The 57,002-nt window shown below is 60.0% G+C and carries 52 protein-coding genes, 2 tRNA genes and 5 pseudogenes (2 of these 59 only partly in view); 25 read left to right on the top strand and 34 right to left on the bottom strand.

The features are described 5' to 3' along the window. The 13 genes and pseudogenes from NKI38_RS04745 to NKI38_RS04690 form a co-directional block, all read right to left on the bottom strand. Positions 1–151, bottom strand: partial view of a protein-L-isoaspartate(D-aspartate) O-methyltransferase gene (locus tag NKI38_RS04745; RefSeq protein WP_352655207.1) — the start only. Its footprint begins 503 nt before the window's first position; the window shows 151 of its 654 coding nt (coding positions 1–151); it begins with the start codon at positions 149–151; its stop codon lies beyond the left edge, outside the window. Beyond that, positions 148–906, bottom strand: a complete 759-nt coding sequence (gene surE / locus NKI38_RS04740) for a 5'/3'-nucleotidase SurE (RefSeq protein WP_352655206.1) — start codon at positions 904–906, stop codon at positions 148–150. Before surE ends, NKI38_RS04745 begins: the two co-directional genes overlap by 4 nt. Continuing rightward, positions 906–1,523, bottom strand: a pseudogene (serS, locus tag NKI38_RS33520) (serine--tRNA ligase); the annotation flags it as partial. The pseudogene serS and the gene surE, both read right to left, overlap by 1 nt. A 144-nt stretch (positions 1,524–1,667) precedes the next feature. Beyond that, positions 1,668–2,345 (bottom strand): annotated as a pseudogene (locus tag NKI38_RS33515) (serine--tRNA ligase); the annotation flags it as partial. Positions 2,346–2,455: 110 nt separating this feature from the next. Next, positions 2,456–3,331 carry a twin-arginine translocase subunit TatC gene (gene tatC, locus NKI38_RS04730; protein ID WP_352655203.1) on the bottom strand — a complete coding sequence of 292 codons (876 nt, stop codon included), beginning with the start codon at positions 3,329–3,331 and terminating at the stop codon, positions 2,456–2,458. Then, a complete protein-coding gene (gene tatB / locus NKI38_RS04725; RefSeq protein WP_352655201.1) occupies positions 3,328–4,074 on the bottom strand; it encodes a Sec-independent protein translocase protein TatB in 747 nt (248 codons plus the stop codon). The genes tatC and tatB overlap by 4 nt, the downstream gene beginning before the upstream one ends. A 30-nt stretch (positions 4,075–4,104) precedes the next feature. Then, a complete protein-coding gene (locus tag NKI38_RS04720; protein ID WP_352628015.1) occupies positions 4,105–4,326 on the bottom strand; it encodes a twin-arginine translocase TatA/TatE family subunit in 222 nt (73 codons plus the stop codon). Between the two features lie 169 nt (positions 4,327–4,495). Further along, entirely contained in the window at positions 4,496–5,263 is a 768-nt protein-coding gene (scpB, locus tag NKI38_RS04715) for an SMC-Scp complex subunit ScpB (protein ID WP_352628014.1), read from the bottom strand. Next, entirely contained in the window at positions 5,260–6,060 is an 801-nt protein-coding gene (locus NKI38_RS04710) for a segregation and condensation protein A (protein ID WP_352655286.1), read from the bottom strand. Before NKI38_RS04710 ends, scpB begins: the two co-directional genes overlap by 4 nt. A gap of 61 nt (positions 6,061–6,121) precedes the next feature. Continuing rightward, on the bottom strand, positions 6,122–7,141 hold the full coding sequence (gene nagZ, locus NKI38_RS04705; RefSeq protein ID WP_352655199.1) for a beta-N-acetylhexosaminidase: 1,020 nt from the start codon (positions 7,139–7,141) through the stop codon (positions 6,122–6,124). Positions 7,142–7,273: 132 nt separating this feature from the next. Further along, positions 7,274–10,729: an SPOR domain-containing protein gene (locus tag NKI38_RS04700; protein WP_352655196.1), complete on the bottom strand. Its 3,456-nt coding sequence runs from the start codon at positions 10,727–10,729 to the stop codon at positions 7,274–7,276. Positions 10,730–10,832: 103 nt separating this feature from the next. Then, positions 10,833–12,590: an arginine--tRNA ligase gene (argS, locus tag NKI38_RS04695; protein ID WP_352655194.1), complete on the bottom strand. Its 1,758-nt coding sequence runs from the start codon at positions 12,588–12,590 to the stop codon at positions 10,833–10,835. 62 nt (positions 12,591–12,652) lie between these two features. Then, positions 12,653–13,867 (bottom strand): deoxyguanosinetriphosphate triphosphohydrolase, encoded by a 1,215-nt coding sequence (locus NKI38_RS04690; protein ID WP_352655192.1) that lies wholly within the window; start codon positions 13,865–13,867, stop codon positions 12,653–12,655. Between the two features lie 120 nt (positions 13,868–13,987). Between NKI38_RS04690 and erpA the strand changes: the two genes are divergently transcribed. From erpA to NKI38_RS04670, 4 genes are all read left to right on the top strand, one after another. Continuing rightward, positions 13,988–14,335 carry an iron-sulfur cluster insertion protein ErpA gene (erpA, locus tag NKI38_RS04685; protein WP_352655190.1) on the top strand — a complete coding sequence of 116 codons (348 nt, stop codon included), beginning with the start codon at positions 13,988–13,990 and terminating at the stop codon, positions 14,333–14,335. A 1-nt stretch (position 14,336) separates the two neighbouring features. Further along, positions 14,337–14,732, top strand: a complete 396-nt coding sequence (locus NKI38_RS04680; protein ID WP_352628008.1) for a VOC family protein — start codon at positions 14,337–14,339, stop codon at positions 14,730–14,732. Positions 14,733–14,749: 17 nt separating this feature from the next. Further along, a complete protein-coding gene (gene xth, locus NKI38_RS04675) occupies positions 14,750–15,544 on the top strand; it encodes an exodeoxyribonuclease III (protein WP_352655187.1) in 795 nt (264 codons plus the stop codon). 77 nt (positions 15,545–15,621) lie between these two features. Further along, positions 15,622–15,939 carry a hypothetical protein gene (locus tag NKI38_RS04670; RefSeq protein WP_352655185.1) on the top strand — a complete coding sequence of 106 codons (318 nt, stop codon included), beginning with the start codon at positions 15,622–15,624 and terminating at the stop codon, positions 15,937–15,939. Between the two features lie 37 nt (positions 15,940–15,976). Here NKI38_RS04670 and NKI38_RS04665 read toward each other — a convergent pair whose 3' ends face one another. From NKI38_RS04665 to NKI38_RS04650, 4 genes are all read right to left on the bottom strand, one after another. Next, positions 15,977–16,816, bottom strand: coding sequence for a tetratricopeptide repeat protein (locus NKI38_RS04665; RefSeq protein ID WP_352655183.1), 840 nt, complete (start codon positions 16,814–16,816; stop codon positions 15,977–15,979). After that, a complete protein-coding gene (ilvD, locus tag NKI38_RS04660; protein ID WP_352655181.1) occupies positions 16,803–18,527 on the bottom strand; it encodes a dihydroxy-acid dehydratase in 1,725 nt (574 codons plus the stop codon). The genes NKI38_RS04665 and ilvD overlap by 14 nt, the downstream gene beginning before the upstream one ends. A 318-nt stretch (positions 18,528–18,845) precedes the next feature. Further along, on the bottom strand, positions 18,846–20,093 hold the full coding sequence (locus NKI38_RS04655) for an outer membrane protein transport protein (protein ID WP_352655179.1): 1,248 nt from the start codon (positions 20,091–20,093) through the stop codon (positions 18,846–18,848). Between the two features lie 357 nt (positions 20,094–20,450). Then, positions 20,451–23,234, bottom strand: a complete 2,784-nt coding sequence (locus tag NKI38_RS04650; RefSeq protein WP_352655177.1) for a valine--tRNA ligase — start codon at positions 23,232–23,234, stop codon at positions 20,451–20,453. A 300-nt stretch (positions 23,235–23,534) separates the two neighbouring features. On the opposite strand from NKI38_RS04650, the pseudogene NKI38_RS04645 reads away from it, so the two are divergent. After that, positions 23,535–24,161: pseudogene (locus NKI38_RS04645) on the top strand (bleomycin resistance protein); the annotation flags it as partial. A 65-nt stretch (positions 24,162–24,226) separates the two neighbouring features. Here the strand turns inward: NKI38_RS04645 and NKI38_RS04640 are convergent. From NKI38_RS04640 to NKI38_RS04620, 5 genes are all read right to left on the bottom strand, one after another. Continuing rightward, entirely contained in the window at positions 24,227–25,039 is an 813-nt protein-coding gene (locus NKI38_RS04640; protein WP_352655175.1) for a PopZ family protein, read from the bottom strand. Positions 25,040–25,256: 217 nt separating this feature from the next. Further along, a complete protein-coding gene (locus NKI38_RS04635) occupies positions 25,257–26,645 on the bottom strand; it encodes a TolC family outer membrane protein (protein ID WP_352655173.1) in 1,389 nt (462 codons plus the stop codon). 184 nt (positions 26,646–26,829) lie between these two features. After that, positions 26,830–27,498 (bottom strand): protein-L-isoaspartate O-methyltransferase family protein, encoded by a 669-nt coding sequence (locus tag NKI38_RS04630; protein ID WP_352655171.1) that lies wholly within the window; start codon positions 27,496–27,498, stop codon positions 26,830–26,832. A gap of 90 nt (positions 27,499–27,588) precedes the next feature. After that, positions 27,589–27,662: transfer RNA gene (locus tag NKI38_RS04625), tRNA-Cys, on the bottom strand. 288 nt (positions 27,663–27,950) lie between these two features. Further along, complete coding sequence (locus tag NKI38_RS04620; protein ID WP_352655169.1) at positions 27,951–28,208, bottom strand: hypothetical protein; 258 nt, start codon at positions 28,206–28,208, stop codon at positions 27,951–27,953. A gap of 223 nt (positions 28,209–28,431) precedes the next feature. Between NKI38_RS04620 and NKI38_RS04615 the strand changes: the two genes are divergently transcribed. The 6 genes from NKI38_RS04615 to NKI38_RS04590 all read left to right on the top strand — a co-directional run bounded on the left by NKI38_RS04615 (position 28,432) and on the right by NKI38_RS04590 (position 29,997). Beyond that, a tRNA-Asn gene (locus NKI38_RS04615) sits at positions 28,432–28,506 on the top strand. Between the two features lie 423 nt (positions 28,507–28,929). Further along, a complete protein-coding gene (locus NKI38_RS04610; RefSeq protein ID WP_352655166.1) occupies positions 28,930–29,058 on the top strand; it encodes a hypothetical protein in 129 nt (42 codons plus the stop codon). Positions 29,059–29,246: 188 nt separating this feature from the next. After that, positions 29,247–29,477, top strand: a complete 231-nt coding sequence (locus NKI38_RS04605; protein ID WP_352655165.1) for a hypothetical protein — start codon at positions 29,247–29,249, stop codon at positions 29,475–29,477. Further along, positions 29,474–29,608: a hypothetical protein gene (locus tag NKI38_RS04600; RefSeq protein ID WP_352655163.1), complete on the top strand. Its 135-nt coding sequence runs from the start codon at positions 29,474–29,476 to the stop codon at positions 29,606–29,608. Before NKI38_RS04605 ends, NKI38_RS04600 begins: the two co-directional genes overlap by 4 nt. Before the next feature lie 6 nt (positions 29,609–29,614). After that, the gene (locus NKI38_RS04595; protein ID WP_352655161.1) at positions 29,615–29,830 is read left to right on the top strand and encodes a hypothetical protein; all 216 of its coding nucleotides are present in this window, start codon (positions 29,615–29,617) and stop codon (positions 29,828–29,830) included. Then, positions 29,827–29,997 carry a hypothetical protein gene (locus NKI38_RS04590; protein ID WP_352655160.1) on the top strand — a complete coding sequence of 57 codons (171 nt, stop codon included), beginning with the start codon at positions 29,827–29,829 and terminating at the stop codon, positions 29,995–29,997. Before NKI38_RS04595 ends, NKI38_RS04590 begins: the two co-directional genes overlap by 4 nt. Positions 29,998–30,278: 281 nt before the next feature. Here NKI38_RS04590 and NKI38_RS04585 read toward each other — a convergent pair whose 3' ends face one another. Beyond that, positions 30,279–31,034 carry a hypothetical protein gene (locus tag NKI38_RS04585; RefSeq protein WP_352655158.1) on the bottom strand — a complete coding sequence of 252 codons (756 nt, stop codon included), beginning with the start codon at positions 31,032–31,034 and terminating at the stop codon, positions 30,279–30,281. 557 nt (positions 31,035–31,591) lie between these two features. Between NKI38_RS04585 and NKI38_RS04580 the strand changes: the two genes are divergently transcribed. Then, positions 31,592–33,847, top strand: a complete 2,256-nt coding sequence (locus NKI38_RS04580) for an FG-GAP-like repeat-containing protein (protein ID WP_352655156.1) — start codon at positions 31,592–31,594, stop codon at positions 33,845–33,847. A gap of 82 nt (positions 33,848–33,929) precedes the next feature. Here the strand turns inward: NKI38_RS04580 and tnpA are convergent. Together tnpA and NKI38_RS04570 are read right to left on the bottom strand one after the other, a co-directional pair. Beyond that, a pseudogene (gene tnpA / locus NKI38_RS04575) lies at positions 33,930–34,356 on the bottom strand (IS200/IS605 family transposase). 172 nt (positions 34,357–34,528) lie between these two features. Then, positions 34,529–35,089 carry a hypothetical protein gene (locus NKI38_RS04570; protein WP_352655154.1) on the bottom strand — a complete coding sequence of 187 codons (561 nt, stop codon included), beginning with the start codon at positions 35,087–35,089 and terminating at the stop codon, positions 34,529–34,531. A 313-nt stretch (positions 35,090–35,402) separates the two neighbouring features. Between NKI38_RS04570 and NKI38_RS04565 the strand changes: the two genes are divergently transcribed. The 3 genes from NKI38_RS04565 to NKI38_RS04555 are packed head-to-tail and all read left to right on the top strand — an operon-like array spanning position 35,403 to position 37,486. Next, positions 35,403–36,632, top strand: coding sequence for an ATP-binding protein (locus NKI38_RS04565; RefSeq protein WP_352655153.1), 1,230 nt, complete (start codon positions 35,403–35,405; stop codon positions 36,630–36,632). Then, positions 36,629–36,988 carry an STAS-like domain-containing protein gene (locus tag NKI38_RS04560; protein ID WP_352655151.1) on the top strand — a complete coding sequence of 120 codons (360 nt, stop codon included), beginning with the start codon at positions 36,629–36,631 and terminating at the stop codon, positions 36,986–36,988. The genes NKI38_RS04565 and NKI38_RS04560 overlap by 4 nt, the downstream gene beginning before the upstream one ends. Before the next feature lie 12 nt (positions 36,989–37,000). After that, the gene (locus NKI38_RS04555) at positions 37,001–37,486 is read left to right on the top strand and encodes a hypothetical protein (protein ID WP_352655149.1); all 486 of its coding nucleotides are present in this window, start codon (positions 37,001–37,003) and stop codon (positions 37,484–37,486) included. Between the two features lie 238 nt (positions 37,487–37,724). Here NKI38_RS04555 and NKI38_RS04550 read toward each other — a convergent pair whose 3' ends face one another. Together NKI38_RS04550 and NKI38_RS04545 are read right to left on the bottom strand one after the other, a co-directional pair. Continuing rightward, positions 37,725–37,949, bottom strand: coding sequence for a hypothetical protein (locus tag NKI38_RS04550; RefSeq protein ID WP_352655147.1), 225 nt, complete (start codon positions 37,947–37,949; stop codon positions 37,725–37,727). Positions 37,950–37,998: 49 nt separating this feature from the next. Then, a complete protein-coding gene (locus NKI38_RS04545) occupies positions 37,999–38,184 on the bottom strand; it encodes a hypothetical protein (RefSeq protein WP_352655145.1) in 186 nt (61 codons plus the stop codon). Between the two features lie 35 nt (positions 38,185–38,219). On the opposite strand from NKI38_RS04545, the gene NKI38_RS04540 reads away from it, so the two are divergent. After that, entirely contained in the window at positions 38,220–38,435 is a 216-nt protein-coding gene (locus NKI38_RS04540) for a hypothetical protein (protein WP_352655144.1), read from the top strand. Further along, positions 38,432–38,590: a hypothetical protein gene (locus NKI38_RS04535; RefSeq protein WP_352655142.1), complete on the top strand. Its 159-nt coding sequence runs from the start codon at positions 38,432–38,434 to the stop codon at positions 38,588–38,590. Before NKI38_RS04540 ends, NKI38_RS04535 begins: the two co-directional genes overlap by 4 nt. A 12-nt stretch (positions 38,591–38,602) precedes the next feature. Here the strand turns inward: NKI38_RS04535 and NKI38_RS04530 are convergent, their stop codons facing one another. The 4 genes from NKI38_RS04530 to NKI38_RS04515 all read right to left on the bottom strand — a co-directional run bounded on the left by NKI38_RS04530 (position 38,603) and on the right by NKI38_RS04515 (position 41,858). Continuing rightward, positions 38,603–39,133 (bottom strand): hypothetical protein, encoded by a 531-nt coding sequence (locus tag NKI38_RS04530; RefSeq protein ID WP_352655140.1) that lies wholly within the window; start codon positions 39,131–39,133, stop codon positions 38,603–38,605. Next, positions 39,130–39,489 (bottom strand): hypothetical protein, encoded by a 360-nt coding sequence (locus NKI38_RS04525; protein WP_352655138.1) that lies wholly within the window; start codon positions 39,487–39,489, stop codon positions 39,130–39,132. Before NKI38_RS04525 ends, NKI38_RS04530 begins: the two co-directional genes overlap by 4 nt. A gap of 150 nt (positions 39,490–39,639) precedes the next feature. After that, complete coding sequence (locus NKI38_RS04520; protein ID WP_352655136.1) at positions 39,640–40,203, bottom strand: ATP-dependent DNA ligase; 564 nt, start codon at positions 40,201–40,203, stop codon at positions 39,640–39,642. Between the two features lie 938 nt (positions 40,204–41,141). Beyond that, entirely contained in the window at positions 41,142–41,858 is a 717-nt protein-coding gene (locus tag NKI38_RS04515; protein WP_352655134.1) for a pentapeptide repeat-containing protein, read from the bottom strand. A gap of 1,054 nt (positions 41,859–42,912) precedes the next feature. On the opposite strand from NKI38_RS04515, the pseudogene NKI38_RS04510 reads away from it, so the two are divergent. The 6 genes and pseudogenes from NKI38_RS04510 to NKI38_RS04485 all read left to right on the top strand — a co-directional run bounded on the left by NKI38_RS04510 (position 42,913) and on the right by NKI38_RS04485 (position 50,537). Then, positions 42,913–43,171, top strand: a pseudogene (locus NKI38_RS04510) (hypothetical protein). 365 nt (positions 43,172–43,536) lie between these two features. Next, positions 43,537–45,210, top strand: a complete 1,674-nt coding sequence (locus tag NKI38_RS04505) for a coiled-coil domain-containing protein (RefSeq protein WP_352655133.1) — start codon at positions 43,537–43,539, stop codon at positions 45,208–45,210. Beyond that, on the top strand, positions 45,185–46,414 hold the full coding sequence (locus tag NKI38_RS04500; protein WP_352655131.1) for a PAN domain-containing protein: 1,230 nt from the start codon (positions 45,185–45,187) through the stop codon (positions 46,412–46,414). Before NKI38_RS04505 ends, NKI38_RS04500 begins: the two co-directional genes overlap by 26 nt. A gap of 220 nt (positions 46,415–46,634) precedes the next feature. Continuing rightward, positions 46,635–47,465 (top strand): thermonuclease family protein, encoded by an 831-nt coding sequence (locus NKI38_RS04495; protein ID WP_352655129.1) that lies wholly within the window; start codon positions 46,635–46,637, stop codon positions 47,463–47,465. Positions 47,466–47,994: 529 nt separating this feature from the next. Beyond that, complete coding sequence (locus NKI38_RS04490; protein WP_352655127.1) at positions 47,995–49,680, top strand: SIR2 family protein; 1,686 nt, start codon at positions 47,995–47,997, stop codon at positions 49,678–49,680. 644 nt (positions 49,681–50,324) lie between these two features. Next, entirely contained in the window at positions 50,325–50,537 is a 213-nt protein-coding gene (locus NKI38_RS04485) for a hypothetical protein (RefSeq protein WP_352655125.1), read from the top strand. Positions 50,538–51,669: 1,132 nt separating this feature from the next. On the opposite strand, the gene NKI38_RS04480 is transcribed toward NKI38_RS04485, so the two are convergent. Continuing rightward, positions 51,670–51,846, bottom strand: coding sequence for a hypothetical protein (locus NKI38_RS04480; RefSeq protein WP_352655123.1), 177 nt, complete (start codon positions 51,844–51,846; stop codon positions 51,670–51,672). Positions 51,847–51,900: 54 nt separating this feature from the next. On the opposite strand from NKI38_RS04480, the gene NKI38_RS04475 reads away from it, so the two are divergent. Then, the gene (locus NKI38_RS04475; protein ID WP_352655121.1) at positions 51,901–53,433 is read left to right on the top strand and encodes an anti-phage dCTP deaminase; all 1,533 of its coding nucleotides are present in this window, start codon (positions 51,901–51,903) and stop codon (positions 53,431–53,433) included. 285 nt (positions 53,434–53,718) lie between these two features. On the opposite strand, the gene NKI38_RS04470 is transcribed toward NKI38_RS04475, so the two are convergent. Both NKI38_RS04470 and NKI38_RS04465 read right to left on the bottom strand, forming a co-directional pair. After that, positions 53,719–54,003 carry a conjugal transfer protein TraD gene (locus NKI38_RS04470; protein WP_352655119.1) on the bottom strand — a complete coding sequence of 95 codons (285 nt, stop codon included), beginning with the start codon at positions 54,001–54,003 and terminating at the stop codon, positions 53,719–53,721. 1 nt (position 54,004) lies between these two features. Beyond that, positions 54,005–54,331 (bottom strand): conjugal transfer protein TraD, encoded by a 327-nt coding sequence (locus tag NKI38_RS04465; RefSeq protein ID WP_352655118.1) that lies wholly within the window; start codon positions 54,329–54,331, stop codon positions 54,005–54,007. 172 nt (positions 54,332–54,503) lie between these two features. Here NKI38_RS04465 and traA point away from each other — a divergent pair, with 172 nt between their 5' ends. Continuing rightward, positions 54,504–57,002, top strand: partial view of a Ti-type conjugative transfer relaxase TraA gene (gene traA / locus NKI38_RS04460; protein ID WP_352655116.1) — the 5' portion only. 471 nt of this gene lie beyond the right edge of the window; 2,499 of the gene's 2,970 nt are visible here — the first part of the coding sequence; its start codon is at positions 54,504–54,506; the stop codon falls past the right edge of the window.

Genomic DNA, 57,002 nt, shown 5'->3' with positions numbered 1-57,002 from the left:
ACCAGGCAATGGAATGGAACTGGGCGGCCAGGAAACCGCGCCGCGGCGTCGCCTCGAAGGCCGCGATCAATGCCTTCGGCACCGTCCCCCGGCCGCGCAGGCGTAGCAGAAAGGCGGCAAAGCCTTCGCGGTCATCGATCCCCTGGTTCATGCAAGCGCCTTGCTCAATTGGTCACGGATTTCATGCGCGGTGAGGTCGAGCTGCAGTGGCGTCACCGACACCAGCCTGTTGCGCAGGGCGTAGAGGTCGGTACCTTGCTTGCCTTCGACCGGCTCGCGGCCAAAACGCAGCCAGTAATAAGGCAGGCCGCGGCCGTCGCGGCGCTCGTCGACCCACAGGCTGTGCACCAGCTTGCCTTGCGAGGTGACCACTGTGCCGGCGACCTCTTCGGGAAGGCAGTTCGGAAAATTGACGTTGAGCAGCACACCGTCCGGCAGCGGCGTCGCCACCAGCTTCTTCAACAGCGCCGGCGCCAGCGCCTCGGTCGTCTCGTAAGGGACGACGCGATCCTCGCCGACATAGCTGTAGCCCTGGCTGAGCGCGATCGAGCGGATGCCGAGCAGCGCGCCTTCCATGGCGCCGGCGACGGTGCCGGAATAGGTGACGTCGTCGGCGATGTTGGCGCCGGAATTGATGCCGGACAGGATCAGGTCGGGTGCGCCGGGCAGGATCTTCTTGACACCCATGATGACGCAATCGGTCGGCGTGCCGCGCACGGCAAAGTGCTTCTCGCCGATCTTGCGCAGCCGCAGCGGCTCCGAGATCGACAGCGAATGCGCATAGCCGGACTGGTCCTGCTCCGGCGCCACCACCCAGACATCGTCGGACAATGTGCGCGCGACGCGTTCGAGCGACGCCAGGCCCTCGGCATGAATGCCGTCGTCATTGGTCAAAAGGATGCGCATTATTTCGCTTCGATCTTTTCCAGACCGCCCATGTAAGGCCGCAGCACTTCAGGAATGGTTACGCTGCCATCCTCATTCTGGTAATTTTCGATGACGGCGATGAGCGCGCGGCCGACGGCAGTGCCCGAACCATTGAGCGTGTGGACGAAGCGGTTGCCCTTGCCGTCTCTGTCCTTGTAGCGGGCGTCCATGCGGCGCGCCTGGAAATCGCCGCACACCGAACAGGACGAGATTTCGCGATAGGCGTTCTGGCCGGGCAGCCAGACCTCGATGTCATAGGTCTTGCGCGCGCCAAAGCCCATGTCGCCGGTGCACAGCGTCATGGTGCGGAACGGCAGGCCGAGGCGCTTGAGCACTTCCTCGGCGCATTGCGTCATCCGCTCGTGCTCGGCGAGTGACGATTCCTGATCGGTGATCGACACCAGCTCGACCTTGTAGAACTGGTGCTGGCGCAGCATGCCGCGCGTGTCGCGCCCGGCCGAGCCCGCTTCGGAACGGAAGCACGGCGTCAGCGCCGTATAGCGTAGCGGCAGTTTTTCATGCGCGGTGATTTCTTCGCGCACAAGGTTGGTGAGCGGGACCTCGGCGGTCGGGATGAGCCAATGCCGATCCGCTGTCGGCGCTAGTTCACGATGCTTAATCAGCATCTTGACGTAAGCCCGCAGACGAGTGCCTTTTTCAGGGCGCTCTTGGTTGTATTCCTGCATAGCGAACTCTTCGATCAGATCTTCCCGTTCGCCGTCGGAGAGCCGCCTTGTTGCCGAAAACAAGTCTTCCGCAAACTTTGGCAGTTGCCCTGTTCCGAACATCGCCTCGTCGCGCACCATCAGCGGCGGCTGGATCTCCTCATAGCCATGCTCGGTCGTATGCAGATCGAGCATGAACTGACCAAGCGCACGTTCCATCCGCGCCAAGCCGCTTTTCAGCACGGTGAAGCGCGAGCCTGACAGTTTCGCGGCGCGCTCGAAATCCATCATGCCGAGCGCTTCGCCGATCTCGAAATGCTCCTTCACCCAGTTCGGCCGCGTCGGCACCTTGCCGACGATGTGCTTGACGACATTGTCATGCTCATCCTTGCCGACAGGCACGTCGTCGAACGGCACGTTGGGCAGCACCGCCAGCGCATCGTTCAGCGCCTTGTCGAGCTCGCGCTCGCGCGCCTCGCCATTCTGGATAAAGGTTTTTATCTCGCCGACCTCGGCTTTCAGCTTCTCGGCAAGTGCCGCGTCGCCCGAACGCATGGCGTTGCCGATCTCCTTCGAGGCGGCATTGCGGCGCTCCTGTCTGGTCTGCAGCTCGGTGACGTGTTCGCGCCGCGCCTCGTCCGAGGCGATCAGCCCGTCAACCGTGGACTGCGCCTCACCCGCCGACCACGAGCGCTTCACCAGCGCCTCGACAAGGGCCTTCGGGTTGTCGCGAATCCATTTGATGTCAAGCATGGTCTATCCGTCCTCTAGCTAGGCCAAAGGGGCGTAAACCGCATCTGAGATCGATGCAAGATAGGCTGGGCGGCGACCGTCTTTTTCCGCCGCCGCCGCCGCTCTGTTGGCTACGAGGCTGCCGGCGCCGGAGGCTCGTCCGGGGCTTTGTCCGCCACGGTTTCCGCCGCGTCCTGCTTCTCACGCGCCACGCGCTGCTTTTCCTGATCGCGCTCGATCAGCCGGGCGGCCCAGATGGAGACTTCGTAAAGAAGGATCGTCGGGATGGCCAGGCCGATCTGGCTCATCGGATCTGGTGGTGTCAGCACCGCAGCGACGACGAAGGCAATGACGATTGCCCATTTGCGCTTCTCGGCCAGTGCCTTGGACGACAGCATGCCGACCCGCGTCATCAGGCTGGTCACCACCGGCAGCTGGAACACCAGGCCGAAGGAAAAGATCAGCGTCATGATCAGGCTGAGATATTCCGACACTTTCGGCAGCAGCGAAATCTGCACCTGTTCGTCGGTGCCGGCCTGCTGCATGGCGAGGAAGAACCACATCACCATCGGCGTGAAGAAGAAATAGACCAGCGACGCGCCCATCAGGAACAGGATCGGCGACGCGATCAGGAACGGCAGGAAGGCATTGCGCTCGTTCTTGTAGAGGCCTGGCGCGATGAACTTGTAGATTTGCGTGGCGATCAGCGGAAACGCGATCACCATGCCGCCGAACATGGCGAGCTTGACCTGCGTGAAGAAGAATTCCTGCGGCGCGGTGTAGATCAGCTCGACCTTGTGCGGATCGAGCCCTGCCCATTGCGTCGCCCATTTGAACGGGACGACCAGAAGGTTGAACAGCTTCTTGGCGAAGAAGAAACAGACCAGGAAGGCAACGAAGAAGCCTCCGAGCGACCAGATCAGCCGCCGGCGCAACTCGATCAGATGCTCCATCAGCGGCGCCGACGATTTCTCGATCTCGTCCTTTTCCTTGTCCGAAACGCTCACTTGGCGGCTCCCGCCGTCTTCTTGGCTGTCGGTTTCTTCGCCGGAGCAGGCTTCGGATCGGCTTTCGCCACGGTCTTGGTCGCGAGGGCCTTGGCCGCAACGGGCTTCGCGGCTTTGGGCGTTTCAGCCTTTGCCGCCGTCGCGGTCTTCGCCGGCGCCTTTGCACCATTCGCCGAAGCCTTGGCCGGCGCTTTTATCACCGGCATTGCCTTTGCCGGCGCAGGCTTGGCTACTTTCTTTGTCGCGGACGCCTTCGGCGCCGGTTCTGTCGGCACTGATGCCGTCACCACCGATTCATCGGTCATTGCCGGGAAAATCGGCGCTGCCGGCATGGTTTCCGGCCCGTTGACGCCAGGCATGGTCGTTGCGCCATTCTTCAACGGCTCCGCCGCCAGCGGTGTCGAAGCGGCAGGCGTTGCCGGGTCCGCCGCCGGCTTCGGCTTCATCGCCGCGTCGACGCCGGAGCGAACGTCGGCCGCGGCCTGTTCGAACGGATTGAGCTGCTTCCTGATTTCGGCCATCGGGCTGAGGCCTCTAAGCTCGTCGACCGACTTCTTGACGTCGTCGAGCTCGGCTTCCTTCAGCGCTTCGTTGAACTGCTTTTGGAAATCGGACGCCATGGCGCGCAGCTTCGCCGTCGTGCGGCCGAAGGTACGCAGCATATTGGGCAAATCCTTGGGCCCGACGACCACGATCATGACGATCGCGATGACCAGCATTTCGGTCCAGCCGACTTCAAACATGGCACTCTGTTCCGACTAGAGCCCTGTGGCTCAGCTCTTGCTGGCTTTTTCCTTCGCGGCCGTAACGGTCTCGTCGGCGCGATGTTCGACGGTGCGCTTGTCTTCGGCAACGTCGTCGTCGGCCATGCCCTTCTTGAAGCTCTTGATGCCCTTGGCCATATCGCCCATCAGCTCGGGAATCTTGCCGCGGCCGAACACCAGCAGCACGATCACCAGCACGATCATCCAATGCCAAATCGAAAATGAACCCATAGCAAATCTCTCTCGAACGTTTTCCCTGGCGATGATCTATGCGTTTTCGCGTTGGGATTCAAACACAACTGCGACAGAGTTTATGAAAGGGTGGCGGATGTCACGCATTTTCAACGTGATGGCCCGCTACGAATCCGCGCATCCTCGACAGATCGGCGGCTAATGCCAGTCAATCTTCCGTGACGCGCGGCGTCAGCAGGCCGAGTTCCTCAAGGTCGATGTCGGTCAGCGCTTCCTCGTCGTCGGTCAATGCATCGGGATCGGCCGGCGGCTGTGGAATGGAGAAATTCGACGGCATGCGGCCCGAAAGCAGGCCGGCGCCCTTCAGTTCCTCCATGCCCGGAAGATCGCGGATCTCCTCCAGCGCGAAATGGTCGAGGAAGGTGTCGGTGGTGCCGTAGGTGACAGGGCGTCCCGGCGTTTTGCGCCGGCCGCGCATGCGCACCCATTCCGTTTCCAACAGCGTGTCGAGCGTGCCTTTCGAGGTTTCGACGCCTCGGATGTCCTCGATCTCGGCGCGCGTCACCGGCTGGTGATAGGCAATGATTGCCAGCACTTCGAGAGCCGCGCGGGAGAGCTTCCTTTGTTGGACAGTATCCCGGCTCATCAGGAAAGCGAGATCGCCGGCCGTGCGGAACGCCCAGGCGTCGCCGATACGCACCAGATTGACGCCGCGCCGGGCATAGATCTGCTGCAGCTCGGCCATGGCCAGGGCGATGTTGATGCCGTCCGGCAGGCGTGCCGCAAGCTGCTTTTCGCTGACAGGCTCGGCACTGGCGAACACGATCGCCTCGGCCATGCGGACGGCTTCGGCCAGATGCAGCCGCTCGGCCGGATTCTGTACCTGTTGCTCGGCCGGGTTCTGCGAAAGCGACTCCTCTTCCGCTTCATCGCCGACCTTGAACGGGATAACCGAAGCGTTGGCGCGTTCGCTCATGATGCCACCTCGACTGCCTTGATTGCCTGCGCGCGGCCGCGCAGATAGATCGGCGCGAAGACTTCGTCCTGCCGCATGTCCATCGTGCCTTCGCGCACCAGTTCCAGCGTGGCCGCGAAAGAGCTGGCGATCGCCGTGCGCCGCTCCTCGGGGCCGGTCATGTACACGATCAGAAAGCTTTCCAGCGTCGCCCAGTCGTGCAGAGCCCCAACCAGGCGGGTCAGGATATCGCGCGCGTCCTTGAGCGACCAGACGCCGCGCCTGGCGATCGTCACATTGTTGATCGCCTGCTTCTGCCGTTGCTGGGCATAGGCAGTGAGCAGATCGTAAAGCGAGGCCGAATAGGCGTTGCGCTTTTCGATGATGACCATTTCCGGCATGCCGCGCGCGAACACGTCACGGCCGAGCCGGTTGCGATTGACCAGGCGCGCCGAGGCGTCGCGCATGGCTTCCAGCCGCTTCAGCCGGAACTGTAGCACCGCCGCCAGTTCCTCGCCGCTTTCGCCCTCGTCGCCCGGCTGCTTGGGGATCAGGAGCTTCGACTTGAGGAAGGCCAGCCACGCCGCCATCACCAGATAGTCGGCGGCAAGCTCAAGCCTGAGCGTCCTCGCCGTCTCGACAAAGGTCAGGTATTGCTCGACCAGCGCCAGGATCGAAATCCGCGCCAGATCGACTTTCTGGGTGCGGGCCAGATGCAGTAGAAGATCGAGCGGACCTTCGAAACCGGCCACGTCGACGACCAGCGACGGGTCGCCGGTGACACGTGAATCATCATTCTCGGCCCACAGACGGTCCATCGGTGCGGCCTTCGCGGCCTTGCTTTCCAATGTTTCCGCCACTTCCTCTCACTTCCCTTTTTTAAGCCACCGCATCGAAATAGGTGGCGAATTCAGCGCGTATCTCGGTTTCTTCCACCGTGTCGTGTTTCTTAATATAGGTCAGCGCCCGCTTTGCACGCTCCAGCGACGTGCCCTCGAGCCCCGTGGTCCGCGATGCGATGCCGGCCATCTCCTCGAAAACGCCGTTGCAGTGAAGGACCAGATCGCAGCCCGCCGCAAGGATCGAGGCCGCCTTTGTCGGGAAATCCCCAGAAAGTGCCTTCATCGAGGTGTCGTCGCTCATCAGCAACCCGTCGAAGCCGATCTCGCGCCGGATGATCTCGTCGATGACCTTGCCGGAGGTGGTCGCCGGATTGTTGGGGTCGATCGCGCTGTAGACGACATGCGCGGTCATCGCCATCGGCAGATGGCTGAGTTCCTTGAACGGAGCGAAATCATGCCGCTGCAGATCGCTGAGCGAGGCATTGACGACAGGCAATTCGAAATGCGTGTCGGCAAACGCCCGGCCATGTCCCGGAATGTGCTTCATGACGGGCAGTACCCCGCCCGACATCAGCCCTTCCGCGGCGGCGCGGCCGAGTTCAATCACCGGTCGCGGGTCGTTGCCATAGGCACGTGCACCGATGACGTCGCTGGCGCCCTCGATCGGCACGTCGAGCACCGGCAGACAATCGGCGGTGATGCCGTAGCGCAGCAGATCGAATGCATGCAGCCGCGCCATCAGCCAGGCGGCGCGAGCGCCGGCATCATGGTCGTCGCGCCACAGCGCGCCAAGCGCGCCGCCGGCCGGATAGTTCGGCGCCAGTGGCGGCCTCAGGCGTTGCACACGGCCGCCTTCCTGGTCGATGAACACCAGCGCGTCCGGACGCCCGATGCAGTCACGCATCTCGGCGACCAGATCGCGGATCTGTTCCGTCTCGCCGATGTTGCGCGCAAACAGGATGAAGGCCCACGGGCATTCATTGCGATAGAAATTGATTTCTTCGCGGGTGAGCGATTTCCCGGCACAGCCGAGGATCATGGATTTTGATTCGGTCATATCAGGAGTCTAAAGCTTCGCGCGGTCAAAGGGAATCATCCGGATCACAAGCGGTCAAACGCCAGATCTGCTTTCCCCATGAAAAAAGCCGGCGCGATGACCGCGCCGGCTTTTGACCGGTTGGCTCCGGCTCTAGCGCGAGACGAAGCAGTTGCCGCCGGCGGCCTTGTAGCTGGTGCACAAATTGATCGCATCATTGCGCGACTGAGCCGGCACGCGCACACGGTAGAACGTGCCCTTGCCGGCGATCTCGGCCTTGACGATGTTGGCGGTATGGCCGGCAAGCACGCTGCCGTAGCGGCGCTGCAGATCCTGATAGCTGGACTGGGCGCTTTCGACCGTCGGCTGTGAAGCGATCTGCATCGACCACGAACCACCGCCGGTCGCGGTCGATGCAGGATCGATGGACGCAACCTGATCGGGCTTGACCTCGCCGACGACATCGACCGGCTGGTCGGACGGGCGCTGCGGCGCGAGCGGAACCTTGGCCGGCGTGTTGGCCGATTGGGCCTTGGCCTCAGCCTTGGGCTTGGCTGCCGGCTTGAGGGCCGGCTCGTCGTCCGCCTGGGCAGCGGCAGGCGCCACGGTGCCGGTCTGGCCCGCATCAGCTTGCGCCAACGGGGCAACATGCTGCGGCGCCGGATCGACCGGCTCCGTTGCGGCCACCTGTGGGGCGGCGGGTGCCGGATCTTCACGCGGCACCAGCGAACCGTCCGACTTGACCACCATGGTCCTCACCTTGCGCGGCGCAACGGCGACGACATCGGCATTGGTGCCCTTGTCGGCATCCTGCAGCACCTGCGCGATGCGATCCTCGGACTTGGGCGCGGCCGCCATGTTGTCGGCCGAAGCGGCTACGGCAGTCGGCGCGGCGTTGCCGTCATCGGTTCCAACGACGGCTGCGGCGGCTGCGTTCTGGTCCGGCGAAAGATCGATGGCGCGGGCCGGGTCCTTCGCCTGGACGTCCACCGGTTCTTCGGTGTTGGTGACCAGCTTTTCCTGGACCGGCTCAGCGGCCTTCGCGCCCCTGACCGCATCATAGACCTTGTTGTCCTGGTTCGGCACCACGGCCCCACCCGGATTCTCCGGCTTGACCTTGATTGGCGCGTTGTCCGCCTTGACGATGACAGGCGCTTCGCTGCCGCCCTTGCCGCCGAAAGACAGCGCAAAGGCACCGAGGCCGCCTGCGACCGCCACCGCGCCGACAATCGCGGCGATGAACAGGCCACGTCCGCGCGAAGGCTTCGCGGCCTCACGCTCGTCGAGACCTGGAATAGCCATCGCCTCATCGAGTTCAGGATCGTAGTCGAGTTCATCGACGGTGAAATCATCCGCCTGTGAAGCCGGCTGGCTGCCGGGCAGATTGTCGAGATCGAAGCCATCGGCGGCATCGGCATAGCCCGTAGGCGCCGCCGCGCGGGCAGACACTTCCATCGGACGCGCCGCATAGGTCCGAGCTTCCGGCTCATAGCCCGGCTTGACGCTGTCATAGCCTGGCTTGACGCTGTCATAGCCCTGCGTGACCCCGTCATAACCCCGCTTGACGCTTTCATAACCCTGCTTGACGCTGTCATAGCCCTGCTTGACGCTGTCATAGCCCGGCTTGACCCCGTCATAGCTCGGCTTGAAGCCTGCGGCGTAAGCGTCATCATCGTAGGGCGCGCCGGCCACGTTGCTTGCGGGAGCGGCAGCGACCTCCACCGCGTTCATCTCGGAGAGAAGGCTGGAGAATTCGGCGTCGAGATCGTCATAGCCAGGCGACGCCGGCTGATCTTCCTCGAAGTGCAGTTCCGGAATATCGAGATCGTCCGCCAGCGCCACGACACGCTCGGGCACATCGACCGTCTCGACATCGGGCATGTCTTCATAACGCGCGGACTGGCGTGATGGCGGCGCGGATACAGGGGCGACGGTCTCGACCGGCTCGGCCGAACGGTAGGACGGTACCGCAGCGACTACCGGCGCCGCAGCCATGGATGCCATCGAAGCGGCCGGCTGAGCGCTAAACGCAGGCTGAGCACTAAATGACGGCTGCTGCGGAACCGGCGTCACGCGGCTCCACGAACGAGCCGGCTCGGGCGGCGTGGAACGCTCCGCCAGCCGATCGACAGAATCCGCCGAATTGTCCTGCGGATCCAGGCTTTTGGCCAAAGCCGCGTCGAACGCATCATTGTCGAAATCGACATCGCCATGTCCGGCGATGTCCGAGCCCGGATCCTGATCCTCAAGTTCATCGGGCCGAAGATCGTCGACATCCGCATCGGCTGCCTGGGCGGCGCCAAGATGCCGGGGGGCCTCAGGCGCGGTTTCTTCAAGATCCCAGTCGAGGTCGCCGACAAGATCGGCCGGTTCCTCAGTGGTCTCTGCAGCTGCAGGGACAGGCGACTGAGCGACGACAGCCGGATGAGCCATGACGGGCTCCTCCTTGGCCATAGGCACCGTGCGCGCGGTCATGGCACCCAGCAGCGCATTCAACTCGTCTTCCAGGCTTCGTTCGTCCGACATCGGAGCCTGCACCGCGTGTGCGACATTGGCTTCTGGCGCCGCAGCGGCAATTTCGGCGGCGGGTTCTTCGACTGTTTCGACAAACGTGTCGTCGAAGTTCAGGTCGAAAGCATCATCCGACGCCACTTCATCCGACGCCGCTTCAGGGCTGAGAGCCTCGCCCGTCGCATCCGCGCTATCGGCAAGCGCATCATGCGCTTCCGGCGCGTCGAATGCGACAGGCTCATCAGCGCGAATGTCAAAATCCATGTCGACATCAGCCATGGAATCGTCAAGGCGGTCGGCAAAATCCTCGTCGGAGGCAAGATTCTCGTCGGAGGCCTGGCCGTCACGCGCAGCCGCCTGCTCCGGCAGATACTCGACGGGATCGGCAGCCGTGTAGGGCTGTTCCGCCACCGAATGGTCGTCGAGCATCAGCTCGTCTTCGAGCGAGATCGCAACCGCTTCGTCGATTTCATGATCGGGGGCGGCCGTCTCGACAGCAGGCGCGTCGGCAACGGCAACAGCATGCTGGGCCTCTTCGGCTTCCTCGTCGATCCGGAAGTCCTGGTCGAGCGACGCGGCAAGCTCGTCCGCCATCGGCTGGTCGTCCTCGAAGGGAGAGACATCCTCAAGCGAACTGGCGACGGCATTGTCGAAATCAGCGTCGAAAGCCGGCTCGACAGACGGCGCGGCTTCGGCGGCGGCGGTATCGCTGGCGCCGGCGGCGTGGTCGTCGACATCAGTCATGTCCAGATGGAAATCGTCGTCGAGCGACGCGGCAAGCTCGTCGTCGTCCATTGTGCTGGCATCAGCAGCTTCGAACGCAGGCTCATGCTCGAAAGTCGGCTCGTGAGCCTCGGCAACCGGAGCGGCGTCGCTGTCGTCAGCGCCGAACTCGCCCATCATTTCCTTCTCGAGATCGATATCGAAATCGCTGTCTTCTGCCACGTGATCGGCGGCTGGGGCTTTCGGCTGGGCGGGCGGCTGCGGCTTGACCGGCTGGCGCGGGTCGAACCCCATGATCCTGGTCAGTTCCGCGAACGGATCATCGCCAGCGATGTCGTTGTTGTCGGCTACTCTCAGCTGGGTTCTATCTGCCATTATTGTTCCCGAACTCGCACTCATTCGGACGCCATGGACGTCGCGTAGGGTTGGCCCTTACCAGCGCAATGTGGGCAAAAGGTGACAGGTTTTTTAGTCAAACCTAACGCATTTCGGTGGGCGCGGCGGCTCCGATCAACGTCAGGCCGGACGTCAAAACGTCCGAAACAGCCTGCACCAGCCCTAGTCTGGCATGCGTCAATTGTCGGTCGTTAACCTTAACAAAACGTAAGTCCGGATTATCCGTGCCACGGTTCCAGTGTCCATGGAAGCTGGAAGCCAGATCATAGAGATAAAATGCCAGCCGATGCGGCTCGAGCGCAAGTGCTGCCGACTCGATCAGGCGCGGATATTCGGCAAGCTTGCGGATCAGGCCGATCTCGCCCTCGTCGGTCAGCAAAGCCACGGCGGACGCCAGGCTGTTGCGGTCGAAATTGGCTTCGCCCAACTGCTCGCTCGCCTGCCTGAACACCGAATGGCAGCGCGCCGAGGCATACTGCACATAGAACACCGGATTGTCTTTGGACTGCTCGGTGACCTTGGCGAAATCGAAATCCAACGGCGCATCGTTCTTGCGGTAGAGCATCATGAAGCGGATCGCATCGCGGCCGACCTCCTCCACCACTTCGCGCAACGTCACGAAATCGCCGGACCGCTTCGACATGCGCACCGGCTCTCCGTCCCGAAACAGCTTCACCAGCTGGCAAAGCAGCACGGTAAGTTTCACTTCGTCCCCGGCAATGGCCCGCGCCAAAGCTTCCAGCCGCTTGACATAGCCGCCATGGTCCGCGCCGAGCACATAGATCAGGTCGACGAAGCCGCGATCGACCTTGTCCTTGAGATAGGCGACGTCGGCGGCGAAATAGGTGAAGGAGCCATCGGACTTGACCAGCGCCCGGTCCATGTCGTCGCCGACCGCGGTCGAGCGGAACAGCGTCTGCTCGCGGTCCTCCCAATCGTCGGGCTTCTCGCCCTTGGGCGGCGGCAACTTGCCCTTGTAGATATGACCCTTCAGCGTCAAATCGTTGATCGCCGAGCGGATCTTCTTGGCATTGTCGGCGTGCAGCGTGCGCTCGGAGAAGAACACGTCGTGATGCACGTTGAGCATCGCCAGATCCTCGCGGATCATCGCCATCATCGCATCGATGGTGCGGTCCTTGACGATGGCGAGCGCCTCGTCGTCCGGCATCTGCAGGAGCGAGCGGTCGAACTCCTTGGCCAGCGCCTGACCGACAGGGACGAGATAATCGCCGGGGTAAAGACCAACCGGTATCTCGCCGATATCATCGCCAAGCGCCTCGCGGTAGCGCAGCATGACCGAGCGGCCGAGCACGTCGATCTGCGAGCCGGCATCGTTGATGACATATTCCTTGGTCACGTCGTAGCCGGCGAAGGCCATCAGGTTGGCGAGCGCGTCGCCGACGACGGCACCCCGGCAATGGCCGACATGCATCGGGCCTGTCGGATTGGCTGAGACATATTCGACATTGGTTTTCCGGCCACCGCCAACCGTCGAGCGGCCATAGTTGCGGCCCTCGCCAAGCAGCTCGGTCAGATGCGTCTGCCAGAAGCCGTCCTTCAGCCGGAGATTGACGAAACCAGGACCGGCCACGTCGGTGGCGGCGACATCCTTGTCGTCACGCAGGGCTTGCGCCAGTCTCTCTGCCAGCGCGCGCGGATTCTGGCCGGTCGGCTTGGCCAGCACCATTGCCGCATTGGTCGCCAGGTCGCCATGGCTGGCGTCGCGCGGCGGCTCGACGGCAATGCGCGACAGGTCCGGCGAGACGCCATTACTGTCTTTCAAATCAAGCGCTTCGACGGCTTTTATGATTCGCGCGGTGAAATCGGCGAAGATGTTCATGGGACTGGCTCTGGTGGCTTTGCAGGGAATCCGGCTCGTTGGCCGGCAAAATCGAGCCCGCCCTAGCTCAATTCAGGCGTATGGTCAAACAAACGCCGGTGCTCCTTGAGCGCATAGGTGTCGGTCATACCCGCCAGGAAGTCGGCGACGCTGCGCGCCTTGATGCGATCGTCGGCCCGATCCAGCCCCTCGCGCCAGCCGTCCGGCATGGCGCGCGGATCAGCAAAATAGGCGTCGAACAGATCCTTCACGATCTGCTCGGCGTCCGCGCGCACCCGCATGACTTCCGCGTGCCGATAGAGATGCTTGTAGAGAAAAGCCTTCAGTTCTTTCTCGAAGGCGGCCATTTCGGTCGAGAAAGTCACCATCGTCTCGCCCGCCGCTCTCACTGCATCGGCGCTCTGAGGCCTGATGCGCTCCAGATTGGCAGTGGTGGAGACGATGACATCCTCGACCATGGCGGTGATCTGCCGCCGCATCAGTTCATGGCCGGTGCGCACATCATCGAGGGAGGGATAGCGTGCGCGCACGCCTTTCAGAATGGTTCCGGGCAGCGAAACCGTCTCCAGCATGTCCAGCGTCAGCAGTCCTGCCCTCAAACCATCGTCGATGTCATGGTTGTTGTAGGCGATGTCGTCGGCGATCGCCGCGCATTGCGCCTCGATGCCGGCAAACCGGTCCAGTTCGAGGTCATGCAGCTGCGAATAGTCACGGATCGCCTGCGGCACCGGCCCTTTCAGACTTTGACCATTGGCGTCCGTCAGCGGCCCATTGTGCTTGACCAGACCTTCCAGCGTTTCCCAGGTCAGGTTGAGCCCGTCGAATTCGGCGTAGCGCGCTTCCAGCCTCGTCACGATGCGCAGCGATTGCGCATTGTGGTCGAAACCGCCCCAGGCGGCCATCTTCTCGTTCAGCGCGTCCTCACCAGTGTGGCCGAAAGGCGTGTGGCCGAAATCATGCACCAGTGCGACTGCCTCGGCGAGATCCTCGTCGCCGCGCAGCGCCCGTGCCAGGGCGCGCGCGATCTGTGCCACTTCGATCGAATGGGTCAGGCGGGTGCGGTAGTGGTCGCCTTCATGCGCGATGAAGACCTGCGTCTTGTGTTTGAGCCGGCGGAAGGCCGTCGAATGAATGATGCGGTCGCGGTCGCGCTGGAACGGCGTGCGGGTCGGGCTTTCCACCTCGTCGAAAAGCCGTCCGCGCGACTTTGCCGGATCGCAGGCATAGGCGGCGCGTGGCCGATAGCCGAATCCGATGTCGCCCAACTCATTGGTCATGGCTGATGCTGCCGCAGTTGACTTGGTCTAGTTGGCTTAGGTCTAGTTGGCTTCGGCCTGGTTGACTTGGCCCCTCGCGCTTCATACCTATCATGTGAAACCGAAAGCAAGGTGACGCCCATGGGCGCTGATGCCAAGACTGCCATGAAAGTCGATATGACCGAGGCCGCGGCCAGGCGGATCGCCAAGATTGTCTCGGGCGAGGCCGGCAAAACAGCGCTGCGCGTTTCGGTCGAAGGCGGCGGTTGCTCGGGCTTTTCCTACAAGTTCGACCTGGTCGAAGGTGCGAATGACGATGACGTCGCCATCGAAAAGGACGGCGCCACGGTGCTGATCGATGATCTGTCTCTGGTCTATATGGGCGGTTCGGTGATCGATTTCGTCGACGATCTGATGGGCCAGTCGTTCCAGATCAGGAACCCCAATGCCGTCGCCTCCTGCGGCTGCGGCACGAGTTTTTCCATATAGAATGCCTGCCATCGGCGCGGTCCGTCAGATCGCGCTGGCGGCCGGCCGCGACCTCGATACGACGCTGGCCTTCTGGCGCGACGTGCTAGGTATGGCTGTCCACGCGCGCTTCGATCCGCCGGGCATTGCCTTCATCATGGCCGGTGATATCAGGTTGCTGTTCACTGACGGCATACCAGCCGGAACCGTCTATCTCGACATATCGGGCCTCGACGATTTCCACGCCTCGGCAATCGCCGCCGGCGTCCCCTTCACCGCGCCGCCGATGCTTGTCCATCGCGACACCGAGGGCCAGTTCGGTCCAGCGGGGGAAAGCGAATGGATGGCCTTCCTAAAGGACCCGGCTGGCAATACGATCGGTCTCGTCGAACGCCATCCGCCGCAAGAGCCCAACTGATCAGCATCGGGACCATCATGAAAATCGTCACCTGGAACATCAACGGCGTGCGCGCCCGCATCGGCAACCTGACCCATTGGCTGACCGAAAGCGCGCCCGATATCGCCTGCCTCCAGGAGATCAAGACGGTCGATGAGCAGTTCCCGCGCGCCGAGATCGAGGCGCTTGGCTACAACGTCGAAACCCATGGCCAGAAGGGTTTCAATGGTGTCGCCATCCTGTCGAAATTGCGCTTCGACGAGGTCATCAGAGGCCTGCCTGGCGACGATGCCGATGAACAGGCGCGTTTCATCGAAGGCGTTTTCTCGACCGACAAGGGCGCATTGCGCGTCGCCTCGCTCTATCTGCCGAACGGCAATCCGATCGATGACGAGAAGAAGTTCTCCTACAAGCTGTCCTGGATGGCACGGCTGGAGCGCTGGGCGCAGGAACGACTTGCGCTTGAAGAGGCGCTGGTGCTGGCCGGCGACTACAACGTCATTCCCGAGCCGATCGACGCGCGGTTTCCGGAGAACTGGCTGGGCGATGCGCTGTTCCAGCCGCAGACGCGGCAAGCCTTCCGCCGGCTGCTCAACCTTGGGTTCACCGAAGCGGTGCGCGCGGTCACCGACGCGCCCGACACCTATACGTTCTGGGACTATCAGGCCGGCGCCTGGCAGAAGAACAACGGCATCCGCATTGACCATCTGCTGCTGTCGCCGGAAGCCGCCAACCGGTTCTCGTCCGCCTCGATTGAAAAGCATGTCCGCGCCTGGGAAAAACCCTCCGATCATGTGCCGGTGGCGATCGATCTCGCGCTGCAGCCCGCCTGAGAGAACCCTGGCCCGACGCCGGGCGACCTGCGCTCGACCTCATATAGCCACATTCCGGCGCATGATGGGAGACCAGCATGGCGGCTGGGGTTCCCATGACCATTCGATTTGCTCTTTGTCCGATCGGCCTGGCGTTTGCCGTGGCCGCTCCTGCCGCGGCACTTGCCGATCAGGAATGCCTGGCCGATGGAAAATCCTATCAGCTCGGCCAGGTCGCCTGTCTGACGGTTGCCGACCAGAGCCATCTGGCCCGTTGCGACATGGTGCTCAACAACACCTCGTGGACGAAGGTCGGGGACAGCTGCCCCGCAAACACAATGGCGCCGCGCCTGCACGCCACGCCGATCTCGACGCCGGCACCTAGCATGGTGCCGACGGAGCCGACCGAGAACTGATCAAGATTCTATTGGCGAGGCTGGCGTGGCCGCCAGACTACTGGTCTGCGTTGTTGCCCTTGGTGAGGAAGTCATCGGCCAGCGAGATCGCGGTGCGGCGGTCGGCTTCGCCGGCGGTGGCGAATGCCTCTTCCTGCATGCCGCGTATCCAGGGCTGGTCGGCCGGCGAAGCGCGTTCGAGCGCTGCCGTCATCATCGCCAGGCCGCGAACGATCTTGCCGCTCTGGAACAACAGGTGGCCTAGCGTCGCCTGTGCGCCGGCATGGCCCTTCTCGGCGGCGAGCTGGAACCAGCGCCCGGCCTGCTTGACGCTGGCCTTCACGCCGCCCTCGCCTTTCAGGAACATCTGCCCCATCTCGAACTGTGCGTTCGGATTGCGGTAGTTGGCGGCGGCGCGCATGTAATATTCCTGGGCCGCCACCTCGTTCTCGGTGACCGGACTGCCGGGAATGCCCTTGCGCAGATAGTCGCCAAGCGCCACCAGCGCGTCGGAGACGTAGCTTTCCTCGGGCGAGCCGGGCTCGACATCCTGGTCGACGATCTCCGAGAAGAACTTGAACGCCTCATAGTCGTCGCGCGCCACGCCGTCGCCTTCGGCATACATGCGGGCGAGTTTCCAGGTGGCGCCGATCTGGCCGTTTTCGGCGGCGTATTTGTAGGCCTCGGCAGCCTGTTCCTTGTGGCCGTTCTTGTAGGCGGAGAAGCCGAACTGGAACACGGCCCACGGGCTGGACTGCGGCTTCACGCCGGTCTTGTCGTCGAACACCTTGTCATCGAAGGCCATGGCCTGGCCCACGGCGCCAAAGGTCGCGCCAAAAGTGGCGGCCACGACCAGTGCCGAAAAGACAGACGACCTCAACAACTCAGATGTCCGCATAGCAATGTGTTTCTTTCGCACCGCCCGGATGGGTCACCGCGCCATCGCGCGCCGGTCCAACCGTCTGTGCATATTTCCATATCGCGCCCGACTGATAGTCGGTCGTGCGCGCCTTCCAGGTCTTTGCCCTCGCCGCCAGTTCGCTATCGGACAACGCCACGTCGATGGTGCCGTTCACCGCGTCGATCGAGATCAAATCGCCATCCCTGAGCAGCCCGATCGGACCGCCGACGGCTGCCTCGGGCCCGACATGGCCGATGCAGAAACCGCGCGTCGCGCCCGAAAAGCGCCCGTCAGTGATCAGCGCCACCTTGCCGCCCATGCCCTGGCCGTAGAGCGCTGCCGTCGTCGACAGCATCTCGCGCATGCCTGGGCCGCCGCGCGGCCCTTCGTAACGAATGACGAGAACCTCGCCTTCCCTGTAGTTGCGATGCGTCACCGCCTCGAAACATTCCTCTTCCGAATCGAAACAGCGCGCCGGACCGGAGAACTTCAGCTCCGCCATGCCCGCGACCTTCACGATCGCGCCTTCGGGGGCAAGGTTTCCCTTCAAGCCCACGACACCGCCGGTTTGGGTAATGGGCCTATTGGCCGGGCGGACCACATCCTGATGCTCATTCCAGGCAACGTGCTGCATGTTTTCGGCCAAAGTGCGGCCAGTCACGGTCATGCAGTCGCCATGCAGATAGCCGTGGTCGAGCAGCGTCTTCATCAACAGCGGAATGCCGCCGGCCTCGAACATGTCCTTGGCGACATATTTGCCGCCCGGCTTGAGATCGGCGATGTAAGGCGTCTTCTCGAAAATCTTCGCCACGTCGAACAGGTCGAATTTGATGCCGGCCTCGTGCGCGATCGCCGGCAGATGCAGTGCTGCGTTGGTCGAGCCGCCGGTTGCCGACACCACGGTCGCCGCATTCTCCAGTGCCTTCAGCGTGACGATGTCGCGCGGCCGAATATTTTTCGCGATCAGTTCCATGATCTTTTCGCCCGAGGCGAAATTGAAACGGTCGCGCATCTCGTAAGGCGCCGGCGCGCCGCAGGAATAGGGCAGCGCCAGGCCGATCGCCTCGGCGACTGTGGCCATGGTGTTGGCGGTGAACTGGGCGCCGCAGGAGCCGGCCGACGGACAGGCGGCCTGCTCGATTTCAAGCAGTTCGGCATCATCGATCGTGCCGACCGAGTGTTGGCCGACAGCCTCGAACACATCCTGCACGGTGATCTGGCGGCCGCGATAGCTGCCTGGCAGGATCGAACCGCCATAGATGAAGATCGACGGCACGTTGAGACGCACCATGGCCATCATCATGCCGGGCAGCGACTTGTCGCAACCGGCCAGCCCGACCAGCGCGTCGTAGCAATGGCCGCGCATGGTTAGCTCGACCGAATCGGCGATGACCTCGCGCGACACCAGCGAAGATTTCATACCCTGGTGGCCCATGGCGATACCGTCGGTGACGGTGATGGTGCAGAATTCGCGCGGCGTGCCGCTGGCCGCCGCGACGCCCTTCTTGACCACCTGTGCCTGGCGCATCAGCGAAATGTTGCAGGGCGCCGCCTCGTTCCAGCAGGACGCGACGCCGACCAGCGGCTGCGCGATCTCGGCCGCCGACAAGCCCATCGCATAGAGATAGGAACGGTGCGGCGCACGCGCCGGACCAACAGTCACATAGCGGCTGGGGAGCTTGGCCTTGGAAATGACTTTGGCGTCCATACTCTTCCTTGCCCCACATCTTCCCTGCAAAGGGGGCGGTGCGGCCTGCCCCATCGCCGAGCCTTTTGGCGCGTATCCCGAGACAAGATCGAGGTGCGCCGGGTTTATGGCGGGAAATGGGCAATTCCCCCGGCCTGACTTCTAGCGCAGGGGTTGTTCAGAAAGTGTTGCCAAAACGTCACAATCGCATGAGGCGGAACTGGTGCGGCCAATATGCAACGCAGCTAAGCTGCCGCAGCCGCGAGACCGCTCCTTCCGAGCTGGTAACAATAAAAAAGCCGGGCAATGCCCGGCCCTTTTATTCGTCTTTACAGAGGCTTAGAACTTGATCTTGAGACCGCCTGAAATCGCAGTGACCAGATCGTTGCCGAAGTCATAGCTGACTTCCTCGCCGGCCACGTAGCCATTGTCACCAGCCACCGTCCCTGAGTGGCCACTGGTCAGCACGCCGATCGCACCGGCCAGACGAACCTCGATGTTTGGCTTGGGCGTGTAGGCGACGCCGCCTCCCAGTGTCCAGGTATCGGTCTGCGAACCGTAGCCATGCGACGTGCCGCGATCCCAGGAAAGCTGGCCGGCCGCACTCCACTGATCGTTGAACTTGTGGCCGAGGCCGCCGGTGACGGTCCAACCGTCACGGTACATCAGGTCCAGTGAGGTGATCTGGCCTGAATGCAGGGCATCACCCGTAACGCATGCCGCGGCGGGAGTACCTACGACGCAAATCGGAACACTCTGCAGCAGGCTCCAGTTGACCCACTTCAGCGAACCGAAGGCGAGCCAGTCCGGCGCAATCCCCGACTGCAACTTCAATTCTACCGTGTCCGGCATATACTCCGTCGCACCATAGATCGGCAGCACGACAAGGCCAACACGCGTCAAGTCCAGCGTGCCCGAGATGTTGTCGAGCTTGACCCGCGAATTGTAGACGAGGCTCGCGCGCAGCGCGATCTCTGGGATTTCATAGGCGAGGCCGGCGCGCCAGCCCCAGCCGGTGCCCTTGAGATCGACACGGCCGGTGCCCTGGAAGCCCGGCACCAACGGCGACACCAGGTCTTGCTTGAAGCCATAGACCTCCTGGTAGTAGACGCCACCGATGAAGCGAACCTGGCCTTTGCCGGCATCCATCTTGTAGGAGCAGGTCGTGGCGTAGTTGTCGCTCTTGATGTCGGTTTCCATGTTGGACTCGGCACCGGCCCACAAACCCGGATTTGTATGCGCGCCCCACGGCTGGGAATAGTCGAACATACAGTCGACGCCTTTAACGAGCTCAGCCTTGACGCCGATACGCGGCACCCAGTAGCTCTCGCTGTCGTTCGCCGTGCTGCCGAGGAATGTCACATTGCCGTCGCTCGGGTCGGTGTCCACCGCATTCTTGAGTTTGCGTTGCGGCATCACGTAGGTCGCTTCGGCTTCCGTAGCGAACGGAGCCGGATCGAACAAAAGATCGATGTCGTAGCCGCCGCGCTCGATGCCGCCGGCATGCGCCGAACTCATCGCCGTTCCGATCAAAGCAAGCGAAAAGCACCCTGCCCCCAGCAGCGTTTTCAGTCGCAGAATAGTCATGAATGTCCTCCCCGAATTCGAGTGCATCGAGCTAGAACCAATTCAGGTTAACGGTGCAACAACGAATTCAAGGGCGTACACGTACATATTCGCCAGGCGCACTTTCGACAAAATGCAACCGGACGCAGCAGAGCCGAAAAACGGCCCATCCGGGGGTGTCGTCCCAAAAAAACGGAGAAAAAACGCCAAAAAAGGCTCAAGAATAGTGCTTTTTGGGGGGCAAAGGCCCCATTGTTACATTATGGCAACAATGGGGCAAAAACTTCCGTTTACGTCAACATTAACGCTACGGAATGTCGACTTTCGGGGTAAAAACGGTCCCACTTTAGAGCGCTCTAAAGTCTCGCGAATCTACCCTCAACCGGCGTCGCGAACCCTGGTCAACGCGACCGAAAGCTTCTCCTGCGCGTCACGGTATTCGGCGAGCTTTTCACGCTCGGCTTCGACGATCTCGGCGGGCGCGCTGGCGACGAATCTTTCGTTGGACAGCTTCTTGTGCAGGCGCGCGATTTCCTCGGTCACCTTGGCCAGTTCTTTCTGCAGCCGCGCAGCCTCGGCGGCGAGATCGATCAGGCTGCCGAGCGGCAGGCAGATCGTCGCCTCGTTGAGCACGATCTGCGCCGAGCCCTTTGGAGCGACATCGGCCAGCGAGATGTCGCCGACCCGCGCTAGCCGCTTGATCGCCGAGTCCTCACGAACAAGCCGTTCACGAGTCACACCATTGGCGCCGACCACCACCAGCGGTGCAATGGCTGCCGGCGGCACGTTCATCTCCGAGCGCACGGAACGGATGCCCGAGACGAGGTCGACCAGCCAGTTGATGTCGGCGGCGGCATCCGCGTCTTCGAAGTCCGGCGACGGCCATGCCGCATGGCACAGCAGCGAGGCGCGTTCCCTGCCTTCGCCAGCGGTCTGCGCCCACAGCTCCTCGGTCATGAACGGCATCATCGGATGCAGCAGCTTGTAGATTTCATCCAAAACGAAGGCGACGCAGGCACGGCTTTCGGCCTTGGCTGCCTCGTCGGTGCCCATGAACACCGGCTTCAGCAGTTCCAGGTACCAGTCGCAGAACAGGTTCCAGACGAAGCGGTAGGCAGCCCCCGCCGCTTCGTTGAAGCGGTATGAGGTGATGCCGTCGGTGATCTCTCGCGCGGCACGCGTCAATTCGGTGAGTATCCAGCGGTTGACCGCCAGCTTGGCGTCGTTCAGCCAGAAATCGTCGTTGCGCGCGACCTCGTTCATCTCGGCAAAACGCGTCGCGTTCCACAGCTTGGTGCCGAAATTGCGATAGCCGGCGATGCGCGCCGGGTCGAGCTTCACGTCACGGCCTTGCGCCGCCATCACCGTCAGCGTGAAGCGCAGCGCATCGGCGCCGTATTCGTCGATGAGATCGAGCGGGTCGATGACGTTGCCCTTCGACTTCGACATCTTCTGCCCGTTCTTGTCGCGCACCAGCGCATGGACATAGACGGTGTGGAACGGCTCCTCATCCATGAAGTGCAGGCCCATCATCATCATGCGGGCGACCCAGAAGAAGATGATGTCGAAGCCGGTCACCAGCACGTCGGTCTGGTAGTAGGTCTTCAGTTCGGGCGTCTCATCCGGCCAGCCGAGTGTCGAGAACGGCCATAGCGCCGATGAGAACCATGTATCGAGCACATCCTCGTCGCGGGTCAGTATCTCGCCCGGCTGGAAATTCTCAAGCTTGTCCTCGACCCAGGCCTTCCACGGCCCTTCCAGCGCCAGATAATATTCGATCGCCGCGCTCAGCGCCTCTTCCTCGGTCTTCTCGACAAAGACGCGCCCGTCCGGCCCGTACCAGGCTGGGATCTGGTGACCCCACCAGAGCTGGCGCGAGATGCACCAGGGCTGGATGTTCTCCATCCAGTCGAAATAGGTCTTTTCCCAGTTCTTCGGCACGAAGTTGGTGCGGCCCTCACGCACCGATGCGATCGCCGGTTTGGCCAGTTCCGCCGCGTTGGCATACCACTGCTCGGTCAGGAACGGCTCGATCGGCACGCCGCCTCGGTCGCCATGCGGCACGGCGTGGCGATGCGGCTCGACCTTTTCGAGGAAGCCGCCTTCTTCCATCAACTCGACGATCTTCTTGCGCGCGACGAAGCGGTCGAGGCCGTCGAGTTCATCCCAGACCGCCTGACGCTCCGGCGTCACCTCGAGACCGGCAAGAAAATCCTCATTATCCCTGAGACTTACCGCCGCCTCCGTGGTCAGGATGTTGATCGCTGGCAGCTTGTGGCGCTTGCCGACCTCGAAGTCGTTGAAGTCGTGCGCCGGCGTGATCTTGACCGCGCCGGAGCCCTTCTCAGGGTCGGAATACTCATCCGCCACCACGGGAATCTTGCGGCCGACGATCGGCAGAACGATGTTCTTGCCGACCAGATGCCGGAAACGCTCGTCGTCGGGGTGCACGGCAACGGCCGTGTCGCCCAGCATCGTCTCGGGGCGCGTCGTCGCCACGGTGATGAAGGTTTTCGGATTCTCCGGGTCGAAGACCTGACCCTCGATGGGATAGCGGAAGTGCCAGAGATTGCCGTTGACCTCCTGCTGCTCGACCTCGAGATCGGAGATCGCGGTGAGCAGCTTCGGATCCCAGTTCACAAGGCGCTTGTCCTTGTAGATCATCCCTTCCTTGTAGAGCGTGACGAACACTTCGAGGACGGCCTTGGACAGGCCTTCGTCCATGGTGAAACGTTCGCGTGACCAGTCGGCGGAGGCACCGAGCCGCTTCAGCTGGTTGAAGATCGCGCCGCCGGATTCGGCCTTCCACTCCCACACTTTTTCGATGAACTGCTCGCGGGTCAGGTCGCGGCGGTGGATGTGCTTCTCCATCAGCTGCCGCTCGACCACCATCTGCGTGGCGATGCCCGCATGGTCCATGCCCGGCTGCCACAAGACGTTCTTGCCACGCATGCGCTCGAAGCGCACCAGTATGTCCTGCAGCGTGTTGTTGAGCGCGTGCCCCATATGCAGCGAACCGGTGACGTTCGGCGGCGGGATGACGATGGTGAAGGCTTCCGCCCCCTCCTCGGCCCCGGCACCGGCGCGAAACGCGTCGGCCTCTTCCCAGACTTTGGCGATCTTCGGCTCGACGGTTTTGGCGTCGTAGGTCTTTTCAAGCATGGGAAAATGGTCCGCGCTGTCGGGAGTTTTGCTGGTCCGGTGTAAATCGGAAGGTTCTGGCCAAGTCAACCGCAAGGGCTGTCTCTGACCCACGACGTCAAATAGGCGTGGCCCAGGTCATTTCAACGGAAAGCGACCCATCGATCGGTAGCAGGACCCTATTCCTCCGGTCCAGGCGCGGCGCTCGAGCCTTGACCCGCAAGCATCACGGCAATACGCTGCCAACGCTGCTGTAGGGCGCATCGGCTTCCGGCCGGAGGGGCATTGCCCGCCTACGCCACCTCAACCCGCAATGCGCCCATGCCAACCCTCGAACACCACAAGAAACAGGCCAAGCTCTATCTCAAATGGCACCGCGAACGGTACTATCCCGTTGCCGCTGTGATTGGATGGATCTTGCCGCGTTTCCGCAATCTGACCGATAGTCAGATCCTCGATCACGGTTTCAAGCTTGCCGATGCCCAGGAACTGGTCGCCAGGAAATCAGGTTTCGATAGCTGGCAGGCGCTGAAGAAAGGCCTTCAAACCGTGACCGACCGCATAGCAATAGATGCCGAAAAGCCGTTCCTGGCCTTTGCCGAACCTCAGCTCTTTGTCTCCAATATTGAAGCGGCCTGTGGTTTCTACCGGCAAAAGCTCGGCTTCGAGACGCGCTTCACCTATGGCGAACCGCCCTTCTACGCACAAATCATCCGCGATGGTGCGCGGCTCAATCTGCGCCATGTCGACAAGCCGCCTTTCACCACCAGTCACGGCGACGATCTCCTGGCGGCGACGATTGCCGTCGACAACATCAAGGCGCTGTTCCTGGAATATCAGGCGGCCATGGCCCCTTTCCAGCAGACATTGCGAACCGAACCGTGGGGCGCCCGCACGTTCATCATCAAGGATCCCGACGGAAACCTTGTCTGCTTCGCGACCAGCGCGAGTCGACCTCACCAAAAGAAACGGCGCCACGAAGGCGCCGTTTCTTTGGTAATCGGTATGGAGAATTATTGCGCGCCGCGCGCCACGCGCTCGATCTCCTCGCGCACAAGCCTTTCGACCAGAGTCGGCAGATTGTTGTCGAGCCAATCCTGCAGCATCGGGCGCAGCATCTCTTCGGCCATCTCGTCGAATGTCTTCTTGCCGCGACTGGCAAACGCATCGGAAAGCTCACCAAAGGCGGCGGCAACCTGCCGGCCGGTGTGCTCGGAAACGATGGCCGCACGCGGCGCATCACTGGCCGCGGCTGGCCGCACCACGTCTGGACGAGGCGGCTCGGAGGCTGCTTCCGCGCTCGCTTCATCCCTTGAGTTGTCCACTGGCGGCTGGGCAACCGGCTTGCGTGCCTCGGCCCTGTCCGACACCATTTTGGCCTGCTCACCAACCGCGGCGATCTCACGCCGCCAATCGGCAACGGGGGCGTCGTGGGCAGTGACGGGACGCAGTGCCGGCGCGTTGGCCGGCTCGGCGGCAACCCGGGCGCTGACCTCGGCAAGTGTCATCGATGACTTTGTAGGGGCTGGTTCGGGGCGCACCGGCGTTTCCGTACGCGCGATCACCGGCTCGACGGCCGGCAGTTGCGCCTGGACTTCCGCCAGCGTGACCGGCTTCCTGATCTCGGGAGCGGCATGCAGGTCGGCACGGAATGCCTCGACGTCGGGGGCAGCATCGGCGTTCGGCGCCGGCTCCAGATCCTGGCGAAACTCATCGGCGTCGCCCGGCTGCTTGCGGCCGCCATCGCTGTCCTCGATGATCCGCCTGATGGAAGCCAGTATCTCTTCCATGGAAGGTTCGCGCTGTGCACTGCTTGCCGTCGCCATCGTCACATCCGCCGCCTTTGTGACCCCTGTGGGATTTCCGCTCCGGCAAAGCCGGATCGAATCATGGCAACAGCGTAACCGACGGATCGCCGCACGAGAATCCCCAATCTGGGGACTTGTGGGATTTCAACAGATTAGCGCGATCTTGAAAGCCACGAGCTGCGGAGCAAAAAATCCTGCTCAAACGGCGAGACGGCTAAACCCGGGCCGAACGCCCTCAGCGGCCGTCCGGCGTGCGCAGGCCGATCCACTTGTCCTTGACGGCGTTGTAATGCTCTTCAGGCTTATATTTCGCCACCTGCAGGCCAAGGCGGTCGACGGACAGGCGGCCGGTCGCCTGCAGGATGGCGTAGCTCGCCACCACCACATCATGCTCATAACCGGCCTGGTTGATCTCGGCGGTGATGACCGTAGCCTGTGCGTTGAGGACGTCGAGCGTCGTGCGCTGACCGACATTGCGTTCTTCGATGACGCCGTTCAACGCCAGCTTCGCGGCCTCGATGACTTGCCTGTTGGCCGTCAGCTGCTGCTGAGCGGCAGTGTACTCGGTCCAGGCGGCGGTGACGGCCTGGCGCACCTGGTCTCGGCTGACGTCGACCTCGATGCGGGCCTGGCTGAGCGATTCCTTATCCTGACGCACGATCGCCGAGGTGCGGCCACCAGAATAGATCGGGATGGTCAGCGTTGCCCCGACACTGGCCGAGTTGGTTGTGCCGTCCTGCGTCGAGAAGGCACCCGGCACAGTGTTGCGATAGGCGCTCGAGACGCCGGCGGAAGCCGACAGCTGCGGCAGCAGCGCGCCTTCGGCCGATTTCACCGAAAACGCGGCGGCGTCGACCAGATGCTGGGTGGCAAGGATGGCCGGGTGCTCGTTCGAGGCCACCCCGATGGCGGCGGCGAGGCTCGACGGCAACAGCTTTGCCACCGGCGAAGCGCCTTTGAGCTTGCCTGGTTCGTCGCCGACGATCTGGCGATAGCTCGCGGCACTTGCCAACGCCTGCGCCCGGGCGGCACTCAGCGATGCCACCGCGGCGGCCCGCGAAGCGTCGGCCTGCGCGACGTCGGTGCGCGTGCCTTCGCCAACCTCGAAGCGCGAACGCGCAGCGCGCGCCGTTTCGGTCAGGAATTGCAGGTTCTGCTCGGTCAGCACTGCGACCTGCCGGTCGCGAATCACGTTCATATACGCCTGCGCCGCGCTGAACAGGGTATTCTCTTCGGTGTTGCGCAGGCTTTCGACCGACGCGCGAACCTGTGATTCGGCGGCAGCCACATTGTTCCGGGTCTGAAAGCCGTCGAACAGCGTCTGATTGATCTGGACGCCAAAATTCCCGGTGGTCAGCCGTATACTCCGATCCGTGCCGTTGAGATGGCTGCTGGAGTAGTCGATTTCCGCCGAACCGTTGATGATCGGACGATAGCCCGACTTGGCGATGGCGACGCTCTCATCGGTGACACGAACGCCGGCGCGGGCCGAATTCAGCGAAGAATTGTACTGATAGGCCTTTGCAAGCGCGCCGGAGATGGTTTCCGCCGAAGCGGTCAGTGGGGACAGCATGGTCGCCGAAACGAGGACGGCGGTGAAAAGTGACTTGCGTACAGACGGCACGGTTAAACCCTCATTCGTTTTCCATGGGAACTGCGCCGCACCGGCTTCTCATTCTGATCAGCCGGCGCCGCGTGTTCGATGTTCCCTGCTGCTCAAGCCCCAAAGTGCCCCCAGTTTGCGGATCAGCAACAATTGTTCAAATGCAAGCGACCATGACAAAGCCTCTGCTGCAAGGCAAAATCATTCAGAACTCGAAAGCACGAATACGTTCAAATCCCGGTAGTGGCTTAATTGCCGCATTAAATGCGCGTCTTCCGGTTACAACCCCCCCGGCTTTGAAAAAAAGGCGCGCCACGCCGGAATTGCCCTGCCCTTCGACGGCGACGAGTCGGCCGCCCTCGGCAAGCTGATCGAGCAGCGGCACTGGGACTTCCGCGACGCTGCCGCCGACGAAGATGACATCATAAGGCGCCTGGGCGGCATGCCCCTGCGGCAACGCCCCCTGGACAACGGTCACATTGCCGCAACCAAGCGATGAAAGCGTCGACCTGGCGGTTTCCGCCAGCACCGAATCGCTTTCGAGAGCCACCACGGACCCGGCCAGCCGCGACAGGATCGCCGAAGCGTAGCCGGTGCCGCAGCCGACATCGAGCGCCGAATCGGTCGGGTTGATCTCAGCCAGCTGGATGAGCTTGGCCAGCGGCGAGGCTTCCATCAGGTAGCGCGCGCCGTCCGCGCCCGCGGCAATGCGGATGTCCTCGTCGATATAGGCGAGATCGCGCTGGGCGGCGCCGACAAAGGCTTCTCTTGGCACGACAAGCATGGCGTCGAGCAGCGGCGCGCTGGTCACATCGGTGGTGCGAACCTGGCCGTCGACCATCTTGACGCGAAGCTCGGAGAAATCAGCGCTCATGTCCCAACCAATCCGCTTGCCGCGCCAGAACCGCGGTTCATTATGTCAGGAACTTCAGGCCCCAGCGCTGTAGCGCGGGGGCCCGGGCATTGGAGGCCTCGCCCGGAATCGAACCGGGGTGCAAGGATTTGCAGTCCTCTGCGTAACCACTCCGCCACGAGGCCTCGTTGCTCCCGGCGTTCCACCCGGTTCCAATAGGTTGCGGCGAAAATGCCGTCAAGCGGCCACCGTGCATTCCGAACGGTTTCCTCTGCGCCAACCCGGGCAGACCCCGCCAATCGTCAGGCCCGGGCCTGCCGCAGAGCGGAGAGCTTTTGCGCCACGCCGTCGACGGCCTGTCCATCGAAGGCGCGGGCAACCTGAGGCTTGCCTCAGCCGCGGCGATTCTCAAGCAGATCCGCGAGACACTGGAAGAGCACGCCGCCCGCTGAGGCGTGCCTGCGTCATGGCCGTCAATCCGGCCGGCGTCGCCGTTCCCACCAGACGACAAAGCGGCGCCGGTGGCGCCGCACCATGGCGAATTCATAAGAAAGCACTAGCAATCCGAGCGGAACCATCCAGAAACCGAGGATCGGCAGGAAGCCGAGGATACCGCCGATGGTCAGCAGGATACCGATGGCGATTCTGAGCCCGCGCGAGCGCGGCATTTTGAACTCGCGCCCGAAAACTGAGATTTTGCGCGCCGGCATGTGGTTATCTTGTGCTGTCATCGTCTCGAAAGATTGACCCGTTTTGATCGTTCAGAAGCATCAGCGAACCTAAGCGCGGCCGCGCTTTCGGTTCCGTATCCCTGCCAAGACTGCTAATATGAGGGCATCTCTCGACGATTGCGAGAAACGCCCGTGCGAAAAAGCCTCGGAAAAATGCGAATTGCTTCTTTGCAAAGCCGGAAAGGGCAGCTATACGCTGCGCAACTCGCATAAGAGCCTCCGTTCCCCGGTAGCTCAGTGGTAGAGCAACCGGCTGTTAACCGGTTGGTCGCTGGTTCGAATCCGGCCCGGGGAGCCATCATTTCAAGCACTTAGTCGACCCCGAGAATCTCCGGAAAACAGCTGATCTACAGCATATCTACAGAATCCGATTTCGCTATGGACCCGTTCTGATGATTGGCGCGATCAGCGTGACGGAAGGCTTTGGACGAACCTCGCCGTCGCCCAACGCCCTTTCACTGCGGTAAAGGATTCCCCTTGGGCGTACCGCAATTTCAATATCATAACAACAATTTGAGATTTTCGGTCCCGATAAGAGACCCGAAATGCCCTGCTGAGTTAGCGAACTCAGCTTCGCACGAGTCCAATCCTTGGGTGGCGAATCGGCTTCAGGCCTGCAGGGCACCGTGCCCGATGGAGATAAAGGGCTGCTCCTACGAGAGTGGAGCCAGGGCGTCCTTCGGGACGCCCTTTTCAATTCATCACCCTGGAGAGCACCACCATGCGCAAGCAGATCAATCATGCCCGGCGCCACGCCTGCTTCAGCGAGTCCGCACTACGCGCTCAAAGTTATCACCAGATCGGCCGCGGGTGCTTCTCCAAGGCCTTCGTCCACGCCGGCGCTCCTTGACGTCGTCATCAAGGTCCGCAAGCTCTACAGCAGGCGCTGCGCCCTCGTTGATGGCTTCCCGCACTTCGCCCAGCGCATCATCGACGGCGAGATTCACTCGAAGTTCTTCCCCAAGATCTATGGGCTCGTGATCGACGCTGCCCGAGGTGTCTTCTGGTGCGTCATGAAGCGCTACCGGAAGATGCGTGGTGGCAAGAAGACGGCGGAGCAGATCAGCACCACACACAAGGCCATCACCGGCGGAACTTACGCCAAGCCAGCTCGGCCGCTTCCGCAAGGCGATGGAGCAGCTGATCGACGCTCGGTTCGTCTCCGACATCCACGCCGGCAACGTCCTGTTCGACCCCCGCACCGGGACGCCGATCGTCATCGACCCGATCTGCATCACCCCGCGTTACCAGCAGGATTTCTACGCATGATCACCCAGGCCCAATTCGACCGCATCTATCTCGGCCTCGCCGCCCAGGGCTGGGAGCGCTCCTACGACGAGGACATGCGCTGTGCATGTATCGTGGCCCCAACAGTCGCAAGTGCGCGATCGGCCAGCTGATCTCGGATGACGATCACCAAGGACATGGACGACAGCATGTCCGACAAGGGCTGCTTCAGCCTGGTCAACTTCCATCAGCGGGACCTGCTGGTGGACATGACCAACGAGGAGTTCAAGCTCCTGCAGGACGGGCACGACAACTCCTTCGACCCGGATCAGATGAAGGAGAAGTTCTACGCGATCGCTCTGGAGCTGGACCTACATACGCCGGCCACACCATGAAGAACTGGCGCACCGACATGTACGACGTGTCGCCACCCCTCCACCACGACGACCTCCGCCCATGCTGGTCCAAGGTCGGCTTCGGTGGTGTCGCCATCATCATCGGCCCGGGCCCGACAGCCATGCCGGCGCCGTCAGCCTATGCCACCAAGGAATCCACGAAATGATCTCCCACGACCGAGTCCGTTTCACCCCTGGACGACTGTGACGCCAACCGCGCAGCCACCTCGCGAGCAGCGCAGAAGGCCTTCGGCCTGTCGTTCCCCCTCGCCTACGAGGCGCTGCGTGTCCAGAAGACCATCATCTGCCGGCCCAGCCAGTTCGCCCGCTTCCTGATCTATCGCTCGCAGGAGGTGACGAACAACGGCTTCAAGCAGTTCAACGCCGAGCTGATCCCGGCACCACACCACGACGCTGTTATCGACGTGACGAAGGTCGCGGCTTGAGCTCAAGACCCCTCAAACTGCATCATAACAGTGATGATATCATTTCGGCCGTTGTAATCCGCAAGTACTTTATCTAGGTCCTCTCCAGCAGCCTCCGCCGCTGCAGTTAGTTGGGGTAGGATCGTTTCCTGCAACTGTCTGTTCATGGATACTATGAGCTCATAAAGCTCAAGATTAACCCGTGACAGGTCTGTTTGGTAATCAAATGCTGTCAGGGTCACGTGCGTTATCGTCTTGTCAGAGGGATTAAGGTTACTGTCGACATCGGCAAACCGATGCCTCTCGTGGTGCGTCGTTCCTAACGTGATCTGGGTCATGTTGAACCTCTGATCGGAGTCGATCGGTGAGCAGAAGGACACGACGCCGTACGTAGGGTGGTTTTCGGCTTTCGTATTCGCTGCGTTGCCCAATTGACCGGCGCGATGATGCATCACGTTACGCATTTCTGTGAAATGCTCACAAGATTTTAGGAACCTCGCCATTTGACCTTCGGGCTTGGCAGTTTTCTCAGCAAACTGGCGTAGGGTGTGGACGCTGTCCACGATCGCCCACGCGTTCAGACAAAGTTCGGTCGCCGTTCGGAGCGGTATTCCCGGAACTTGAGACAGGTGCAAGCCAGTCAAAATGTCGAAAATCTTATCGTAGGCCACGAATGCTATGTCAGTGGACGTGAGTATAGCGTCCACCTCAAGGCGCTTTTTAAGGGGCACCGCGATAGGCAGTCTTCGCATGAAGGCATTGTCGGGCAGCATCGTCATCACCTCTTTGGCGCAAGCTAGTATCACAGCCGAACTGTCTCAATAGGGCAGCTTGTCAGCTACCCCGACCCCATCCAGGTGCAACCCATGTTGCTGTCCTCCAGGGGAACCCAACCATCCACTTAACGGCAACGCATGTTGGCCCGGTGTCGCACCTGCCCGGGGCGTGTATGGTTGGACCTCTCCCGACGAGCTGCCGAGCGTGGCACCGATGTGCTCTTACATGGCAGACCTAAGCGCAACGCAACCGGACAACTGAGCGGTTCCGGTATCACGGGCGCGGGCTGGGAGCACTGGTGCGCCTACATCGGTTGATCAGCTCTGACTACAACCTTCGACTGAAGCCGTTGCGTGTTGGCTTTTTTGACGCTACGTTAACCATAGACAAGCTCTTGCTTGCTATTTGCTGCCCATAAAACAGGGACGTGCCGAAGCCCTTGTTCTCTCCAGTGGTGGCGATGGTGCCCCGGTAGGCATGCATATTCCCATTCCCAGTTTTCCGCGCGCGAGTGCAGACCCGCGCCCATGTTTGGCCGAGGTTGGTGGAAGGAAGCACGATGACGTTGACCTTTGCGAGAACAGACTACGCCGCCGGAGCAGGACCACAATATTTTACGACTGGCGACACAAATGGGGACGGTAAACTAGACCTGATTGTTCCCGACGTATATGGCAGTACGATATCGGTTTTGTTGGGCAACGGCGACGGCACCTTCCAATCAGCAACCAGTTACTCGCTCGATGATCAGCCTCATTCCGCTGTTGTCGGCGACCTAAACGGCGACGGCATTTTGGATATCGCCGTGGAGATAGGTGCCGGCGGCGCAGTTTCGGTCCTGCTGGGAAGCGGTGACGGCAGCTTTCAGCTCCAGCCCATGAATTACGCAGTGGGGGCGAACCCCAACCGCATGATCATCGGCGACCTGAACGGGGATGGGAAGTTGGACGTCGTCGTGGGAAACCAAGGCAGCACTGTGGTTTCTGTTCTGCTGGGCAATGGCGACGGAAGCTTCCAACCGCAGGCGACGTATGCGGCTGGAGACGGCCCAGGCGGACTGATCGCGGGCGATTTGAACGGCGACGGAAAGCTTGATCTCTTCGTACAGGACAATGTTAGCAACGGGTTTGCAACTCTGCTGGGCAACGGGGATGGCAGTTTCCAGCCGCCAACTATCTATTCAGAGCCAATAAACGGCTATGCTCTTGGTGACCTGAACGGAGATGGCAAGCTGGATCTAGTTACCGGTGGCAATTCCATCTCAATTCGACTGGGCAACGGCGATGGCACCTTTCAGGCGCCAACAGAAATTGCGATTACTGGTAGTGTTGCTGCCCTTGGCGACGTGAACGGTGACGGCAAGCTGGATGCTGCAGCAATCAATGGAGGCACGCTTTCGATTCTGTTGGGCAATGGTGACGGGACTTTCCAGCCTCATCTAGACTACTCCGTTGGGCCGAACGCCGCCTTCTCCGACATGGCCGATGTTAATGGTGACGGGAGGCAGGATATTGTCATAAGTAACACGGAAGGCGGAACAGTTACCGTCCTCGTGAGCCATTACGAAAATTCCTCCCCAATCATCACGTCTGACGGGGGCGGCGATACGGCCACTGTTTCGGCCCCCGAGAACAACACGGCGGCAACAACAGTGACCGCCAGCGATCCAGATCCTGAGCAGTCGTTGAGCTACACGGTTGCTGGTGGCGCCGATGCAGCTCTGTTCGCAATCGACATAACGACGGGCGCGCTCGCCTTTGTCGCGGCACCTGACTTCGAGAATCCGACCGACGTCGGCTCCAACAACGTCTACGACGTGACCGTCCAGGTTTCGGACGGCAACGGCGGTATCGACACGCAGGCGATTGCCGTGTCCGTTCAAAATGTCGTTGGAGCCACGATTGTTGGAAATAACTCGAGCCAAACACTGACCGGAACTGGCGAGGAGGATTCGATCTCCGGGTTAGGAGGCAACGACACGCTTTTAGGATTGGCCGGCAATGATCATCTGGACGGCGGAAATGGTGTGGACGTCTTGATCGGCGGGCGAGGCGCAGATTTCCTGGATGGCGGACAGGGGCCCGACACGGCATCCTACCTCACATCGTCCGCGAGCGTGACGGTGAGCTTGGCGACGGGAACAGGACATGGTGGCGATGCTGAGGGCGACATGCTATTCAACATCGAGAATCTGACCGGCTCTGGCTTTAACGATATCCTCGAGGGCAGTAGCGGTAGCAACCTTCTTGATGGGGGAGCCGGTATCGACACGATCTCCTACGAACATGCTGGATCGGGAGTGACGGTTAGCCTTGCGGTGACGGCTGCACAGAGCACTGTCGGCGCAGGGCAAGATACGCTGATCTCATTTGAAAGCCTTACGGGCTCCGCTTTTAACGACGTTCTGATGGGAACGACTGGTGCCAATACGATCATCGGCGGGGGTGGTGTAGACAAAATCACTGGCGGCGGCGGGGCCGATGTTCTGACCGGCGGGTCAGGTGCCGACACATTTGTGTTTAAAGCGCTGGCCGACAGCGCGCCAGCCACTCCGACTACCATCACCGACTTCGACTTCCAGCATGCGGATCACATCGATTTGTTTGTAATCGATGCAAACACTTCCATGAAGAAAGACCAAGGCTTCGCGTTTGCTGGTCAAGCCTCAAACGTCGTTGCGCACAGCGTTACGTGGTATGAGAGCGATGGAAACACATTTGTTCAGGCCGACGTGGACGGCAATACGACGGCGGACTTCACGATCATGCTGACGGGTATCAATCACAATCTGACTGGGTCAGATTTTTTTCTGTGAATACTCCACCGCCTAAAGGCGGTGGCTTCAAGTTACGGCTTAAAGCCGGATCGGTCCGCCGTCCGGCGGACAGGGCGCGAACTCACGTCACGTTGAAGTTGTCGTCGGGCTCGGGCGGCTCCTGGTTCATGATGTATTCGGCCCACATCTCGTCGGTCACATTCCCGCTGCTCACCACCCAATAGCCTCTCGCCCATAGGTGCTGGCCCTAGTAGCGCTTGCGCAGTATTGCGAACTCGCTCAGCAGCTTGTGCGAGCTGCGCCCCTTCAGGTGCTGCACCGCGCGACACCGACAGCCGCGGCGGGATCGACACCAGCATATGCACATGGTCGCGGTTGATCGAGCCGGCATGCACAACCATCTCGTGCGCGCGCGCCGTCTCGCGCAGCAACTCCCGGCACCGGTTTCCAACGTCGCCGCCAAGCACCGCGTAACGGTACTTCGTCACCCAAACCAGGTGATACTTGCAGTGCCAAACCGTGTGGCTGCCACGCTTGTACGCTTCCATCCAGCCAGTCTACACGGCAAGCGCCGCGATCCCAGCCGCCTAAAGGCGTGGGGTTTCCTGATCCCCTATCGGGGACTCTAAAAGAAACTTCAGTGGTCCAGTCGCTGCACGCCCTCGGCCATCGAGAATAGTCCAGGCATCGCCTTCTGGCGGTACCCTTCGGCAGCCCGTACTAGCAGCCAAGTACAGAGCTAAGACTCGTCCATGTCAGCAAACCCGTCTGCCAAGACCGGATGTCCTGCCCCCTAATGGTGCCATCAACCCACTGACCCGATGAGTGAGCATCCATCTTCCCACATCCGTGCACCCACCAACCGCAGCTGGTTGAAATTAACAGATTTTCCGGCTTCTGAACAGTTGAGTTCCACAGTTTGACGTTGAAGTACCAGTCGTAGTTAGCTTCACCGGCATTCCATCTGCTGGTGCAATCTTGATGGAAGTAAAGATCGTAACTGCCGCCGAGCTGCGGCCCATCGTCGCGGACCATTTGCGTCAAAACAAGTGAGACATTCGAAACATTGCAATATACTTTTCTGTTAAAGTCGTTGAAGCCAATGACAGTGCGCAAGTCTTGTAATGGGCTAATACCCTCTCTTTGCCTATTTGAATTCTCTAGGGAGTTTGTCTCGGACTTGACCGCGAGGCGATGCCGGAATGACCTAACTTGTTTGCCAAATTCGGCGTCAGAGAGCTTGTCACCGTCCTCGCCGAATAGATCGATTTCGTCGTTCATGAGATCCTCCTCCCCTCGGTTATTCACGGAAAACAATAGACGATGTTAACGCGACTTACAAATGAGCCCCGTTACCCCGCCAATTCGTTCGAAAATATAATATTTGAAACCTAGGCACCCTCATTAAGTTTTCGCGCCTGGCGGGACGCGGTCGGTTTTAGTAGACACCCCCAGCGGCAACTTCCTGCCTACTTCTGAAATTCAAACTGAGACACCACCGAAGACGATCGTACCAATTCTGCTGAAACGTGTATCTTTTGTGAGCAAACAAATACAAAAGCAGTTGATCGGGTTGGCATAAAACGGACGCGCCTTGAGAAAACTGGACAAGACACGAAGACGCTGGTTCGCACTCCGATCTCACAACGAGGAAAGACGTCGCCACCGTATTCCGAAACCGAGTGATTGGGGGCCAATTAAGCGGCCCTCTACAGTTCGTCGGATAGCTTATCGTGTCCAGATCTGGGAAGGCGGGGAGGTTGAATGGGCTATTTCCGCAACAGCAGGACGCAAGCCGCCCTCTCCCCTCTGCTTCGATGAGAACCCCAACGACACTTATCGCTTCTTCGCAGGGCTCCGAGAGGGTTTTCAAAGGGCGATAGGTACCAACGCCGGCTTCGTGCACCGTCCACAGGCGGCGCTTCCGCGAATATCGACCTATTACGATTTTGGACAGCTTAGCGACATTTCTACCGCAGCTTCCATAGTCTTGGCGGCAGAATATCAGCGTATTTCGACCTTGATCGGCGTCGTGCCCCCCACGGTAAACTTGAATAAATGGAACCCACAGGTATACGCCAAACTCACGCAGCTTGGCTTCTTCGAGATACTTGGCATCGAGAAAAAAGTGCGGCCAGTCGTAAGTGACAGTGGGAAAACCCGAACCATGCGGATCGTCCGCGCGCAAAATCTTGACGCGCTTGAGGATATCGACCAGGCGTTAACACAGTTAGGCCTGTTCCTCGATCCGACGGACAATCTCTCCGAAAATGTGTTTGTGCAGTTCCTGACGGGGCTGAGCGAGGCGATCACGAACGTGATCCATCATGCTTATGCGGATGGTATGGAAATCCCAGACAAGCATATCAACAGCCTCTGGGTAACGGCGACGGCAGATCGTTTGGACAACTCCTTGACAGTGGTCGTCTACGACCAAGGCGCGACGATACCTGTAACTTACCCAAAGGTTGAGAGATTAGAGAAAGTCCGCGGGTATCTGGAGCGGGCAATCCGCCGTCGCGTGGAGCAGGCATTTCACCGTCCCTCAAGTAGTCATCCATTTGAAGACGATCCCATTTATATACGGGCAGCAATGCGATACGGAGGCTCGCGGACCGATCAGCGGCATCGTGGTCTCGGCTTGCCTCAAATGTTTGAAGCCCTGACGCGGATTGGAGAAGGCAACCTCAGCATTTTCAGCCGCGGCGGCTGGTGCAAACGAACCCATAATGGACGGTTTACCTCTGGTGCTCTATCTTCTTCTATCGGTGGAACGCTTGTCGAGTGGTCCGTTAGGCTTCCCCAGCAAGGACGCACACCATGAAAATTGATGTTGCAAACGAATTTTACACCTACCCCGCGGGGCGTTTTCCCGAAGACGGCGCGCACAATGGTGAGCGCTTCCGAGAGGAATATCTGGTGCCGCGTATCAAACAGATACTCGAGAGCGGGTCTTCCGAGGAATTGACGATTGATATCGATGGCGTCAGGTCTTTCGGCTCATCTTTTTTGGAGGAGTCCTTCGCCGGCCTCATCCGCTACGGGATATTCCCGAAAGACGTGGTGAGGCGGATAATTCGCATTCGCTGTACCAAACCTCACCTCTTCTTTTTTAGGGATATGATCGTAGCGCTAATCGACGAAGCGCGTGTGGAAGTCCACACCCAGCTGGCTTCGTAAATGGACAAGGTCTTGATCGCACTCGTCAGCTTTCTGGCGGGTGTAATTTTTCAACAGTACCGGGCCGCTCGGTCTGAGGAAAGCGCGCTGATCAATGAGCACATCAAGGACATTGAGAAATTGAGCGAGGCCGCTCAAAGCTATTGGCTGAAAACGCCGAAGGATCTCGAAGAAGAAACGTTCTTGGCAGCGAAGGTCAGAGTGACTCACGCCGGCACAACCGCACTCTACGAGGTAATCAGCCGCATTTGCGGACCCCGCCACGCCGAATACCAAACCGGAATGCAAGAACTCTACAAATCTGCTACAGGTGGCAGTTTCGAGAGCGCTCGTCGCGCTTTGGATCCCGAACGCGCAATGGCGACAGCGGATTTAGCTGCTGATGCAATCCATCTGCTACGAGTTTCACGCGTTAACCTGCTATCTCTCGGCCACATGTTCCGTGTTACAAAGTGGTTTTTCAAGGATCTGTGGCGTGACCACGGTCCAAAGGAATGACTGAAAACTGCAACGACGCGCGACTAGCGCTTCTGCCTCGCTATGTAGAACCGTTGTGATGACAGTTTCCGCACTTGGTGCAGACCAGCTCACTTCCAATGACTTGATCCGGATGTCTCGACCGAGCCGGCGCTGAAGCTCCCATCGGTCGAGCATCCCAATGTGGTCGCAGGCATAGCAATAGCCCAGGAGGACATACCATTCCTCCAGCGTGCCGAGCGTGGCTCGGATGTTCCTCTTAGCTTGACTGATGTCGACGTGTTTCATCGGTCAAAATGACCCGCGCGCCGTGTCGTAACTTCACGATGCGGCCCTCCTGCCCCCTTACGGCCTCGTTGTAGGCCGCCTGAGCCACGCGAATATTCTTCGCCACGGCCAACGTCTCATCCACCCGCAGATCGTCATCGCTCCACAGCTCAATGTGGAATGCGAACTCTTCGATCGTGGGTGGGCTGACGCGCATGGAATAAATTCCTACGCCCTGAACGGATGGAGAACAAGCGTGAAATCCTTCACCCCTCGACGGCAAACGCCACAAGATCCATCCCAAGATCCCGCTCCAACAGATCCGCTGGCTGATCGGCCGGCAGCATGTCGGCACGGCCGACGACGAGATCGAGAACCTGGTCGTCGCCCGCGCCTCCGACTGGCCCAGCGCGGCGGTCGACTCCGGCAAGAAGTTCGCTGTCTGGTGCCACCGCAAGAACCAGGAACTGGTGCGGGAGATGTGGCGGTGACCATCCACCGCTACGCTCGCTGGACCTTCAAGGCCTCCCGGCTCGCCCACATGGAAGCGGTCGAGATCGAGGACGCCGACGTGTTTCGAGCGATCGGCTCGTGTGGCGAGCTCGGCTTCCTCCGCATGCTGGCCAACTGGAACCGCGTGGCCGCCCGTGGCATCGAGACCACCGGCATCCTCTACACCTATCACCCGGAGTATCCGAAATGACCCACACCAACCACATCTACAAGCGCTGCAAGCCGGTGACGAACAAGAACATCGGCAAGAACCTGCTCAAGGGCGGGAAGAAGGAATACCCCACGGCCGGCGCCAAGGAGCTGGCCCGCGCTGCGAAGCGACAGGCTAACAAACCGGCGTCGTAATAGAGGCAAGGCTTATTTGGGTGCCCGGACGACCTTTTTTGCGGTTTTCCCCACCGGTTCCCGCAGGACGCCGCCCATCACCCAGCCAGTTCGTTCGGCGATAAGGTCCTCTGCAATCCTCTTATAGACTTCCAAACTGCTCGCGGGATTTCTGAGGCCGAGATATCGTCCATCGAGAAACGTCATAGCTCGGTATTGATCCAGGTTACGGTTGAGTTCCCTGAGAGCAGTCGTGGTGCGCACAAATTCCTGCATTTTGTCCACATCAACTGCGTTGCCCAACGTCCACCACCGACTGAAATCAGTAGACGCGTGAGGAACCAACATGTCATTCGGCCCTGGTGGAGCTTTCTCCTCTAGGTTCTTGCGGAGTTCCTCGCTCTTCTCGTTCAGCTTTGCTCGGTAGGCTTCGGCGCGCTCCCCCAAAGCTTTCTCGCGCTCCTTACGATCCTTCAAATGTTGCGCAAACCTGGCTTTGGTGATGAATGCCCACCCGAGAATGGCAGCGAGGGCAATCAAAACGATTATAAAAGGAGGGCTCATGGTCTGTATCCCATTTCGAGGATGCCTCTTCCTGTCGAATGTAGGAGATAAGCAACTAGCAGACAACCAATGACGGCCATCGCGAGTTCCTGGGTCTGCATGAATGCCAGGAGTGTTGAGCGATAGAGGAGGCTGACCAACGGCGTAAAGACGCCGATTGTTACGAGCGATGTTGATGCCCGATCGAAGGCATTCGCCCTAAAGCGGGCGGTTTCCCGATCCAGTTCCTTCTCCTGCTGAAGGGCCTCTGCTCCCTGGGCGATTTCCGCACCCTCTTTGGGAAGCCCATCGTTATCGTTGAGTTCCCCCTCAGTCCCGAACATAGCCTCTGTCGGCTCGATATTTTCCTTGTCCAAGTATTAGTCCCTCCCACCAAGATGTCTCTGTGTAGCCGACAAACCTAGTCTTCGACCAGCCCCTGCAGAATAGCGTAGCGAAGCTTGTTCTCGCCACGCAGGTACCTGACGCGAGCGTTGATGCCCGGCTTGACCCACTCAACACCGGGGTCAGCCACGGCCTTTGGGCACACCAACCGGCTTGTCGGCTTTCGCCTTCTGGATCCACTGCCACAAACGGTCTCGCAACTGCTTTGTCAGCGTAATCGTGGCGGAGCCGGCATATTTGCCGTCGCGCGCAACGAAAGCTGTCGTCTGCTTGCCTGGCTCGCTCTTGATGCCCATCAATTCGAAGTCGCCGACCTCCCAGCACTTCGTCTTGACCCAGGAGTCGGATGGTCCGCTGAGATACCGCCCTCCCCGGCGCTTGGAGACCATTCCCTCCAGCCCCATCTCCTGGACAGCGGCGTAAAACTCGGCGCCGCCGCCCTCAACATCCTCGCTGTACTGAATGATACCCTTCGCGGGCTTCACCACATCCCACAGGATCTCCTTCCGCTCGATCGTCGGCCGTGATCTCAGATCCTCGCCGTTCTTGTAGAGGATATCGAAGGCGACGAAGGCTAGCTGCTCGGCGTTCCAGACCATGCGGAAATGCATCTCGTGGAAATTCGGCCGGCCATCGGGTTCCGGCGCGATCATTTCACCATCCAGGATCAGCTCTTTGAAGGGCAATTGTTCAAGAGCAGCGACGATAGGCCAGTAACGCTTCGACCATCGTGCCCATTCTTGGTGAGAGCTCTGCCGCCGGCCCAGTCAAGGATCAGCTGGGTGCGGAACCCGTCGTACTTGATCTCGTGGATCCAATCGTCACTGACCGGCGGCTCCAACACCCGGCTCAAGCGGCTTAATGAACTTCAGCCGATCTGCGACGTTACGCATGGCCGAGTCGATGCCGCGGCCCCACAGCCCTCCAAGGATTCGCTCCACGTTACGGTCAAGCTCGATCACAGTAAGTCCCGGAGTGAGTGCAAAAGGAAAACTCGTAACCTGCCCGGTTGGCGATTTCAGCGAGCAGCATTGCCAGAATGAGAACATGCCGGAAGCGCGACGCCAACCAGCAAAAGCATCGATTATGGGCGATCGATGCGGTCCGCGTGTCAGATCCGCTTTTCGGTTGTCAGACTCCGTGCACCCGCGACCTAGAGCGCCGTAAGAAATTGAAGCTTCTGAAGAACCAGCCCCCTGATTCCACTCCATCATGCGTCACAATCTCGTGTTCAGCATACGCCGCCCCCGTGGCGGGCATCCGTCAAGGAATTAGTCATTGCGGGCGCGCGGTGGCAAAAGGATTCGTTCGTTCAAAAGCCGCATTTGAATTCGGCGCTAACCTCTGCACCGTTCCCGCACACGCTATGAATGTCGTTTCTTTTGGCCACCTGTCGGTCGCCTTTCGATGCCCGATGCGACAAGAACGCGATGGACAGAAGTTGCTCCTATTCCAATCATTCTGGCAATCTGACCCTGTCCAAGCCGCTCTCGTAAAGCGATATGATCTCCTTTGTATGTTCTTTACACCTTAACACATTGATTTTACAATCATCTTCAGAGTTCGCCGTTATGATCCACTTGTCCCGTCGGCGTCCTTGCCATCATAGGCGGCTTGCCGACAACTATTCCTGCTGGAATTGACAGGGCCAATTTTCAGGCCTCGTCAAGCCAGAAGGCAACTCGGTCCGGGCGTCTCCGCAAGCCATGTTGAGCTGCCACTGGGACAGACCCGCCGAATTGGAAAGATCTAGGCCCTCGACACGGGTCAGAAAGAAAAAAGCGCGGTCAAAGTCTATCGGCGCGGTGAACGTCGCTCCTCGAAAGTCCGCCCGCGCGAGATTGGCAAACGAAAAGCGGCTGCCGCTGATATCGGCTTCATGGAACTGCGCTCGCCCCAATTCCGCCTTTGTGAAATCAACATTGGTCAGATTGGCGTCCTGGAAATTCGAGCGCTGCACTTCCGCGCTCGCAAACACAGCGCCCTGCGCGTCCATACGGCTGAAGTCGGTCCTGTAGGCCTCGATTTTGTCGAACCGGGCGCCTTTGGCGGTCGAGTCGGCCAGGGAAGCACGCACAAGCGTTGCCTTCTCAAAATTTGCCGCACGGAGATTGCTGTTCCTGAGGTCGGTCGAAGTGAAATCAACACCGAAGAGATTCGCCCCGCTCAGGTCCTGTCCTTTTAGGATGAGAAGCTTTTTGTCACAGTTCTGCCAATCGACGCCAGGCGTCGCGGCTGCGTCGCAATTTTGAGCGGCAGTGGCGTTCTGCCAAGCAAACACAGTGCAAACCGCTAGAACCAAGCCGGATGCGCCGTAAGCTCTGGTTCGTCTCAAACTCATTGTTGCTGGACCTCTACTACTCGCCGACATCAACCCTACCACATCTGCTGACACTCGAAAGCGACGGCGTTTTTCCCGCTAATCCGCTAGTCCCCACCGCCAAATGAAAAGCCCGCCACCGGGAGGCAGCGGGCCAAAGTTAGCAGCGTGTTACTTTTAGGCGCCCTGCCTGCCAGAAATCAGGCCGGGCTGGTCGTTCTCGCCGCCGTCGTAATCCCCTCGAGCCATTGAAGTCGACTTCGTCGCCGTTCGGCTCGATCACCAGGCGGCGTTCAATGCGGACAGCATACGGCACGCCGACATGCCGCACTTCTTCGACAACGGCCGTTTAAATGGGAAGCTTGCTCACCCTTCCGAGATGAGACATCGCACCAGCCGCCGCGGCGCCGGCGGCTACACTCTCTGCCAGCGCTGCAACAATGAGAGGCTTCGATCCAAAGCAAGCATGTTGTGTCGGGTCGCCTTTCCCAGCGTGTCGATCGCATCGTGCGCCATGTGAACAAAAGAGGAACATTTTCCTTGCCCGTCAAGTCGATTCGTGGAATCTTTCAACATGAGCGATGAACCATCACGGCTTACCCAAGGCATGCCAAGCGGCCCCGCACAATCTCGACGCGTCGACAATCATGCGTGCGAGCACGCCGGCTGCGGCAAAGATGCAGGGTTCGGGTTTGCTAAGCCGCGTCAGCCCTCGCACTGGTTTTGCATGAAGCACCGCCGCGAAGGCGAGCGATACCTTTCAGGAGGGATGCACCAATGACCCGCCTCAGTATCGCGGTCGATTTGGAGAGAGCCGCAGACAGCATCGCAGACGTCTCCCGCGGAGACCTGCAAGTTGTGCTCCGTCGGGCCGCTCTGATGCTTCGAAACGTGCAGGGCTTCGACCTAGACCCAAAGGTTAATGAATCGCTCGCCGGACTCGCAGCCGAAATGGGCGTTTCGAAGCCAAACTCGTCCAGACCATCATAGGCGATTGGCTCATCGCCAACGCCTATTTACCTGTGCCGTACGCGCTCGACAATGAAAGGATCACCGACGGAAGCGCTTAGCTGCAATGTCTGACAACATCCTGCTCCAGAAAAAGCCCAAGCTGATCGTGGTGGTCGCGTTCGACCGCGGCGATGAGGGTGAACTATTCACCGCTTACGGCCCGACCGATCAGCCAAGCGAGGCGAGCGGTCCGCACGGCCAAGGCGCTGTCTTCCAATCATGTCGGGGTTATCGCCTGGAGCCGCGATGCAGACCCAGCGCAAGGGGACTATGGGCCGCCCACCACGCTATTCGTCAGTGGCGACGTTCCGGATATGGAGTGAACGCGGCCGCTCAGGAAACTAATTCTGCGCAAAACACGCCATGGCTGCACAGGCGCCAAGGACCCCGCTCCATTGACGGCAGCGGAGGGTCGCGCCTAGGGAAGTCGCCGATCCCTTTTGCCATCCCTGCGCCTTGACCTTGGCCTTGGTGCTCGTCGGGGAACAATCAAAACACGCGCCGTAACGAAGCGCTTGCCGAGACAGGGCGCCACCCGAAATAAATCAGGCTAGCAGACGTAACAAATTTGTTGCCAGATCGCCGTTATTCACTCTGTTCGAAGTTACGCTGCATCTAGCCGTAAATTTTGCTGCAAACACCAGCGTCGCATGTCAAGATGGGTTTGGGTAAGGGTGGGGACTTGTATATGTACACGGCAATGAGCCAGAAACTGGCGAGCTATGGCCAGTGGACGTATCGCGGTGCGTGGGCACTTGAAATCGTTGCGGCGATCATCGGCCTAACAACCGGCGTCGCTCTGAGTTACCGCGGCTTCGTTGCCAATGAGGCCGCGAACTCGATGGATCTTGTGCTTGCAAGTGCCCCATTCTTCATGATCGCCATTGCCGAGCTGACGAAGATTCCAATCGCCACTCTTCTGTTCGGCGCATCGTGGATTTGGAAGCCCGTGATCTTGGCCTTTCTGCTCGTTTTGGCCGGCATCACTTTTGAGACAGTCCTTCTGGGATTGGAGCGTGCCAGCACAATGCGCGAGGTGCAGTATGCCAACTTCGCCAACCGGACTAAAGCACTCCAGCAAGAGCTCGATAATCTGAAGGCGGCAGCCGAAAGTTTGCGAAACTCTGACGACGAGGCAAAGGCCCGAAGTGATCTGGAGCAGCTCGGTGGATTGGCTGACGTCGAGCGCGACAAATTGCGTGCAAGGATAACAGAGGTTGACGAAGAGCTGCAGGCCGCAACCACCCTGTCGCCAGCGGCAGCGCGAGCAAAAGAGTTTCTTGGGGAGAAACAAGCAGCGCTAAGCGCGCTCGTGGAACGGCGCGATCGAGAGATCAAGGACGCCGTGGAGCAGTTCGAGGGACAGCGGGATAGCTACGTTGATCGTATAAAGAGCGCGCGAGAAACAGGCGATCTTGCGTCAGTGCAGCGCAACGAAGAAGGGCTGAACAAGTTAGCCAATCCGCGGCTGAAAAAAGAGGTCGAATTCGCGCCGAAATTGGCAGAATTGGAGCCCGCAGTCGCCGCGGCCCGCGCGGAATATGAGAGGCTGCGAAAAGATAGTCCTCCGATGACTCTTGAAGGCAAACAGCGACTTGAGGCTAGGCGCAACGATCTGGAGAAGCTCTACGACGGCACCGCGGCCGATTGGGATCGTAAGCTTGACGAGGCACGTACTGCGCTAGCGGCCGCTCAGGAAGCCGCAACTCGCAAGTCGGAGACGCTCGCCAAGAACCAGCAGCGGCAAGAGGCGATCGCAACGGAACTCAGCCGCCTGGAAACAGAGCGCCTCCCAGTCGCTCGCAACGATCAGATCCGTAGGCTGGCAGCTCGCTGGTACGGGCTGAAGCCAGAAGACGTTACAGACGCTCAGGCTGGCACGGTATCGACGATCTGGTTCGCCTCGCTTGCATTCATCGCTGCGTTAGCGGGGCCGATCACGGCGATGGTTGCGCTGGCCCTACAACGCATCGGCGCACAGCCCGAGGTTCAGCGTGACAGCAAACTCTCGCGTTTGTTGCGTCGAATGCTGTTACGCTGGCGGTGGCGCCGTGTCCGGAAGGTACCCGTGCAGGTGCCTTTCGACAGAGAAGTAGAAAAGCACGTCGAGGTTCCTGTCGAAGTCGAGAAGATCGTCAAAGAGATCCTCTATGTGCCTATCCTTACTGACGACCCGGAGGCGCTGCGACGGGCGTTAGATCGGGAACTGCCTCCGGAAGTAATCGATCTAGTAAAGGTTTCGGCAAAAGGGCAATACGATCAAAAAGAGATGGAGAATGCCCTGGAGGGCGAACTGCAATTAGATTTTAACGAGCCGGCCACTGCGGCGAAGCGGGGTGGTAGACGTGCTCGTACGACATAACACCAAGCTGCTCGAACAAGCGATCGATCTGCAGATCAAACGGTCGGCCATTCCAACTCTGCAGGCAGAAGCAGCTGCGCACGACAAGATCGCTCGCGCCAATGCATTTCGGCGAATGGCTAGCGGCGCTGCCGTCGCAATGGCCGCTATTGGGATCGGCGTGGGTGTATGGCTGGTCTTTGATCGCGACCCCACGGTGGCCCAACCGGAGCCGCCGGTCGCAACCGATTCGCCAAACCCGAAAGAGAACGAGCCAAACGAGACGAAGAAATCGGACGATAGACTTTCGGGCGGCGACACAATCGCCGAGAAGGATAAGACCGATAAGCCGAAGTCGCCGCCAATCGAGCAGCCGACACCGCCGCCCGCAGACCCCGCCAATCCAGATACGTTCGATTTCGTCAAGTTCGCAAATCGCCAAGTCACCTACGCTGGCAGCACTTGGCAACTCGAGTCCGGCCATCATTTTGACAGTGAGAAAGCTCCAACCTGGGACACCGCTTGGTGTTATACGCGCAAGCTGGCAAACACCGGTGTCGAGGTTCAGGTAAGCCTTGTCAACAGACCCTCACCTACATCGATGCCGTTGGCACCGGTGTCGTCGAACGAGACACTCGCATCGGTAGGCCTTGACGACAAGTCGGCGCGTGAACTCGCCAGCCGTTGCCTCTGGCTCGACGAGGCCAGTTTCGCGCCAAGCGATTTTGACATGGACGATCAGCGGAAAGAAGCAGCAGCGGCGGCCGAAGTACTGTCTGTGCAGGAAGGATGGGACGCGATCGGAAACGATCTGCCGGGTATGCCTGCTTGGAATGTCTCGCTTGAACAGTGCCAAGCCCAATGCGAAGCAGATCGCCGCTGCTTAGCACTCACCTACGATAAGAAACATGCCGCCTGTTTCATGAAGAGTAACGGGTCAATTTTGGTTAGGAGCCCTGACGCAGTGATGGCGGCGAAGGGAGCAATCAAGGCGAATCTCCAGTACTCCAGCCTCGTTTTCGGCAAGGACACGGTAGTCGTTGGGGGCGCTTACGCCAATGTGCGGAGCGGCTATGCCGACTGCGTATTGGCCTGCGCCGCTGATCAGAGATGTCTAGGCTTTAATTTTGACGGTCCGAACAAGATGTGCGCTATGCTCGACAACGTGACCTCATCGTCTCCGTTCAAGGGCGTAACGTCGGGCGTCAAGGAGACCCGCAGTTGAATTGGTCGCCGGCCCGAGCATGAAAGCCGGCGCCATGGTGGGACCATGACGCGGGCCGGCTTGGCTCCAGCCCTTCCCCGGACCAGTGACAAGATCAGGGCCTGAGCTCGGCTATCGCCCGATGGATGTTTTCCAATTGCGGTTGACTGCCTTCAACGGCTACGTCGCTTTCTAGACTCTTTATTAAAACAGACGCATCCTCTCTTCGGGGGACGAGGGCTTGGATAAATACCGATACGGCAATCGATCTGCTCAATGGCGAAAGCGATCCGGTGCCAAGCATAGCCGTGCGCGCCAATGGGCGAGTGTGCCGCTGCGCCTGACCTTGGTGACTGTCGTTGCGGCTGGCGCTCTAGTCGCCCAAACCGCCATCCAGAACAGCGAAAGTTGGCCAGAGATGATCACCGCGTCGAACTCGTTCGGCCCGAAGTCGGAGCCCATCGCCGGTATTGCGTCTGTGATCGACGGCGACACCATCGAAATCCATGGACGGCGCATCCGCTTCAACGGCATTGATGCGCCCGAGAGCAAGCAGTACTGCGGCAATGCTAAGGGGTTCGAGTACCCTTGCGGCCGACGAGCGGCAGAAGCGCTCGACAGCTTCCTCTCGACCTCCAAGCCCGTGCGGTGCTCCTTTGTCTCCTGGGATCGCTATGACCGCCTCGTTGGCAATTGCAGGCGTGCAGACGGCGCCAGTGTTGCCTCATGGATGGTCGAGCACGGCCAGGCGCTGGACTGGCCCCGCTACAGCAACGGGGCCTATGCCAAAGAACAGGGGAGAGCCGAGGCGGCTAAGGTCGGCCTTTGGGCCGGAAAGTTTCAGACGCCTTGGGAATGGCGCGCAGCGCACCCTGATGGCACTCGACCGGCTACCCGCCAACCCCTAGGCCTCATCAGCAGGCAAGTTGCACAAAGTTACTCCTGCCAGCCGCGGCGAACCTGTCCGCAGATCAGTTCGTGCGATGAAGCAAATTGGTACCTGGCCAATTGTTCTTGGGGCGGAAAGCTCGATCGCGACAAGGACGGAATCCCGTGTGAGAGCTTGTGCTAACAAAGACGGCTGGAATCCGCCAACGAAACCTCACCCGGGGGGACTTTGAGTGAAGGTCTGGTTGTGGTTGCCATTAGCTCTCTTAGTTTCTACAGCGCCTACCTTGGCCCAGAGCGCATCGACAAATTGCAAGGTCACCAGTCGGTCGGCATAGCCACCTGAGAAATGGCAGGGGCTAAAGTTGATGTGCGGTCGGCGGACGGACCCTATGGCATTCTTCCAAGACTCCTCGCATTCTATCAGCGCAATGGGTTGCCGGCAGACCTTTTTGAAACGCTTGGACCCTGAGGCGTGATGCACTCAATTCCAACATGAGAATAGTTTGACACCAACGCCCCCACGCACGTTAGAAGATATTGTAGAGGCGCTGCGGCCGAAACCAGGCACAACGCGAAAATGCACCGTACTACTCGGTGCTGGCTCTTCGATCAGCGCGGGGATTCCGTCGGCAGGTGCCGTGGTAGAGCATATTAGGACGACATATCCTGCCGCCTACGCGCGTGCGACCCCGAAAGACTATCCTGGCTGTATGGCAGCTCTCGACCGGGGGGTCCGGCGCGACCTTATTGGCGGATACATCGACAATGCGAAAATCAATTGGGCCCACCTCGCGCTGGCTCAACTTATTGATCACGACTTTGTCGATCGGGTACTTACCACCAATTTTGATCCTCTCGTTTCCAGGGCCTGCTCACTTATAAATTCGTTCCCGGCGATTTATGACTTCGCCGCATCGCATCTTTTCAATCCCGACCAGGTGAGTGAAAAGTCGATATTCCATCTCCATGGCCAGCGTGATGGCTTTGTGCTTCTCAACACGCGTGAAGAGGTGAACAAACATCGCCGCTATGTGAAACCTGTTTTCGAGGATGCGCACAAAGGCCGGATTTGGATTGTGGTCGGTTATAGTGGCGAGAACGATCCGGTTTTTGATCTTCTGGCCGATGTTAGGACGTTCGAGTATGGGCTCTATTGGGTAGGCTATGGAAAGACGCCGCCGGCCCATGTCTCCAACCAGCTCCTCACCCCCGGACGCGGCACGCACTTTTTGGGTGATTGGGATGCCGATGATTTCTTCGTCACGTTGGCTCAAAAGCTCGGATGCTTTCCCCCGCGTTTCGTAACGCAGCCGTTTTCGCATTTAAAATCTATGTTTCAGATGCTGAAGGACTACAAAGCTCCGAGAAACAATCTGGACGACGAGCCTGGGGTCCGCGAAAGCCGGTTTGACGTCGCCGCCGTCATACGGCCCCAGCTCGACGCGCTGATCGCAGGCCAAGAGCAGGCCCTATCTGCCGAATACTATTTCCTCGCAGGCGAGCATGAGCGCGTTGCCGCGTTGTTCAAGGGCCGGCAGCTGAAGAAGCTGACCGAACGGGAACGGGACACTTACGGCTGGTCCCAAATGATTCTGGGCGATCGCGCGCACTCAGCGGCGAAAATCGACGATGATCGTGACCTTTATCGGAAAGCCGCTGAGCATTTCGCCATCGCGACGAAAATTCGGGGCACAGAAGCTGATGCCCTCTACAACTGGGGCAATGTCCTGTTCGACCTGTCTATGGCAGTCCGGGATGGTGCACTGGAAGTGATGACTAGGGCGGCGGAAGCCCTGCTCAACCGCGCCGTCGTGAAATATCGGGCCGCACTGGCAATAGATCCTCAATTTTCAGACGCCCACAACAATTTGGCGAATGCGCTGGCGGATCTGGCGCGCGGAGAATATCCCCGCAACGACAATGGGATACTGAGAGAAGCATTTGGCCATTACGAAGCGGCGCTCCGACACACCCGGACGCCGGACGTCGTTCACAACAATTTTGCCAAGGCACTACATGATTTGGCGCGGATCACGGACGACCTCGTGCTGTTTAAGAAGTCGATGGTGCATTTCCAGGCTGCGGGAGCGGCTAATCCAAACTATTACAGCGTCTATCTGAGCTGGGGCCATGCGCTGGCCGATTTCGCCCGTAGAACCGGCGCCGCCAAGACCTATAAGGCGGCATTTGAGAAATACCGCCGGGCTGCGGAGATTGAGCCGACGGATACAGCCGCGCATCACAGCTGGTATTATACGATGCTGGAATTCGCCAAGAAATTGAAGGGAAAGGAAAAGGCGGCTTATCTGAAGCAGGCTGCGGCCGTTTCCGCGGAACAAAAGCGCCGGCGCCGCAATCTGGAGCGCCGCATTCTGCGGTCCGAGGGAGCAAAGTAGGGGGAGGCCGATGCCGAAAGTCTTGCGGTTGAGCTTCAGCTCTCGCGGCGTAGATTGTTTAGCTCGGTCGCGGATTTGGCCGTTTACGGACTTGATGGATCATCACCCTGGGCTGCAGTGCGGCCGAGCCTAACCACTTCTGCTGCCGGTCGGCGCTCGATGTAGTCGTTTATCGACTTGACTGTGATGCGTCGAACGTGGACAGAGTAAACCTTCACCTCTGCGGCTTTCGCCTCCTCACGGGCCGCTCGCTTCTCTTGCACGATGTCGACGCCAGGTGTACCGCGATCCCCTCACTCGGAGACGCGCCTCATCACGATCTATGGGTCCGCTGCTCGGGACACCGTAAGAGACTGGGCCGAATCGCGTAACTTGCGGATTCGTAGGGAAGGCACCTTCGGTCAATAGAAGGCTTCCGCGATAACACATAATGGCGGGTCAGCGAATCGGCCACTTAGGACTGGCGGCGGATCTGATTGTCCGCTTGGCCGGCGCTGGATCCAATAGCTCCCACCGCGCGGCGCCGGCCTTCCCAAGCAACATGATTTCGATGTCTCGACAGGGTTGCCGACTGCGGTCGGCTATAGACCCACCCGGCGACATGGCCCATAGTTTCGCGCTCGGCGGCCCGGAGCATCGTAACGATGGTCTACACAGTGATTTGGTACGGCAAGCAGGGTGTACTTGAAAAGACACCCTTCGATGCCGAGAAAGACGCCAGGGAGCATGCCCAGGCGTCGTTCGCTGCTCGACAGCAGGATGACGGAGTCGTAGCGGTAGAAGTTCGCAAACATGACGGCCCGGTTGTCTTTAGCCAAGCGGGCGGCAGCGGCGGCGGTTTAGACGGTGGCGGCTGAAAGGCACCCACGCTTGCTGCTGGGAACTGCCGGCTCCTCTCCTTCACGGCCCGATCATCGAGTTCCCAAACGGAAATGAAAAAGCCCGCCGACCGGAGCCGGCGGGCTGATTGACGGTAAAAGTCAGTCTTCAGTTGATTACGACGGGCGGGGCAGACGGACCAGTAACCACCCTGGAAAGACGATCCTTCTGGGTCAGAACCCGCCTTTCGTATGTCTTCTTCACGTATTCCCTCGCTGGCAAACTGCCTTGCGACGGCGTTGCGAGTCAACCTCCGGCGCCAGCCAGTTCGGCCGCCAACCAGAAGCCGCTCGCCATGAAGGGCAGCACCGCCAGTGCAAAAAGAATAAGCCGCCTGCGACACCCCCCTTTTGCGGGCTTTAACAGCATGGATGCGACGACAAACCTCGCCACGCTGAAGGAGAGCAGCGGGCCAACCACGGAGTGCTGGGATCAACAGCATAGGTCAACGAGCGCCCGACGAGTTGGTTGCAGCGCTTCAATGCTCGCGGGGAAGAAAACAACCTCTGGACTCCTGAGGCGTAGTTGCCCCATTATTTGCGCGGGGGCAAACAAATGAAAAAACTGCAAGTTCTTGCGAGCGCCGCGCTTTTTCTGGCCGGCTGCTCAACGAGTCCTGTTGTATCCGATCTCACGGCAATGAATACCGTGGCATTATGCCATGTTTTGGCCTCCAGCACTGACGAGCAATATCGAACCAGAGTAGCAGCCCTGCTAGTGCGCCGCGGCGCGACGGCGGACAAGTGCATGCGGCTTGTACAGGCCGACAATGCTGTAGCGACAGGGATTGCGGTGGCTGCTGTGGGCGGCGCTGCTGTAGCTGTTTCCGCCAACAATGGCGGGGGTGGGGGATATTACCCGCCGCCTCGCACGGCGTATGGCGTGGCCTGGGACCAATTCTACGGACAGAACTATGCGCTAATGTGGCGATGCCGAGACAGAGCTACGGGGCGGTTCGTTGACGACTACTACTGCGCCGGTCTACCCATGGTCGACAGCGCCTGGCCAGGTTGGTCAGCATGAACAGACCCCGCTCCTACAAGTGGCCTCTCAATCGCCGAGATGCGGCAAGCGAGGTCGAAATTTGCGCTGCCCGCCCCGCAGGCGATTCTATTTGCGAACAGCCGGTCTTGCGAAATTTTGCGCCGAAATTTCTCTTTCGCGCTCAAACGAGTTCAAGCGGTCTTCTCTCCATTTTTCCAACCGCTTATCATTTTCCTGAAGCAATTTGCGGTTGGCTTGCTCGATCGCATCCTGGGATTTTCTCTCGGGGTTCATTCCAGCCATTTTCGCCTCCTAGCTCCGTGCCGGAGGATAACACATATCTAGGGAGATGGTTCGTTGAGTGCGGCGATTAGGCGAATTAAATTTCCCGAGATCTTTATCGGTTTTGTTGCGCCTATGGGCGCAGAAATGACACAATCGCTGCAGGATTTTCGGGTCCATTTTGAACGTCGCGGCTATCACGTCGTCGATCTCAAAGTTACCGACGTATTTTCGGTTTTTCAGAAATATGTAAAACCCAGCAAACCACTGAAGAAAACACCGCTTTATGCGCGTTATGAAACGCACATCGCATACGGGGACCAATTGCGAGAGCGCTTCGGCGATAATGCTTTTTTGGCGTCGGCTACGGTGATGCGCATCATCAAGAAACGGCTGCGTCTTCCAAAAAGGGAAGGTATCGAGGAGTTCAGCAAAGTCGTCTATCTGCTGCAACAGTTCAAGCGCAAGGAAGAGATCGATCTCCTGAGATCGGTTTACGGCGATCTATTTTACCAAGTTTCGATCTATTCCCGCAGAGGAGCGCGCGTAGACTATCTGTCGCGGCGCTTTGCAAGCGACGATAACACTTCGGGACCTAACCGGTTTCGTGATAAGGCTGAGGCTCTGACCCAAGCGGATGAACACGAACTTGGGCATCCTCACGGCCAGCGGGTGTCCAAAATTTTTCACGATGCAGATTTCATAATTAATACAGACGCAGAGCAATCCGTGCACAAGCAGATTGATCGCTTTTGTGAACTCCTTTTCGGGTCGAATGCCCTTTCTCCAACTCGCATGGAATACGGCATGTTCCTAGCAAAGGCGGCAGCACTGCGAACCCTCGATTTATCGCGCCAGGTCGGGGCGGCCGTTTTTTCGCCAACCGGTGAAATTCTAGCTCTCGGTTCGAATGAGGTTCCTAAGGCCACAGGGGGAACTTATTGGCACGACGAGGACCACGATGACCGAGAGTATGTTCGACAGCATGATTCAAATGATCAACGAAAAAGAGAGATCCTATCCGAGCTCATCAAAATCATTGATCCCGAGCGTAGCGTCAACGATTTGCTCGAAAATTCCAAAGTGCTCGATTCTCAGTTTATGGACGCTTTGGAATATGGTCGCATAGTTCATGCCGAAATGTCCGCGATCACGGATGCTGCAAGGCTAGGCCATGCCCTCAGAGAGAGCGTGTTATATTGCACGACATTTCCGTGTCACATGTGCGCCAAACACATAGTGGCAGCAGGTATTTCCAAAGTGATATTTTTAGAGCCTTACCCCAAAAGCCTGGCGTCAGACCTACATTCGGATTCACTGCAGGTCGAAAGCAGTGACCGCGGCCGTTACCAAGGATATCCAGCGGTGCAGTTTCATCACTTTTACGGCGTATCGCCTCGGCGATATCGTGAGCTTTTTGAGAGAAGCAAGCGAAAGCGAGCAGATGGACAATTCGAGGCTTACAAAGACGGAATCGCGTCACCTGTCTGTGATATAAAATTCCCATTCTATACCCAGCTCGAAAATTTTGTCGCAGACGCCATGCTACAAACATTCAAGGCTGTGACCGACAAATCAGCGTTGTTGGAAGAGGCGTCCGACACCTAATGCCTAAGGCAAATGATTGTATGCCCTTCGTCGAGCCACCTCCCCCGATCAGATGTCTGGCGCCAGCCGCCTGATCGTGTCGGCAACGCAGGACGGCGGCAGATGAGCATAGTGCTTTTCGGCCATCCTGGTATCTACCATCGTCCGTGGAAGGCTCTGCTCGGGCAAGCCAAGCTGTCGGACGTGACGAGTTCCGCCACACCTACGCCAGTACAATGGTGCGCAACGGTGGTCGCCGGTGCCCGGCCGACTATCATGCCGATACGCCACAACTTTCCTGAAGATTCACGAGCGGAACGCAATGTGTTCAGCCTCCGATGGTTCAGACTCCGTTTCCCCTTTGTGTGTTGCCGCGTACGCCTCGAACGCCTGCTTCCCCTTTGCGGTCCATAGCTCGCGGAACTGTTCACCCTGATCGCTTTTGAGCTTGTCGGCCATCCAGAGCAGAACGCCGAGGATGGTGGCGCGATCATCGCCGGTGAGGTCCACAATCCCGGCCTTGATGACGAGGCCGCCAAGTTCGATCAGATGCCGCGTGCGCTTACGGCGCTCGACCTGCCATGTGCGCATGTCATGCCGCGCCTGTGCCGCCTGATGCCGGTTGTGGTCTCTCCGATCGCGCCGGAGTCCGGTCAGGGTCGCGGTCAGTCGCCTGTGCAGTTCGCCCCGACCTGCCTTGAAAGAAGACAGCCCCGCGCTTGGCCCAAGCCTCCCTCTTTCCGGTATCTTTCGTTTCGCCCAGTACGATCAGCGCGCCCGCCAGTTCGTCGGCGCTGAGAACGTCGGCGCCGGTGGCGATCACCAGTTCGCCAAGCTGCTGCACCTTGCGGCGGTTAAGGTCTCGCGTCCTGTCCTCCAACACTTTCAGTTCCGCATCAAAGTCCCGTGGTTTGCGCATCGTCGTCTCCATGAGTTGTCCATGCAATGATAATAGGTGAGCACTTTGCCAAATGCTCCAGGGTTGCCGGGACGGCTCAGGTCGGGCTGGTCGCTCCCGAGATTTTTTCGAGGGAGGGCGCGCTTATACGTCGTGCCGACGTGCGCTTTGCCGTGCAAATGATCCTGTCGCGATGGCGATCTATCATCTTCACGTCAAGGTCATTGGCCGCAAGGCAGGGAGCAGCGCTGTTGCGTCCGCTGCCTACCGCTCGGCCTCGCGGCTGCGCGACAACCGCATTGATCGCAGCCATGATTTCTCCGCCAAGCGCGGCGTCGTCCATTCCGAAGTCATGCTGCCGGAGAAGGCGCCCGAGGCATGGAGAGACCGCGAACGGCTGTGGAACGATGTCGAGGCGTTCGAGGTCAGGAAGGATGCGCAGCTTGCCCGCGAGGTCGAATTCGCCCTTCCGCGCGAGATGAGCGAGGCGCAGGGTATCGAGCTTGCCCGCGACTTCGTGCAGGCCGAATTCGTGGAACGGGGCATGATTGCCGATCTCAATGTGCATTGGGACATGGCAGAGGACGGCCTGCCCAAACCCCATGCCCATGTCATGCTGACCATGCGCGCGGTAAACGAAGACGGCTTCGGCCAGAAGGTGCGAGACTGGAACCGGACGGAAATGGTCGAAAGGTGGCGCGAACGTTGGGCCGAATTTGCCAATGAGCGCATGGCCGAACTCGACATAGACGCGTGCATCGACCATCGCAGCCTTGAAGCGCAGGGCTTCGCGCTTGAGCCGCAAAGCCAGATCGGCGCGCCTGCGCATCGGATCGAGGATCAGAATACCGAAGCCGACCGCGCCGAGTTGCACCGCGAGATCGCGCGCGGCAATGGCGAACGCATCATCGCTAATCCCGACCTAGCGCTGGATGCGATCACGCTTGAGCAATCGACGTTCACGCGTCGCGACACGGCAAAGTTCGCGCACCGGCACAGCGACGGGATCGATCAGTTCAACGAGGTGATGGACGCGATTCGCGGCGCGCCCGATCTGGTCGAGCTCGGCAAGGATGGCAGGGGCGAGGATCGCTTCACCAGCCGCCAGATGATCGAGGCCGAACAGCGTCTGCACCACGCGGCGGATATGATGGCCGAGAGGGAACGCCATGAGGTAAGCGATACCGACAGGCAGGCGGCGTTGGCCCAAGCAGAAGCGCGCGGACTTGCACTGTCGGGCGAGCAGGCAGACGCGCTGGCGCACATCACGGACAGGCGCGATTTGGGGATCGTTGTCGGCTATGCCGGAACAGGCAAGAGCGCAATGCTGGGCGTGGCGCGGGAGGCATGGGAAGCGGCGGGCTATCAGGTCAGGGGCGCAGCACTTTCCGGCATCGCGGCGGAAAATCTCGAAAGGGGATCGGGCATTGCCTCTTGCACTATCGCCGGCATCGAACATGGCTGGCAACAGGGTCGAGACAAGCTCACCTCGCGCGATGTTCTGGTCCTCGACGAGGCGGGCATGGTCGGCACCCGCCAGTTGGAGCGCGTGCTGTCCCATGCCGCCGAGGCCGGCGCGAAAGTGGTGCTGGTCGGCGATCCGCAGCAGTTGCAAGCCATTGAGGCGGGTGCGGCGTTCCGGTCGGTCCACGAACGTCATGGCGGCATCGAAATCGGCGAGGTGCGCCGCCAGCGGGAAGGTTGGCAGCGCCACGCCACGCGCGATTTGGCGACCGGCAGAGCCGGAGCTGCGATTCGGGCCTTTGAAACTCATGGCATGGTCCATGCTGCCCAGACGCGGGAACAAGCACGCAGCGATCTGATCGACCGCTGGGACCGCGATCGGCAGGCATCGCCTGACCGCAGCCGCATCATACTCACCCACACCAATGACGAGGTTCGCGCCCTCAACGAGTCGGCGCGCGAACGGTTACGTGAAGCCGGCGATCTGGGTGACGATGTGCGCCTAACGGTCGAGCGCGGTGAGCGCAACTTCGCCAGTGGGGACCGCATTATGTTCCTACGCAACGAGCGCGGCCTTGACGTCAAAAACGGCACGCTCGGGACCATCGAGCAGGTCAGCGCCCAGTCCATGACCGTCCTCACCGACGATGGCCGGTCGGTTCGGTTCGACCCCAAGGACTACAACCGGATCGATCACGGCTATGCCGCGACCATCCACAAGGCGCAGGGCATGACCGTGGACCGAACCCATGTGCTGGCGACGCCGGGCATGGACGCCCATGGCAGCTACGTCGCCCTGTCGCGGCACCGTGACAGCACGGACCTCCATTATGGCCGTGACGATTTCACCGATCAGGACCGGCTCACCCGCACCCTGTCGCGCGACCGGGCCAAGGACATGGCGTCAGATTATGAGCGCGCCGATTCGGCGCAGCGCTATGCCGAGCGGCGGGGGATCACCTTCCGCGAGCATATTGCCGAGATCGTGCGCAGGGTCGTGCCTGAAAGGCTACGCAATATATTTAATGGCTGGCGCCCTTCGGCAGATGGCGCGCCCGACCTCGACGCCACGCGCAGGCCAGAAAGAGAGGAAGTGCGCCTCGAATCCGCAGCGCCAGCGAGAGAGACCACCGAGGACGGGCAAGCGGCGTTGCGGAAAGCCCGAACCGATGCGCTTGTGCGTCATGCCCGCGCCGTGGACGCGATATTCAGCGACGAGGGTGCCGCT

Origin of the sequence: Mesorhizobium sp. M0621 (genome assembly GCF_040320745.1) — a bacterium.
In the GTDB taxonomy this organism is placed as follows: Bacteria; Pseudomonadota; Alphaproteobacteria; order Rhizobiales; family Rhizobiaceae; genus Mesorhizobium.
The sequence above is the reverse complement of the archived record's forward strand: the minus strand, read 5'-3'. Positions and strand labels throughout refer to the sequence as shown.

What these genes read in the sequence shown, in the direction of transcription:
- surE (WP_352655206.1), bottom strand. Translation starts at nt 906, where the DNA reads ATGCGCATCCTTTTGACCAATGACGACGGCATTCATGCCGAGGGCCTG.
- tatB (WP_352655201.1), bottom strand. Translation starts at nt 4,074, where the DNA reads ATGTTTGAAGTCGGCTGGACCGAAATGCTGGTCATCGCGATCGTCATG.
- NKI38_RS04720 (WP_352628015.1), bottom strand. Translation starts at nt 4,326, where the DNA reads ATGGGTTCATTTTCGATTTGGCATTGGATGATCGTGCTGGTGATCGTG.
- scpB (WP_352628014.1), bottom strand. Translation starts at nt 5,263, where the DNA reads ATGAGCGAACGCGCCAACGCTTCGGTTATCCCGTTCAAGGTCGGCGAT.
- NKI38_RS04710 (WP_352655286.1), bottom strand. Translation starts at nt 6,060, where the DNA reads ATGGACCGTCTGTGGGCCGAGAATGATGATTCACGTGTCACCGGCGAC.
- nagZ (WP_352655199.1), bottom strand. Translation starts at nt 7,141, where the DNA reads ATGACCGAATCAAAATCCATGATCCTCGGCTGTGCCGGGAAATCGCTC.
- NKI38_RS04700 (WP_352655196.1), bottom strand. Translation starts at nt 10,729, where the DNA reads ATGGCAGATAGAACCCAGCTGAGAGTAGCCGACAACAACGACATCGCT.
- argS (WP_352655194.1), bottom strand. Translation starts at nt 12,590, where the DNA reads ATGAACATCTTCGCCGATTTCACCGCGCGAATCATAAAAGCCGTCGAA.
- NKI38_RS04690 (WP_352655192.1), bottom strand. Translation starts at nt 13,867, where the DNA reads ATGACCAATGAGTTGGGCGACATCGGATTCGGCTATCGGCCACGCGCC.
- erpA (WP_352655190.1), top strand. Translation starts at nt 13,988, where the DNA reads ATGGGCGCTGATGCCAAGACTGCCATGAAAGTCGATATGACCGAGGCC.
- NKI38_RS04680 (WP_352628008.1), top strand. Translation starts at nt 14,337, where the DNA reads ATGCCTGCCATCGGCGCGGTCCGTCAGATCGCGCTGGCGGCCGGCCGC.
- xth (WP_352655187.1), top strand. Translation starts at nt 14,750, where the DNA reads ATGAAAATCGTCACCTGGAACATCAACGGCGTGCGCGCCCGCATCGGC.
- NKI38_RS04670 (WP_352655185.1), top strand. Translation starts at nt 15,622, where the DNA reads ATGGCGGCTGGGGTTCCCATGACCATTCGATTTGCTCTTTGTCCGATC.
- NKI38_RS04665 (WP_352655183.1), bottom strand. Translation starts at nt 16,816, where the DNA reads ATGCGGACATCTGAGTTGTTGAGGTCGTCTGTCTTTTCGGCACTGGTC.
- ilvD (WP_352655181.1), bottom strand. Translation starts at nt 18,527, where the DNA reads ATGGACGCCAAAGTCATTTCCAAGGCCAAGCTCCCCAGCCGCTATGTG.
- NKI38_RS04655 (WP_352655179.1), bottom strand. Translation starts at nt 20,093, where the DNA reads ATGACTATTCTGCGACTGAAAACGCTGCTGGGGGCAGGGTGCTTTTCG.
- NKI38_RS04650 (WP_352655177.1), bottom strand. Translation starts at nt 23,234, where the DNA reads ATGCTTGAAAAGACCTACGACGCCAAAACCGTCGAGCCGAAGATCGCC.
- NKI38_RS04640 (WP_352655175.1), bottom strand. Translation starts at nt 25,039, where the DNA reads ATGGCGACGGCAAGCAGTGCACAGCGCGAACCTTCCATGGAAGAGATA.
- NKI38_RS04630 (WP_352655171.1), bottom strand. Translation starts at nt 27,498, where the DNA reads ATGAGCGCTGATTTCTCCGAGCTTCGCGTCAAGATGGTCGACGGCCAG.
- NKI38_RS04620 (WP_352655169.1), bottom strand. Translation starts at nt 28,208, where the DNA reads ATGACAGCACAAGATAACCACATGCCGGCGCGCAAAATCTCAGTTTTC.
- NKI38_RS04610 (WP_352655166.1), top strand. Translation starts at nt 28,930, where the DNA reads ATGCGCAAGCAGATCAATCATGCCCGGCGCCACGCCTGCTTCAGCGAG.
- NKI38_RS04600 (WP_352655163.1), top strand. Translation starts at nt 29,474, where the DNA reads ATGATCACCCAGGCCCAATTCGACCGCATCTATCTCGGCCTCGCCGCC.
- NKI38_RS04595 (WP_352655161.1), top strand. Translation starts at nt 29,615, where the DNA reads ATGACGATCACCAAGGACATGGACGACAGCATGTCCGACAAGGGCTGC.
- NKI38_RS04590 (WP_352655160.1), top strand. Translation starts at nt 29,827, where the DNA reads ATGAAGAACTGGCGCACCGACATGTACGACGTGTCGCCACCCCTCCAC.
- NKI38_RS04585 (WP_352655158.1), bottom strand. Translation starts at nt 31,034, where the DNA reads ATGACGATGCTGCCCGACAATGCCTTCATGCGAAGACTGCCTATCGCG.
- NKI38_RS04580 (WP_352655156.1), top strand. Translation starts at nt 31,592, where the DNA reads ATGACGTTGACCTTTGCGAGAACAGACTACGCCGCCGGAGCAGGACCA.
- NKI38_RS04570 (WP_352655154.1), bottom strand. Translation starts at nt 35,089, where the DNA reads ATGAACGACGAAATCGATCTATTCGGCGAGGACGGTGACAAGCTCTCT.
- NKI38_RS04560 (WP_352655151.1), top strand. Translation starts at nt 36,629, where the DNA reads ATGAAAATTGATGTTGCAAACGAATTTTACACCTACCCCGCGGGGCGT.
- NKI38_RS04550 (WP_352655147.1), bottom strand. Translation starts at nt 37,949, where the DNA reads ATGCGCGTCAGCCCACCCACGATCGAAGAGTTCGCATTCCACATTGAG.
- NKI38_RS04535 (WP_352655142.1), top strand. Translation starts at nt 38,432, where the DNA reads ATGACCCACACCAACCACATCTACAAGCGCTGCAAGCCGGTGACGAAC.
- NKI38_RS04530 (WP_352655140.1), bottom strand. Translation starts at nt 39,133, where the DNA reads ATGAGCCCTCCTTTTATAATCGTTTTGATTGCCCTCGCTGCCATTCTC.
- NKI38_RS04515 (WP_352655134.1), bottom strand. Translation starts at nt 41,858, where the DNA reads ATGAGTTTGAGACGAACCAGAGCTTACGGCGCATCCGGCTTGGTTCTA.
- NKI38_RS04505 (WP_352655133.1), top strand. Translation starts at nt 43,537, where the DNA reads ATGTACACGGCAATGAGCCAGAAACTGGCGAGCTATGGCCAGTGGACG.
- NKI38_RS04490 (WP_352655127.1), top strand. Translation starts at nt 47,995, where the DNA reads ATGGCAGCTCTCGACCGGGGGGTCCGGCGCGACCTTATTGGCGGATAC.
- NKI38_RS04485 (WP_352655125.1), top strand. Translation starts at nt 50,325, where the DNA reads ATGGTCTACACAGTGATTTGGTACGGCAAGCAGGGTGTACTTGAAAAG.
- NKI38_RS04480 (WP_352655123.1), bottom strand. Translation starts at nt 51,846, where the DNA reads ATGGCTGGAATGAACCCCGAGAGAAAATCCCAGGATGCGATCGAGCAA.
- NKI38_RS04470 (WP_352655119.1), bottom strand. Translation starts at nt 54,003, where the DNA reads ATGCGCACATGGCAGGTCGAGCGCCGTAAGCGCACGCGGCATCTGATC.
- NKI38_RS04465 (WP_352655118.1), bottom strand. Translation starts at nt 54,331, where the DNA reads ATGCGCAAACCACGGGACTTTGATGCGGAACTGAAAGTGTTGGAGGAC.